Raw genomic sequence first — 57,671 nt, 5'->3', positions numbered from 1 at the left:
AGCCTGGACGGTGACCGCAAAGCCGTAAGCGCCTCCCTGCGCTGGCTGGATGAGGTGGCGGCGCGCACCGGAACGACCGTCTATCTGGAACCGCTGAACCGCTATCAGGATCATATGATCAACACCCTGGCTGACGCGCGTCGCTATATCGAAGAGAACGGCCTGAAGCATGTGCAGATCATCGGCGATTTCTATCATATGAACATCGAAGAAGACTCGCTGACGGATGCGCTGCATCAGCACCGCGATCTGCTGGGCCATGTGCACATCGCAGATAACCACCGCTACCAGCCTGGGAGCGGCAGCCTCGATTTTGCCAGCCTTTTCGATCGGCTGCGTGCGGATAACTACCGGGGTTACGTGGTGTATGAGTGCCGTGTTCGCGCCGAGGATCCGGCTCAGGCATACCGGGATTCGCTCACTTACTTGCGTAAATGCTAAGGATGACGAGCGTGATGAGTGCTTCTACACCTTCGCCTCTGCGCGTCGCCATCATTGGCGCCGGGCAGGTCGCGGATAAAGTGCATGCCTCGTATTACGCCACGCGCAGGGATGTTCAGATGGTGGCTGTCATGGACAGCCATCCTGAACAGGCTCGGGCGTTTGCGGAACGTCATGGTATTCCCTCGGCATGGCAGGATGCGCGAGAGATGCTCGAGGCGGTTAAGCCGGATGTGGTGAGCGTCTGTTCGCCTAACCGGTTCCATTTCGGGCACGTCATGGCAGCGCTGGAAGCAGGCTGCCACGTGATGTGTGAAAAACCGCCTGCTATGACGCCGCAGGAGGCCGACCGTATGCGCATGGCCGCGCGCAAGGCGGGAAAAGTGCTGGCGTATGATTTTCACCATCGTTTTGCTCTCGATACGCAACTGCTGCGTGAAGCTGTGATAAAGGGGGAACTGGGCGAAATTTATTACACCACGGCGCAGGCGCTACGCCGCTGCGGGGTTCCCGGCTGGGGCGTCTTTACCAACAAAACGCTTCAGGGCGGTGGGCCGCTGATTGATATCGGCATCCATATGCTCGATGCCGCGATGTACGTGCTGGGGTTCCCGGCGGTAAAAAAGGTGACGGCACACAGCTTCCAGAGGCTGGGAAACCGTAAAAGCAGCGGCCAGTTTGGCGAGTGGGATCCCACGCAGTTTACCGTTGAAGATGCCCTGTTTGGCACCATTGAGTTCTGCAACGGCGGCATTTTGCGTCTGGACACGTCGTTTGCGCTCAATATCCGTGAACAATCCATCATGAACGTCGCATTCTGCGGCGAAAAGGCTGGCGCCATGCTGTTTCCGGCGCACATCTACAACGACGAAGCCGGTACTTTAGTCACCCTCACGCAGCGTGAAGAGGCTGACGATCGGCGTCATATGCGCAGTATGGATGCCTTCGTACGGCATGTGCAGGGAGAACCCGTCATGATCGCTGATGCGGAGCAGGGGCTGGTTATCCAGCAGCTCGTCGCCGCGCTGTATGAATCAGCAGAAACAGGGGAAAGCGTGACATTATGCTAAACGTGTCTGTATTAACCGACCCGGGCTTTTGTCCACACAGCCTGAATAAATACGCCTCCATCATGGCCTGCGGTAATGGCTACATGGGGATCCGCGCTGCGCACGAAGAAGATTACACCCAGCAAACCAGAGGCATGTATCTTGCGGGCCTCTATCATCGTGCTGGTCGCAACGAGACCACTGAGCTGATCAATCTGCCGGATATCATCGGTATCGATGTTGAGCTGGATGGCGTCAATTTCACGCTCCTGTCAGGCGAAATCCTCGAGTGGCAGCGCGAGCTGGCGTTTGCTAATGGGGAGCTTCGTCGCAGCGTCGTCTGGCGCTCGCCTGACGGGAAACGCTATCGTCTGGAGAGCCGTCGTTTTGTGTCGCTAGACCAGTTGCCCTTAGTGGCCATGCAGCTTTCGATTACACCGCTCGATGCCGCCACGCAGGCCGTGCTGCAAACCGGCATTGACGCAACGCAAACGAACAGCGGCAGACAGCATCTGGATGAAATGTCGGTCAGAGTGTTCGACCAGCAATATATGCAGGGCGTGTATGAAACGCAGGACCGCGCGTCTGAGATTGTTGTTTCAGCATATTGTCAGCTCTCCGCGAAGAGCGATAGCTGTTTCACCGCCAAAAATCGTCGTCTTAGCGTTCATCATTCGCTGACGATTGCTAAGGGTGACACTGTCACGCTTGAAAAAATCGTCTGGGTGGCACATCGCAGTGATAAAGCACTGTCGCAGGCGTCTTTTGCCCGCAACGCGCTGGCCGATCTTAAGGTCTGTGCGGCAAGAGGCTACGACGCCTTGCTTGAGAGTTCGGCGTGTGCCTGGCAAGAGGTCTGGCGTAACGCTCGGGTGGAGGTGGACTCTACGGAACATCAGGATCAGATGGCGCTGGATTACGCCGTCTGGCATTTGACGACCATGACGCCAGCCCATGATGAGCGAAGCAGTATCGCCGCCAAAGGGCTGACGGGTGAGGGGTATAAAGGCCACGTCTTCTGGGATACCGAAATTTTCCTGCTGCCTTTCCATCTCTTCACGCGACCTCAAATCGCTCGTAGCCTGCTGCGCTATCGTTGGCTCAACCTGGCCGGCGCGCGGGAAAAAGCCCGTCGCAACGGCTGGCCCGGCGCGTTGTTCCCATGGGAAAGCGCCGCCAGCGGGCTGGAAGAGACGCCGGAGTTCGCGGCTATCAACATCCGAACCGGTACGCGTCAGAAGGTGGCCTCCGCGCTGGCGGAACACCACATCGTGGCGGACATTGCCTGGGCCGTCGTCGCTTACTGGCAGGCGACGCACGATGATGCCTTTATGCGAAACGAAGGCCTGACGCTGCTGATGGAAACCGCCGCGTTCTGGATGGGCCGCGCGACGGAAATTAATGGTCGTCTCGAAATCCATGACGTTATCGGACCGGACGAATACACCGAGCATGTGAACAACAACGCGTATACCAACTATCTGGCCTGGCACAACGTCGCCTGCGCTCGCCAGTTTATGGCGATGTTTGGGCGCGAGGATGAAGGTTTTACGCAGAAAGCGACACGGTTCCTGACGTGCTTATGGCTGCCGGAGGCCAATTCAGACGGTGTGATCCCGCAGGATGATACCTTCATGGTCAAACCGGCCATTGATCTCAGCCGCTACAAAGCCAAAGCGGGTAAGCAGACCATTCTGCTCGATTATTCCCGCGCGGAAGTCAACGACATGCAGATCCTTAAGCAGGCTGATGTGGTGATGCTTACCTACCTGTTGCCGGAGCGGTTTACCCCGCAGCAGTGTGCCGCCAATCTGGCGTTCTATGAGCCCCGCACGATCCATGACTCTTCGCTGAGCAAGGCCATTCACGGCATTGTGACTGCCCGCTGTGGTGACGTCGAAGGTGCCTACGCCTTCTGGCGCGATGGCGTCGCCATCGATCTTGGGGACGACCCGCACAGCTGCGATGACGGAATTCACGCCGCTGCGACCGGCGCTATCTGGTCCGGCGTCATTCAGGGCTTTGCCGGTATGCAGATAGTGGATGGGGAGCTGCATCTTTCGCCCAGGTTGCCGGCCCACTGGCGAAGACTGGCATTCCCGCTGCGATGGCGGAATGCAACGCTGCACTTCACCTGTGAAAACGAGGTGTTAACCATTGAAGCTTCGGCACCTTCCATGCTGACGCTGTGGGGCAAGACGCTACACGTATCGGGGCGGACAGTTTGCGCTTATAAGGATTTTCTTGCACCTGTTAATGGGACCGCTACCACGGAGGAGCATCATGACGCTTAAGGCGGTTGTATTCGATCTGGACGGTGTGATCACCGATACCGCGCACCTCCATTTTCTGGCCTGGCGTGCAGTGGCGGATGAAATCGGCATCACCTTCGACGAAGTATTTAACGAACAGCTGAAGGGCATTAGCCGCATGGATTCCCTGCAGCGCATCCTGAAGCATGGCGGGAAAGAGGGGATGTTCAGCCATGAGCAGTGCCTCGCGCTGGCGACGAAAAAGAACGCGCTCTATGTCCAGTCTCTGGCGTCGCTGACGGAGGATTCACTGCTTCCGGGTATTCGCGACGTGCTGGCGGATATCCGTGCGGCGAAGGTCAAAATTGGGCTCGCCTCCGTTTCCCTGAATGCCCCGGGGATCCTGCACGCGCTGGGCATTCATCAGGCCTTCGATTTTTGTGCCGATGCTTCCCGTATTCGCCGCTCAAAGCCAGACCCGGAGATCTTCCTTGCTGCCTGTGCAGGCCTGAATGTGCGTCCTGACGCGGCTATAGGTATCGAAGATGCACCTGCAGGCGTTGAGGCGATCAACGCGGCGGGAATGCTATCGGTTGGGATTGGATCTGGCCTGAACCATGCGGGTTTACAACTTCATTCAACGCGGGAACTGACCTGGAAATGCCTGATGGAGTTTTGGGCATCCCGGACGTATTGATAAGGAATTAACAATGGCTCAACTGTCCCTGAAACACATTCAGAAAATCTATGATAACCAGGTCCACGTGGTTAAGGATTTCAGTCTCGAAATTGAAGACAAGGAGTTCATCGTCTTCGTCGGGCCTTCGGGCTGTGGGAAATCCACGACGCTGCGCATGATTGCCGGTCTGGAGGAGATCAGCGCGGGTGAACTGATTATTGACGGGGTGTGCATGAATGACGTGCCCGCCAAGTCACGCAATATCGCGATGGTGTTCCAGAACTATGCGCTTTATCCGCATATGACGGTCTACGACAACATGGCGTTCGGCCTGAAGATGCAAAAAATTGCGCCTGTGGTTATCGACGAGCGCGTTAACTGGGCGGCACAGATCCTCGGATTACGCGAGTACCTCAAGCGTAAACCGGGCGCGCTGTCCGGCGGCCAGCGACAGCGCGTGGCGTTGGGCAGGGCGATCGTGCGCGAAGCGGGTGTGTTCCTGATGGATGAACCGCTCTCCAACCTTGATGCCAAGCTTCGCGTGCAGATGCGGGCTGAAATCAGCAAGCTGCACCAGAAGCTCAACACCACGATGATTTACGTGACCCACGACCAGACGGAAGCCATGACGATGGCGACCCGCATCGTGATCTTAAAAGACGGCATTATTCAGCAGGTCGGCGCTCCGAAGCAGGTATACAACGAACCGGCAAACATGTTTGTTGCTGGGTTTATTGGATCGCCAGCCATGAACTTTATTCGCGGCGCTATCGACGATCGCTATTTCGTCACGGAAACGCTGCGTCTGGCGATCCCGGAAGACAAACTCGCTTCACTGAATGCCGCAGGATATCAGCGCAAAGCGGTGGTATTTGGGATCCGCCCGGAAGATATTCTCACTTTGCAGAGCAGTGGTAATAATATCGCGGCGAAAGTCAGCGTAGCCGAACTGACCGGCGCGGAATTCATGCTTTACGCCACCGTTGGCGGTCATGAGCTGGTGGTTCGCGCTGGCGCGGCGAATGATTATGCCGCAGGGGATAATATCAATATCCAGTTCGATATGAATAAGTGCCATTTCTTCGACGCTGAAACCGAAGCGGCTATTAGATAAGAAAGGTGTTCGCCGGAAATGCAAATTTCCGGTTTTTTTGTTTGTTACTTATAAAGGGAAAATTAAATGAGTACTCTACTAAGAAGTGCTGCGCTCGTTCTGTGCGCAGGAGTTAGCTGTGCACAAGCATCAGAAGCAGCTAAACAGTGGGAATTTAATATTGGCGCAATGTATGAAATCGAAAACGTCGAGGGGCAGGGCGACGATAAAGATGGATTATATGAACCTTCCGTGTGGTTTAATGCAACCTGGGATGCGTGGACTATTTCGCTGGCGATGTATCAGGAGGGGCCGGTTGATTACAGCAGTATGACCCGTGGAACCTATTTCGATCGTCCTGAATTTCAATTACGCTATCGCTTTATCGGAACCGATAATTTCACCTTCGGTCTGACCGGCGGTTTCCGTAATTATGGTTATCACTTTAAAGATGAGCACGGTGCCAAAGACGGCAGCGCTAATATGCAGCGCTACAAAGTTCAGCCTGACTGGGATATTAAATTAACCGATGACTGGCGTTTTGGCGGCTGGTTTGCCATGTATCAGTTTGCTAACGATCTGCAAAAAACCGGCTATGCCGACAGCCGCGTTGAAACCGAAACGGGCTTTACCTGGACCATTAACGAAACCTTTGCGGCTAAAGTGAATTATTATTTAGAGCGCGGCTTCAATATGGACAGTTCCCGTAATAACGGCGAGTTTTCTACTCAGGAAATTCGTGCCTATCTGCCCATTTTGTTAGGCCAGACCACCTTAACGCCTTATACCCGCCTGGGGCTCGATCGCTGGTCGAACTGGGACTGGCAGGACGATCCTGAGCGTGAAGGACACGATTTCAACCGACTCGGTCTCCTCTACGCTTACGATTTCAACAATGGTTTATCCATGACGCTGGAATACGCCTATGAGTGGGAAAACCACGATGAAGGCGAGAGCGACCGCTTCCACTATGCGGGGGTTGGCGTAAACTACGCGTTCTGACCGACTGCACGCCAGGGGCACTTCGCCCCTGGTTTTAGCGAAGGGAAGCAGCCAACAAAAAGTGGGTATCAACCAGCACTTTTTGCGGGGCGGGATGACCCGCAATACGCCTGAAAAGAAGATCGCAGCTCTCTTCCCCCAGTTTTCGGGTGGGGATATCAAAGCCGCCAGGCGAGGGAGTTAAAATGAGAGACAGCATCGGGTCACTGTATCCGGCTATCACCACCTGCTCCGGGATCATCAGGTTCAACTCATCCGCCGCGCGATAGAGGCTAAGTAACTTCATGCTGTCGGTAGCGAATACTGCATCAGGCGGCGTGGGTGAAGACAACAATTCCAGCGCTGCCGTAAGCGCACTCTCATGGGTATAACCGCCATCCCTGATCCAGTCCGGGTTAAGGGCAATATGGTGCTTTTCCAGACTGGCTTTATAGCCCGCAAGGCGATCGATCGAAACATGATAATCAAGCGGGGCATGCAGACAGGCAATTTTACGGCGTCCGTTTTTAATAAAGGTTTCGGTCAGCGTGGCGCTGTCATGGAAATTATCCGTGTCGACGGAATAGATATTTTGATACTCACCTTCCACTTTACCGATAACCACCACCGGTACGCCATACGCATCCAGCGTGGTGAAAAAGGATTCATTTGCCGGTGAGCTCAGCATAATGATCCCTTTGATCATCTTCTGTTTTATTTTACTCACGCATTTCAGCAAATCATCTTCGCTGCTTTTTGACGTTTGTAAAATAACGTCAAATCCTTCTTCTTCCGCTTTTGCCGTAATGGCATGCAGGACATCGGAAAAAAAAGGATTACCGGCAGTGGTTTTGGTTGAACGGGTCGAAATAACCATAATGGCATCGAAGCCTGAAGAGGTCAGGGCGCGGGCCAGTTTGTTGGGCTGATAATTTAATTCGTCAATCGCCTTCAGCACTTTTTCACGCGCTTCGGGAGAAATATTCGTTTGTTTATTCAGAACGCGGGAAACGGTTGATTTCGATACGCCCGCAACCCGTGCGATATCATAGATGGTGGGTGACATACACCTTACTCACTCCGGACTGACAGCAATGCCGTTCATCTTACTGGAGAGAAAACGGCAATAGCAATAAATAAGAATTGATAATCAACGATCTGCCCCCATTTATTGTATTCTGAAGCAATGCATTCAAGGCTTCCAGGCAACGAAGGACGGCGATGAAGCGACTTAAAAACGAAATCAATTCACTGGTGAACCGCGGCGTTGACCGTCATCTGCGTCTGGCCGTGACGGGGCTGAGCCGCAGCGGTAAGACGGCGTTTATCACCGCGATGGTAAACCAGCTCCTGAACCTGCACGCCGGGGCGCGTCTGCCGCTGCTCAGCGCGGTGCGGGAAGAACGCCTGCTGGGCGTGAAGCGCGTTCCTCAGCGTGATTTTGGGATTCCACGTTTTACCTATGACGAAGGGCTGGCGCAGCTCTATGGCGATCCGCCCATGTGGCCGACGCCGACGCGAGGGGTGAGTGAAATTCGCCTCGCGCTGCGCTTTCGCTCGAATGAATCCCTGATGCGCCACTTCAAGGATACTTCTACGCTGTACCTTGAAATCGTCGATTACCCCGGTGAATGGTTGCTCGACCTGCCGATGCTGGCGCAGGATTACCTCAGCTGGTCCCGCCAGATGACGGGCTTGTTACAGGGGCAGCGCGCCGGGTGGTCGGCCAAATGGCGACAGCTGTGCGAAGGCCTGGACCCGCTTGCGCCGGCCGATGAAAACCGTCTGGCGGCCATTGCCGAATCCTGGACGGCGTATCTGCACCAGTGCAAACAGGAAGGGTTGCACTTCATTCAGCCGGGTCGCTTTGTCCTGCCGGGTGATTTAGCGGGCGCGCCTGCGCTTCAGTTCTTCCCCTGGCCGGACGTGGATGGGGCGGGCGAGTCGAAGCTGGCGCAGGCCGACAGGCACACTAACGCCGGGATGCTGCGCGAGCGTTACAATTACTACTGTGAAAAAGTGGTCAAGGGATTCTATAAAAACCATTTCTTGCGATTTGACCGTCAGATTGTGCTGGTGGATTGTCTGCAGCCGCTCAACAGCGGGCCGCAGGCCTTCAACGATATGCGCCTGGCGCTGACGCAGCTGATGCAAAGTTTTCACTACGGGCAGCGGACGCTGTTTCGCCGTCTGTTCTCACCGGTGATCGATAAACTGCTCTTTGCGGCCACCAAGGCCGATCACGTCACGGTCGATCAGCATGCCAATATGGTATCGCTGCTGCAGCAGCTGGTGCAGGACGCCTGGCAAAACGCCGCCTTCGAAGGGATCGGCATGGATTGCCTTGGGCTTGCGTCCGTGCAGGCAACGCAAAGCGGGCTGATTGATCTTAACGGCGAGAAAATACCGGCATTACGCGGGAACCGGCTCAGCGACGGTGAACCGCTTACCGTCTATCCGGGCGAAGTGCCTGCGCGGCTGCCGGGTCAGGCCTTCTGGCAGAACCAGGGCTTCCAGTTTGAAGCCTTCCGCCCGCAGGCAATGAGCGTCGATCGGCCATTACCACACATCCGTCTGGATGCGGCGCTGGAGTTTTTGATTGGAGATAAATTGCGATGACGGAACCGTTAAAACCGCGCATAGACTTTACCGGAACGCTTGAGCATGATCCTCAGGAGGCGTTTAAAACCGCGCAGACGTTCAGCGGCACGCAGGCTGATAACTTTGCCCCGGCCCTGACCGAGGAGCCCGGCGTCGAGGAAGGTCCTGCTGAGGCCGTTGTGGAAGCCGCCCTGCGTCCAAAACGCAGCCTGTGGCGCAGGATGGTCACCGCCGGTCTGGCGCTGTTTGGCGTAAGCGTGGTTGGGCAGGGCGTGCAGTGGACGATGAATGCCTGGCAAACTCAGGACTGGGTCGCGCTGGGCGGATGTGCCGCGGGCGCGCTGATTGTGGGGGCGGGCATCGGGTCGGTTGCCACCGAGTGGCGGCGGCTCTGGCGTTTGCGCCAGCGCGCGCACGAGCGTGATGAAGCGCGGGATCTGCTCCACAGTCACGGCACCGGTAAAGGCCGCGCGTTCTGTGAAAAGCTGGCCAGCCAGGCGGGAATCGATCAGTCGCATCCGGCGCTTCAGCGCTGGTATGCCGCCATCCATGAAACACAGAATGACCGGGAAGTGGTGACGCTCTACTCCCATATGGTTCAGCCGGTACTGGATGCCCAGGCGCGACGCGAGATCAGCCGTTCTGCGGCGGAATCCACCCTGATGATTGCCGTCAGCCCGCTGGCGCTGGTCGATATGGCTTTTATCGCCTGGCGTAACCTGCGCCTGATCAACCGTATCGCGAACCTTTACGGTATAGAGCTGGGTTACTACAGTCGACTCCGCCTGTTCAAGCTGGTCCTGCTCAATATCGCGTTTGCCGGGGCGAGTGAACTGGTGCGCGAAGTGGGAATGGACTGGATGTCGCAGGATCTGGCGGCGCGTCTTTCCGCTCGTGCCGCGCAGGGTATCGGCGCGGGATTATTGACCGCGCGTTTGGGGATTAAAGCGATGGAAGTCTGCCGTCCGCTGCCGTGGATTGATGGCGATAAGCCCCGGCTGGGGGATTTCAGGCGCGAGCTGATCGGCCAGCTTAAAGAGACGCTCAATAAAAAACCGGCTCCGTGAGGTTTTGTTCACTTATCGTGCTGGCTGTCAATATTTGTTGACAGCCATCTTCCCGATCACCGTGTTCTGGCATATCATTTTACTGTTATTGGCTTAAAACGGTGAATTTCCCATGCGTCTTGAAGTCTTCTGTGAAGACCGTCTCGGTCTGACCCGCGAGTTACTCGATCTTCTTGTTTTACGTAGCATTGATTTACGTGGCATTGAGATCGATCCTGTCGGGCGAATTTACCTCAATTTTGCCGAAATTGAATTTAATACCTTCAGCAGCCTGATGGCGGAAATCCGCCGTATCGCTGGCGTTACGGATGTACGCACCATTCCCTGGATGCCCTCTGAGCGTGAGCACCTGGCGCTGAGCGCGCTGCTGGAAGCGATGCCTGAGCCGTTCCTCTCCCTGGATTTGAAAAGCAAAGTTGAGCGCGTTAACCACGCGAGCTGCCAGCTTTTCGCGCAGAGCCAGGAGAAGCTCAGCAATCATAACGCCGCGCAGCTGATCCCCGGCTTTAACTTCCAGCGCTGGCTGGACAGCAATCCGCAGAACACGCTTAGCGAGCATGTGGTGATTAACGGGCAGAATTTCCTGATGGAGATCACGCCGGTCTATCTGAAAGGGGAAGGGAATACCCGCGTGTTGACCGGGGCGGTGATCATGCTGCGCTCGACGTTACGCATGGGTCGCCAGCTGCAAAATCTCTCCAGTCAGGATGTCGGCGCGTTCAGCCAGATTATTGCCGTCAGCCCGAAAATGCGCCATGTGGTTGACCAGGCGCGCAAGCTCGCAAGCCTGACCGCGCCGCTGCTGATTACCGGGGATACCGGCACCGGGAAAGACCTGCTGGCTCACGCCGTGCATCTGGCGAGCCCGCGTGCGGCTAAGCCTTATCTGGCACTTAACTGCGCCTCTATTCCGGAAGACGCCGTTGAAAGCGAGCTGTTTGGCCACGCGCCGGAAGGCAAGAAAGGGTTCTTCGAGCAGGCTAACGGCGGCTCCGTGCTGCTGGACGAAATCGGCGAAATGTCGCCGCGCATGCAGGCTAAGCTGCTGCGTTTCCTGAACGACGGAACCTTCCGCCGCGTCGGTGAGGATCACGAAGTGCATGTGGACGTGCGCGTCATTTGCGCCACCCAGAAAAACCTGGTGGAACTGGTGCAAAAGGGGATCTTCCGCGAGGATCTCTATTACCGCCTCAACGTCCTGACGCTGAATATTCCCCCGCTGCGCGATTGTCCGCAGGACATCATGCCGCTAACGGAGCTGTTCGTCGCCCGCTTTGCCGACGAGCAGGGGGTGCCGCGTCCGAAGCTGTCTGCCGATCTCGGCACGGTGCTGATGGGCTACGGCTGGCCGGGCAACATTCGCCAGCTCAAAAACGCCGTTTATCGTGCGCTGACCCAGCTGGAAGGCTATGAACTGCGTCCGCAGGATATTCTGTTGCCTGATTACGACGCGGGGACGGTATCGGTTGGCGAAGAGGCGATGGAAGGTTCGCTGGACGATATCACCAGCCGTTTTGAGCGTTCAGTGCTGACGCAGCTGTACCGCAGCTATCCCAGCACCCGCAAGCTGGCAAAACGCCTTGGCGTCTCGCATACCGCGATCGCGAACAAGCTGCGTGAGTACGGGTTGAATCATAAGAAAGGCGACGAATAACAAAAAGCCTCTGTAAAGAGGCTTTTTACTTTATGGTTATTCCTTCGCCATAGGCGTGCTAACGATTTCTGTTTTTGTCTCTCCCTGAATCGACGCAATCCTGTTTTCGACCTCTTTCACCTGCTGCGGGCTGTGCAGCAGGGTATAGGTCAGGTCAAACTGCGCGCTGGCACCGGGCTGCAGCTGCTTAACCCGCTTCTGCTCGCGTTCAATCGTCACGGGGTAGGCGTAGCTGGTGCCTGGCTCAATGCCCGTGACGTAGCCCTGCTTCAGCGTGTCGGTGTTCTTCCATAAGGTCAGCACGGGCAGCTGGCGGGTATCAAACTGGATTGACGCGCCTTTATCTCCGGCTTTATTGACCACCGCCGCAAGCGTTTCGTGGTTATTGTCCGCGAGCGGTTTAATGTTAAAGACCATCTCATCAAAGCCTTTTGTCGGCCCGGCATAGGTTTGCCAGTCGTTAACCCCCGCTTTGGCGTAGTCATTGAACGGGCTCACGCTCGCCGCCGGCGCAAGGAAACGCGCGCCTTCTTCAAGGATCGGCGTGCCGAAGTTGCTGTGATAGATGATTTGGTAATCGTGAGGGTAATCCGCATGGTTGGTCAGAACATCGTGCAGGCTGAACTGGTTGGTTCCGGGAACGTAGCGCAGTTCGGTCATGGTTTGCAGATCCGATTTTTTAAACGTGCTCTCTTTGATCAAACCCCGAACGCGGATCTCATGCGGGACGGCATCGGCGATTTCAACCTCGACCTGCGAAACGGGGGTATTACCGGCCCTGCCGTGCAGGGTGTAAATTTGCCCGTCAGCGGTGACCGGATGTCCTGTCCACTCATAGCCACAGCGCACCATCATCTCGTTGAAACCATCCAGCCAGCCGAGACCGTTGCGGCTCTCAAGATTGATATATGCCGGATTAACGACCTCTTTAACGGGCGAATTCCACCCCAGTCGGGTGCCAAAGCCTTCTACATGCAGAAGGTTCATCCCGCGGGTCGGGCTCAGGGTAATCGTCAGGCCGTCTTTACTGCTGATTATGATGACTTTGCTGCCTTCCTGTTTACCACCGTGCAAGACTTTTTGCTCAATGCTGAACGTTTGATCTTTAACTTTCAGCTCATCGCTGGAAATCTTCCAGTTTCCTTTCTCTACGCTGCTTTCAGCGCTTGTCAGCACCCAGGTTTTGGCCGCTGCATGGCCAGAAATCAGTACCGCAAGGAGCGTAAAAGCGAATTTAATTTTCATATTTTATCCTTTTTGCTGAAACGATTATTTTCTTTCGTAAGCAAATCTAATGTTTAGGCAAAAAGGGAAATGTGATGTGCTTCACTGCGGTCGAAAATAGAGAATTTTAACGATTATTATGCGTTATTGATCACGTTAATGTTACGCGTCGACGTTTTTATTGCATGACTAATGTGATTTGTGAGCATTTATGCTTTAACGATTCAGCTTTATTATAATAAAAAACCCCGCCGCGGCGAGGTTGAGAATAAGTTGTATAGAATGCTAAGTACTTATTATGCTTTCAGCACGTCCAGCGCGGCAGTGTAGTCCGGCTCGGTGGTGATTTCGTTAACCAGTTCGCTGAAGACAACGGTGTCGTTTTCATCCAGAACCAGTACGGCACGTGCTGCCAGACCTTTCAGTGGGCCTTCCGCGATGCTGACGCCGTATTTCTCGAGGAAATCTGCGCTGCGCAGGGTGGAGAGGGTGATAACGTTGCTCAGGCCTTCAGCACCGCAGAAACGGGACTGGGCAAACGGCAGGTCAGCGGAAATGCACAGCACAACGGTGTTGTCCATTTCAGTCGCCAGCTGGTTGAATTTACGCACGGACGCGGCACAAACGCCGGTATCAATGCTTGGGAAAATGTTCAGTACTTTGCGTTTACCCGCAAACTGAGCCAGTGTGACGTCAGACAGATCTTTAGCCACCAGAGTAAAAGCCTGCGCTTTGCTGCCAGCCTGCGGAATGGAACCTGCAACAGCAACCGGGTTGCCCTGGAAATGAACGAGTTGTGACATAGATATCTTCCTGTTTACATATAGTTAACGTCGGGGCTAGTGTATGCCATCAGCGGATAACACGGCAAACCAAATTTTTCGCCTTTCCGGGCCGCAAGGAGTCAGTGATGAGAAGCGTTAAGGTCTATGAAGAAGCCTGGCCATTGCATACCCCGTTTGTGATCTCCCGCGGCAGTCGAAGTGAAGCCAGCGTGGTCGTGGTTGAAATCGAAGAAGAGGGGGTTAAAGGTGTCGGGGAATGTACGCCTTACCCGCGCTATGGAGAAAGTCCTGCGTCGGTGATGGCGCATATCATGACCCTGGTGCCTGACCTGCAAAAAGGGCTCACGCGCGAGGCGTTACAGCAGCGTTTACCCGCCGGGGCTGCGCGCAACGCCATCGACTGTGCGCTCTGGAGCCTTGAGGCCGCCAGGCAGCAACAATCGCTGACGTCCTTGCTGGGGGTGGCGCTGCCGGAGTCCGTCGTGACGGCGCAAACGGTCGTGATTGGTGAGCCGGAGCAGATGGCTGCCAGCGCAAAAGCGCTCTATGACGCAGGGGCCACGGTGCTAAAAGTGAAGCTCGACGATCGCCTGATCAGCGAGCGGATGGTCGCCATTCGCTCGGCGGTTCCCTCGGCCACGCTGATTGTTGACGCCAACGAGTCGTGGCATCCCGAGGGGCTTGCCGCCCGATGCCAGCTGCTGGCTGACCTGGGCGTGGCGATGCTGGAACAGCCTCTGCCAGCGAAGGATGATGCGGCGCTGAAGAATTTTATCCATCCGCTGCCCGTCTGTGCGGATGAAAGCTGTCATACCCGCGAGAATTTGAGCGCGCTTAAGGGCAGCTATGAGATGGTCAATATCAAGCTCGACAAGACCGGCGGGCTGACAGAAGCGCTGGCCCTGGCGGCGGAAGCGCAGGCGCAGGGCTTTTCCCTGATGCTGGGATGCATGCTCTGCACATCCCGGGCGATCGGCGCTGCGCTACCGCTGGTCAATCAGGTCCGTTTCGCCGATCTGGATGGCCCGACGTGGCTGGCGGTTGACGTTTCACCGGCGCTTAATTTTACCAGCGGCGTGCTTCATCTTTGAGGCTGCCAGCGCAGTAGCTCCATCATCGCGTTTAAGTATTTTTCGCTGGCTTCGTCGGAGGAAATTGGCGGAAATTCAGCGGTGATGCAGGGCAGGCTCAAATCGGCGCACCAGCTACCGAACGATCCGGGTGTTTCATAGCCGACGCTGGTGACGAGCGGCAGGGCGAAAGCCTGCGCCAGCCACGCGCCCAGTTCGGAGTGACGCGGATCTTCAATGCAGGCCAGCGGATCGTGGAAGGAGACAACCCAGGCGGGGTGGATCTTATGGATAAGCTGGCACAGCGCCTGCGTTTCCGGCTCCGAGCCAGGCTTGTCTCCCGTCAGCAGCACCACGTCTCGCTCCTCGGCGGAGCTGTTCCAGCGATAAACCGTTTCTCCGGCGCGCCAGTTTGCCGCCGGGAAATTACGGTTCAGGTCAACGCCCCTCGCATTCGCCCGTAATCCAAGCTGACAGCCGTCCGGATTGACGGCAAGAATCACGTGGTGACGGCGCAATGAAGGCGTCAGCGTCCGCAGCGCGCAGGAAAGCGTGACGATGGACGAGTTCTCATCTCCGTGCGTGCCGGCAATGACCAAACCGCTGCTGCGATCGGCATCGGGCGCCGGGAACCAGATCAGCGATGCGCCTAAAAATGAGCGGCCATATTGCTCAGCGCCCGGCGGAAAGGCCCCGCGTTCCGCTCGTGGTCGGGTAATTGCCATACGAAATCCTGATAAAGAAGTCTCTACTGGCAGTGTTGTGCAAAACCCGCTGTTAATCAAATAGTTTCCGTAACGCTTGAGAATTGCCTTAAATCACTATTCAGGAGTAAGGTATTTGCATTTCTCTGTTTCGAAACAAATAATTACGCATCTGCTTGTTACCTGAATTCATCAAAGGGGATCTTATGAAGCATCCTGTTTCGCGTCTTTGCGCTGCACTGTACCTGTGCGGACTCTCTACACTCTCGTACGCTGCTGATGTGCCCCAGGGCACGGTACTGGCGCAAAAACAGGAGCTGGTCAGGCATATTAAAGACGAGCCGGCTTCGCTCGATCCGGCAAAAGCGGTGGGATTACCCGAGATTCAGGTGATTCGCGATCTTTTCGAAGGGCTGGTGAATCAGAACGAGAAAGGGGAGCTGACCCCCGGCGTGGCGACGCGCTGGCAGAGCAACGATAACCGTATCTGGACGTTCACCCTGCGCGATAACGCCAAATGGTCTGACGGTACGCCCGTCACCGCGCAGGATTTTGTCTACAGCTGGCAGCGTCTGGTTGACCCGAAAACCACGTCTCCGTTTGCCTGGTTTGCGGCGCTGGCAGGCATCAATAACGCGCAGGCCATTATCGATGGCAAAGCGACGCCAGATACCCTGGGCGTGACGGCGGTGGATGCCAGAACCTTACGCGTCCAGCTGGACAAACCGCTCCCGTGGTTTAGCAACCTGACGGCAAACTTCGCCTTCTATCCGGTGCAAAAAGCGAACGTTGAAAGCGGGAAAGAGTGGACGCGTCCGGGCGCTCTGGTGGGTAACGGCGCGTACGTCCTGAACGACCGCGTGGTGAATGAAAAACTGGTTGTCGTGCCAAATACGCACTACTGGGACAACGCGAAAACTGTCCTGCAAAAAGTGACCTTCATTCCGATTAATCAGGAATCGTCCGCCACTAAGCGCTATCTGGCGGGGGATATTGATATCACCGAATCGTTCCCGAAAAACATGTATCAGAAGCTCCTGAAGGACATTCCGGGACAGGTGTATACGCCGCCTCAGCTCGGGACCTATTACTATGCGTTTAACACGCAAAAGGGCCCGACGGCCGATGCCCGGGTTCGTCTTGCGCTGAGCATGACTATCGATCGCCGCATTATGGCGGAAAAGGTATTAGGTACAGGCGAGAAGCCGGCCTGGCATTTCACCCCAGACGTGACGGCGGGCTTCACCCCTGAGCCTTCACCGTTCGAGCAGATGTCCCAGCAGGAGCTGAACGCTCAGGCGAAAACTTTGCTCCAGGCCGCAGGTTACGGCCCGCAGCGTCCGCTGAAGTTGACCCTGCTGTACAACACCTCGGAAAACCATCAGAAAATCGCCATTGCGGTGGCGTCCATGTGGAAGAAAAATCTCGGTGTGGACGTCAAACTGCAAAACCAGGAGTGGAAAACCTATATCGACAGCCGTAATACCGGCAATTTTGATGTGATCCGCGCGTCATGGGTAGGCGATTACAATGAGCCGTCGACCTTCCTGTCCCTGCTGACCTCCACCCACAGCGGCAATATCTCGCGTTTCAACGACCCGGCCTACGATAAAATTATCCACCAGGCGACGCTGGAAACCACGGCGAAAGCGCGTAATACGGACTACAACATGGCGGAGAAAATCCTCCTGGAGAAAGCGCCTATCGCGCCCATTTACCAGTACACCAATGGTCGCCTGATTAAGCCCTGGGTGAAAGGCTACCCCATCAATAACCCGGAAGACGTGGCGTATAGCCGGACCATGTATATCGAGAAGCACTGATGTTTTATGAGGCCTGGCGCATTCTCGCGCCAGACCTGCAATTCGCGGTACCGCTTCATTCGCTATGCGTGGCCCGATGCCGGGTCTCTGTTATTCTAACAGCGCATTAAACTTCGCCAGCCACTGCGGATGCGCGGGCCATGCGGGAGCCGTCACCAGGTTACCGTCTACATGGGCCTGATCGATGCCGATAGCGGCGTAGTGTCCGCCGCTGAGACGGACCTCAGGCGCGCAGGCCGGGTAGGCGCTACAGGTGCGTCCTTTCAGAATGCCCGCGGCAGCAAGCAGCTGCGGGCCGTGGCACACCGCGGCAATCGGCTTACGCGCGGCGTCAAATGCCTGTACCAGCTTTAAGACGTCCTCATTTAACCGCAGATACTCGGGGGCTCTCCCGCCGGGGATGAGCAGCGCGTCGTAGTCCTGCTCCTTTACGGCTGAAAAATCGGCGTTGAGGGTAAAGCGGTGACCGGGCTTTTCGCTGTAGGTCTGGGCGCCGTCAAAGTCATGGATTGCCGTCATGATGTAATCGCCCTTCGGTTTGTCGGGGCAGACCGCATCCACCTGATGACCAATCATCTGCAACGCCTGAAAAGGCACCATGGTTTCGTAATCTTCGGCGTAATCGCCAACCAGCATCAGGATCTTCTTGCTCATCTTTCCTCACCTCTATCAATAAAGATGATTAAGATATAGCCTGGCGTGGCTGAATTGCCGGAAATAAAAAAGCCCGTCAGAGCACGGGCAACATAAGCAAATGAATAATTGATTCGTTATCAACGTTGTTGGAGGATAACGCCGCGTATTTTACGCGGCTGTAAGGGAAGCAGATACCTGACATATTCGGTAGGTGAAACAAGCGATTAAACGTGCGTTACGGTGCGTCGAAGGTCGGGTAAAGGCTATTTTCCAGAAACTCGACGAGATACCAGATCTCACCGCTAAAAATAAACCAGAAGCCAAATATAATAAGGAGTAAAATAATTAAGGTGAGTATTATTTCAGTTTTTCCCATTGCGGTTTTTACCCACCTGACGCTAATTGATTCGAGGTGGGCATTGTAGCGGGGCTTTTCCGGATACTCCAGTTTCATGCCGCAAGGACTTTATTGCGTCCGTCATTTTTAGCGCGATACAGCGCATCGTCCACACGCTTAAACAGCTCGTCAATACTCTCTCCCTGATTGTGCCGCGCTACGCCGATGCTGACGGTAAACCGCGGCAAGCCTGGAATCGTAATGCGGGCAACGGCTGCACGGACTGACTCGGCAATCTGCATCGCGGTGTCGAGAGAGGTGCGCGGCAGCAGGATAACGAACTCTTCGCCACCCCAGCGGAACACCATATCGCCCTCCCGACTACAGGCTTCCAGCGTCCGGGAAAGGGCGATAAGCACCTCATCGCCTTTCAGATGGCCGAACAGGTCATTAATGTTTTTGAAATGGTCGGTATCCACCAGCAGCAGGCTAAATTGCTGCTGCGCGGGAAGTTTATTCAGATTGCTTTGATCGGTAATCGCGTAAAACTGGCGCCGGTTGAGTAACCCCGTCATGGAGTCACGTAACGCCGCATGTTCCAGCTCCTGCTCCAGCCTTTTTTGCTCGGTGATATCGTGGATGATGCACAGCATCAGCTTGTCACCGTAGATCTCAATGGGCCCGGCATACGTCTGAACGTGGCGGGTGGATCCATCGGCAAGGCGGTGAACAAAATTGAGCGGCTTGTGACCACCGGGCAGCGCGGCAATCGCAGTCATAATGGGCATCACATCTCGCCCCAGCGTATTGATTTCCCAGGTATGCTTACTGCAAATGTCATCATGTGAATAACCATAAAAATTGAGTGCGGCCAGATTTGCATCGACGATTTGGCCGTCGCGGGCCGGATCGATTAACAGCATCGGGGCGCTGTTGGTCAGAAAAAAGCGCGCATAAAAACCCTGTTTTTTCCGCCGGTAGGTAGCGGAACGGCTGGCCTTCAATCCTGAGAGTATTTGTTGGGAGATGCCCTCGAAAACAATCACATCGCCCCAGGGCGCGTAGTGGGCAAGCGAGAGGCGACAGCTTAACGGCGTATCCTGTCCATCCCGGCTTGTTGTCCAGATTTCGACGATCTCCTGCTCTGTTTTCAGTTCAGATACATACATCGACAGGACGGTTTGCGCACTGGCTGAATAGATCCCTTTGCGCATGTCATCGAGCGTTTTATCCCCCATGATCTGCGTTGCGGCCACATTCGCAAAAATGATCTTTTCCGACACGGGTGAAACGAGCCACACGGGTGTTTTAATTACATTCAACGCATCAAAACAAGGTTGCGACATAGGCGTTTCCTGTTCATCGACAACATGTGCCTGACAATCATGACAGAATTGACTCGCGTGTACTCCCTTGAAACATACTCCACTTAACCCCGTCAGGCATGATTTTTTTGAGAAATAAATGCGGGGTCCGTTTGAATTTTATTAATGTGTATAATCTGTTTGTCTGAGTTTATCTGCAGCAGTAGCCACGGTACCTGTTCGGCAGGTAAGGGGCGGGAGAAAAGATATCCCTGCAGGTAATCGCAGCCGAGTCGGGTGAGAACCGCCTGCTGTTCTTCCGTCTCGATCCCTTCTGCCACCACATTCATCTCCATGGTCCGGGCGATACTGATAATGGTTTCAACCAGCTTGTAGCTTTTTTCATTTTCCAGCATCGACGTGACAAAGCTTCTGTCGATCTTGAGTTCTTTTGCTGGCAGCACGCTCAGCATCAAAAGGTTGGAATAGCCCGTCCCAAAATCATCAATCGAGACAACGATCCCCTCGTGATTAAACGCATTGAGCAACTCAATGCTGCGGTCCAGATTTTTAAGCGCGGTGCTTTCCGTTACCTCCAGAATCAGCCGGGACGGAGACAAGTTATATTTTTCCAGCATCGACGAGACGATCTGGAAAATATCAGGCTGTTCAAACTGGATGGGGGATAGGTTGAGAGACAGCGTCCACTGGCTGAAACCTTGCTCAGTCCAGAAATGAAGCTGTCGGCACGCCGCTTCAATGGCCCAGTTACCTACCGGAATAATTAAGCCCGTTTGCTCCAGAGAGGGGATAAACAGATTAGGCAATACAACCCCTTGCTCAGGATGCCGCCAGCGCAGAAGGGCTTCAAAACCGTGAATGGTTTTCTCTCCGGCATGCCAGGTTGGCTGGTACCACAGTTCAAACTGATCGCGCTCAAGCGCCTGAGAAAGCTCCTGCAGGAAACCGGGTTTTGCCGGGATCGCCGTTGACATCTCGGTCCGGTAAATCGCCCAGCCGTTGCGGCCATATTCCTTGACGCGATGTAATGCTGCATCCGCCTTGAGCTTCAGCTCATGCAGCGTTTCGCCGTCCTGAGGATAGAGGCTGACGCCCGCGCTGATCGTCGTGCTTAACGTATGTCCGCAGACGGACAGAGGGCGTCGCACATCTTCAAGCAGCGCGGTGACCAGCGCGTTGAGCCTGTCGTCGTCACATTCCGGCACCAGCAGGATAAAGGCGTCGCCTCCGAGCCTTGCCAGGGTCATCTCGCGCGTGAGCCGGGCCGTGATGCGCTGCGCGATCGCGATCAATAGCTCATCACCGACGCTGTGACCCCACGTATCGTTAACGCGTTTGAAGTGATCGACGTTCAGGAAAATAACCGCAAATGGCTTCTTGCTCAGCAGCGCGCTGCGCAGACAATCCTGCATGCGGAGATCCATCTGGTGGCGGTTTGCGAGCCCGGTGAGCGCGTCAAAACGCGCCTGTAGCTCAAGCTGGCGGTTGAGCTGATGCAGATTATCCGTCAGCCGGTTGGTGCGCCGGTGGGAATCGATCAGTGAAATGATTAACATCACGCCGAGCAGGCAGAGCGTGGTGACCGAAACCCAGATGGATAACCCCAGCTCGCCGATCCCGCCCGGGAGGGTATGCGCCATTTCCTGAAACTGCGCGGCACTCATGCCGGTATAGTGCATCGCACAAATGGCGGCACCCATGATGAAGGCCGCGAGAATGCGATTGATAAAGACGCCTTTGTGTTTATCCCGCAGTCGAAAAGCCAGCCACAGCGCCGTGCCGGAGGCAACAACCGCAATAACCACGGACAACCCCACGAGGCGGCGATCCCAGATGATGCTGCCATCCAGCATCAGGGCCGCCATACCGATGTAGTGCATCGACACCACGCCAGCGCTCAGGATTGCCGTGGCAAAGATCAGTCGAAAGGGAGAAAGTTTTTTGCCCGCGACGGCAATATTAAGTGCCGTGGCCGATGCAACCACCGCGACGCCCAGTGACGCAAGGGTTAACCAGAGGTCGTAGCTCATCATCATGGGCATTTGCATCGACAGCATGCCGATAAAGTGCATCGACCAAATGCCAATGCCCAGCGTGACCCCACCGGCAATGCGCCAGAACAGGGCAGCCTTTCGGCTGGAGAGGGGGATCTTTCCGGCGCTGTCCAGCGCCACAAAGGAGGCGATAAACGCCACCAGATAAGAGATAGCGATTAACACAGGGTCCCACGATATATTGAGCATTATGCAATCCCACGCCTGAGAGGGTTACCGATTTCGCCTGCCGGGTACATCTTTATCGGGCAACGAACATGCGCATTCAAACCATATTAGTTATTTATCGTGAAAAATGACCAGTCATATTAATACTCTAAAAATTATTAAGAATATAAAATATATTCTCTCGTTAATATATTAAGCATTGCTAAACAAGAACGAATAACAGTAGCAAAGCTCCTTAAATATGAAGGCGATCGTATCGTCTCACCGCGGGCGATACTATCGCTTAACATGGCTGGAGACCAGTATCACAGGATGCTGAGCAAAACATTTTCACTAATACACTCTTTTTATCTGACTTAACGTAAATCTCAGGATGCTAACGGCGAAACAAAAAACAAGCGTTGTTTGCGATGAAAAACTTTCGGGCCAATGCTATAAGTCTAAGTGCCGACCAAAATATAAAACGTGGGTATTATCATGCTAAAAAATATTAGTGTAAGGACCTTTATTATCGGGTTCCTTTTCTCTCTTTTTTTGGTAAGTGCAGGTGTCGTTGTTCTATTTTCCAGCAATGCGTCTCTCTTTATTTCGCTTAATGTCATCAATTTCGTTGCGCTATTTTTGCTCTGGGTCTATATGACGAAGTATCTTGTGACGCCGATCAATACGGTGAAGAGAAGTATTGAGGAGGTGACCGCAGGTAACCTTGGCGTCTCTATCCCAGAATTTGGCAATAACTGCGCGGGCCGACTCATCCCCGGCATAAACAGCCTTTCCGGCAATATTGCGACGCTGGTGCGTGAGATCAGGGCATCATCGCAAACCGCCATGACCTTATCGGACCAACTTTCGGCACGCAGCGCTCAGCTATCGGTGAAAACCGAGCAGCAGTCAGCGTCTTTGGTGCAAACCGCAGCCAGCATGGAGCAAATGGCCGCGAGCACCAAAAACAATGCCGATAACACCCGCCTGGCGAGCGAGCAGGCAAATGTGGCGACGTTACAGGCGCGTAAGGGCGGCGAGCTGATGGGGCAGGTCGCCAGCAATATGCAGTCCATTACCGAATGCGCGCAACAGATGACGGAGATTATTTCGCTCATTGACGGCATTGCGTTCCAGACAAATATCCTGGCGCTCAACGCGGCCGTGGAGGCGGCAAGGGCGGGCGATCATGGCAAGGGTTTTTCTGTCGTCGCGGAAGAGGTAAGAAACCTGGCACACCGCAGCGCGGAGGCCGCGAAGAATATCAAAACGCTGATTGAAGTCACCAGCAGTAACGTCACGCAGGGAGCCAGCGTTGTGTCACAGGCAGAGAAAAACATGCATGAAATCGTGACCGGCTCGGGAAATGTCAGCCGCTTAATGGACGACATTTCCGCGTCAACGTCAGAGCAGGAGAAAGGCATTTCTCAGATTACCCTGGCGCTATCGGAGCTGGAGCGGGTCACGCAAAGTAACGTGGCAATGGCAGAGGAACTCAACGGTTCGTCTGATGTACTGCGTAATCAGGTGATTGAGCTGCAGACCCGAACGCGTAATTTCAGGCTCGAACAGTCATCCTTGTCCTCATCATCTGGCGGCTCGCCATCCTTCCTGCAGCGGCCAGAGCACTCGCTCTGACAGCACCTCAAAGCCTGGCATGCCAGGCTTTTTTTACGCCTCTGGCCAGAATGTATAATTCCTGAGCGATTTCAGCGCGATGGGATACATAGTTGTTGCTTAACCCCTGATGAAAGCTAGACTGACACCGAAGAGCTAAAAAGGTGGAGGCGCTGTGGAAAGCATTAAAGGATCTGAACTAAACGTTCCAGACGCAGTTTTTGCGTGGGTGCTGGATGGTCGCGGCGGTGCGCGACCGCTGGAAGATAATGATGTGATCGATAGTGCGCATCCCTGCTGGCTACATCTGAACTACACCCACCCGGACAGCGCTGACTGGCTGGCCTCGACGCCGCTCTTGCCCAATAACGTGCGCGATGCGCTGGCGGGTGAAAGCCTGCGGCCCCGCGTGAGCCGAATGGGGGACGGGACGCTGATCACCCTGCGCTGCATTAACGGCAGCACGGATGAACGGCCGGATCAGCTGGTTGCGATGCGTGTCTACATGGACGACGGGCTCATTGTGTCGACCCGCCAGCGAAAAGTTCTGGCGCTGGATGACATCGTCAACGATCTGAAAGAGGGCACCGGGCCGGTCGACTGCGGCAGCTGGCTGGTGGACGTCTGCGACGCCCTTACCGATCATGCGAGTGAATTTATTGAAGAGCTGCACGACAAAATCATCGACCTGGAAGATAACCTGCTCGATCAGCAGATCCCGCCGCGCGGTTTTCTGGCCTTATTGCGTAAGCAGTTGATTGTGATGCGCCGCTACATGACGCCGCAGCGCGACGTGTATGCGCGTCTTGCCAGCGAAAGGCTCGCCTGGATGAATGACGATCAGCGACGCAGAATGCAGGATATTGCCGACAGGCTGGGGCGCGGGCTGGACGAGATTGATTCCTGTATTGCCAGAACGGCGGTGATGGCGGACGAAATCGCGCAGGTGATGCAGGAGTCGCTGTCGAGAAGAACCTATACGATGTCTCTGATGGCGATGGTGTTTTTACCCAGCACGTTTCTTACCGGGCTGTTTGGCGTGAATCTGGGTGGAATTCCGGGTGGCGCTTATCGCTACGGCTTTACCGCGTTTTGCGTGATGTTAGTTGTTTTGATTGGTGGTGTTGCATGGTGGTTGCATCGTAGTAAATGGCTGTAAATTTACGCTTTTTCCAGCTTTCAACGGGATCAAAACGCTCTTTTAATTGAGCGAAGTCAATAAACATCTACCCCGTAAGGTGCAATATTACTCCCGCAGGTGAATGCAACGTCAAGCGATGGGCGTTGCGCTCCATATTGTCTTACTTCCTTTTTTGAATTACTGCATAGCACAATTGATTCGTACGACGCCGACTTCATAGTCGGCTTTTTTTTGCCTCCTGATTCTCAGCGTCTACCCTAAAAGGGACGACAGCAAATTCTGGAGGGAATGATGAGTATCCTGAACGCTCTGCTACTGCAACAATCGCGTCAATCCGATCCCGTCCCCACCGATCCGGTGCCAATGCCCGATCCCATCCCGCGTCCGCAGCCGATGCCCGACCCGCCGCCAGATCAAGAACCGATTAAATTGTCGCATCGAACCGCGAGATCTGCGAGGATACGCGCCATCTGACCGCAAAGATGACCACGAGAGACTACTGTGACCGCTTTTTCTACCCTGAATGTTCTGCCCGCCGCCCAGCTCGATAACCTCAACGAGTTGGGTTACCTCACGATGACGCCTGTTCAGGCGGCCGCGTTGCCCGCCATCCTTGAGGGCCGTGACGTGCGCGTGCAGGCGAAAACGGGCAGCGGGAAAACGGCGGCATTTGGCCTTGGCCTGTTGCAGCACATCGATGCGGCACTTTTTCAGACCCAGTCTCTGGTGCTGTGCCCGACCCGCGAACTGGCAGACCAGGTTGCGGGTGAACTGCGTCGTCTGGCGCGTTTCCTGCCCAACACCAAAATTTTAACCCTCTGCGGCGGACAGCCGTTCGGCGCGCAGCGTGATTCACTTCAGCATGCGCCGCACATTATTGTCGCAACGCCCGGCCGCCTGCTGGATCACCTGCAAAAAGGCACCGTCTCGCTGGATGCGTTACAAACGCTGGTGATGGATGAGGCAGACAGGATGCTGGATATGGGCTTCAGCGATGCAATTGACGAGGTGATCCGTTTCGCCCCGGCCGATCGTCAGACGCTGCTGTTCTCCGCGACCTGGCCGGAGGCCATCGCCGCCATCAGCGGGCGCGTGCAGAAAAATCCGCTTACCATTGAAATCGACAGCGTAGATGCGCTGCCCGCTATCGAGCAGCAGTTCTTTGAAACCTCGCAGCAGGGGAAAATTTCGCTCCTGCAGAAATTGCTGAGCCAGCATCAGCCTGCGTCCTGCGTGGTGTTCTGTAATACCAAAAAAGACTGTCAGTCGGTCTGTGATGCCCTGAATGCCGCCGGCCAGAGCGCATTGTCGCTGCATGGCGATCTGGAGCAGCGCGATCGCGATCAGACGCTGGTCCGCTTCGCTAACGGCAGCGCCCGCGTTCTTGTCGCAACCGACGTCGCTGCGCGCGGTCTGGATATTAAATCCCTGGAGCTGGTGGTGAACTTTGAGCTGGCGTGGGACCCTGAAGTGCACGTGCACCGTATTGGCCGTACCGCGCGCGCGGGAAACAGCGGTCTGGCGATCAGCTTCTGCGCGCCGGAAGAGGCGCAGCGCGCCAACATTCTCTCTGAGATGCTGCAGATTAAGCTGAACTGGATGAATGCACCGGCCAGCGCCAGCATTGTGCCGCTGGAGGCTGAAATGGCGACGCTGTGCATTGATGGCGGTAAAAAAGCCAAGATGCGTCCAGGTGACGTATTAGGGGCGCTGACCGGGGATGTGGGTCTGGACGGGGCGGATATCGGCAAGATTGCGGTCCATCCGGCGCATGTCTACGTAGCGGTTCGCCAGGCGGTTGCCCATAAGGCATGGAAGCAGCTGCAAAACGGGAAAATTAAGGGTAAAACCTGTCGCGTACGTCTGCTGAAATGAAGAATGAAGCGTCTCAGAAGGTGTTTCTGAGACGCTAATCGCTTACTTCACTTCAAGCACGTTGAGACGCAGCTCTTCAAACTGATTGTCATCTTCTTCCGGCTGCCAGCCCGCTGGCTGCATGGGAATATCTTCCCGATCAAACGCCAGGTCTCCGCCGTTCACAACTTCTGACTCGTGGTTGATGCCTTTAAAGTCGAACAGCTCCACATCCGCGAGATGGGAAGGGACAACGTTTTGCATCGCGCTGAACATGGTTTCGATACGCCCTGGATAACGCTTATCCCAGTCGCGCAGCATGTCGCCAATTACCTGACGCTGCAGGTTCGGCTGAGAGCCGCACAGGTTACATGGAATGATCGGGAAACCTTTAGCCTGAGAAAAACGCTCAATGTCTTTTTCGCGGCAGTAGGCGAGAGGGCGGATCACAATGTGCTTGCCGTCATCGCTCATCAGCTTAGGCGGCATGCCTTTCATCTTGCCGCCGTAGAACATATTGAGGAACAGCGTTTGCAGGATATCGTCGCGGTGATGGCCCAGCGCAATTTTGGTCGCGCCCAGCTCCGTCGCGGTACGATACAGAATGCCGCGGCGCAGACGAGAGCAGAGTGAGCAGGTGGTTTTCCCTTCCGGGATTTTCTCTTTCACAATGCCGTAGGTATTTTCTTCGACGATTTTGTACTCAACGCCCAGCTTCTCGAGGTATTCCGGCAGAATGTGCTCCGGGAAGCCCGGCTGTTTCTGGTCAAGGTTGACCGCCACCAGGGAAAATTTCACCGGTGCGCTTTGCTGAAGATTACGCAGGATCTCCAGCATGGTATAGCTGTCTTTACCCCCTGACAGGCAGACCATGATGCGGTCACCTTCTTCAATCATGTTGAAGTCTGCAATGGCTTCGCCCACGTTACGGCGCAGTCGCTTTTGCAGTTTATTCAGGTTGTATTGCTCTTTTTTGTTAATCTCTTGATTCTGTTGCATTTAGTACTACCTTCGGAGCCAGCAGGGGCAAATATTGTATGCCGCGTATGGTACGGATTCCGGCGGCGAATACCAGCACGTTTTACAGCTGCGTTAAATCTGGAGCCCTATAATGATTCACATCATGCAGGCTTAAGGGTAATGGCTAGTGATGCCGGGGTGATGCGTTATATCGACAAGGGTAGCTTTAAAAAGCCTGACAAACCTGGGAGGGCATCAGAAGGGTGCAGGCTCGCTGGGATAAGTATCACTTTTATCTCAGCTTACAGCACCTCAACCAAATCAAATTCTTCCGCGATCAGTTCCATATCTTCAGAAAAATGGCCTTCGCGGAAGAAAAATCGCTGATGCTCTTTCTGCCAGTATTCAAGGCTTAAATCGCCTTCACCCTCTTTGCGAGCGAATTCTTCATTTACATCGCAAAAACGCACCAGCCGCATTGAAACCAGCCGGATCACACAGACCGGGACATTCTGGCCATCAAGAATTATGTTGTAGCTCCCCATCCGCGGAGCAGACACATCCTGCGCGTACGAGGCAAAAGATCCGCAGGTGGCCGTTTTGATTCCTTTTTTAATAAGGTCCGCAAGCACGCTCGCCATTTCCGGGCCGTCACCCATTTGCCAGGCCACTGCGCCTGGGTACTTCATTTTTAATTCTTCAACCTGAACCATTCAAATCCCTTCTTAACTCTTAACCAAAAGAATCGGAATAGCGGTTTTAGCATAAACCCCCTCGACTGTAGAAGCATAGTCGCCTTTCCTTGCATTTTTAGTTCAGGTGGGAAGGAAAACAAAGCGTTGCGCGTATTGCCCTGGTAAATATATCCTTACGAGGTTATCTGTGTGGTGAATCTGCTGTCTGCAGCCAGGCGCGTGGCTTTGAATATCAGTAACGAGTCACCTGGATGCAACCAGCACCACGCTTTTTCTTAAAATTTTATCCCATTGGAAGGGTTTAACGTGTTCAAGCTTATTTCATCTCTACTGGCAATTTTCCAGCTGTCAGGCTGTAGCTCCGATCTGGTTCTCAGTCCACCTAAGCAACCCGAATACAAGTCAATGCCTGAAATAACCCAGTCTGTGACGCCAACGCAACAGCGTGCCATCATGGCCGGCGAGCGGCCAGACTGGTCAGAAAGAACCCCGATCAATACAATAAAGCGATATTAATAGATACTTATCCACCAGGGCTGCCGTTCGGCGGCCTTTTGTTTCCCCTCAATCTGGTTTACGAGAACTTTTCTGACGCCTGGCATGGTAATTATGACGTTATCAACCATGCTTAAGGCAATGACAATTCAATCACTTCACCGTCGTTGAAGCGGCTACTTCACTTAAATCGAGAACCCTAAATGCGCCATGCATCTATCCCCGTAGCTGCAGCCACGACAATGTTTTTGCTAGGCGTTTTTATCATTAATTTACAGGTTTGGTATTCTGCACGGGCCGATAGCCTGGCAGAGGCGCATTACGTCGTGCGGAACATGAATGTTATTCTTAAAGAAGCTCGTCATGCGACTGAGATGGCAATGCAACTTGCCGAGAATGAGTGTGATGCTGAAGGGCAATATCGGCTGGGCACCGAGGCGGCATTACAGCCTCACCTGAGAACGATCGTTATTCTGAAAAATGATGCGGTCTGGTGCTCCTCGTTACCGGGAAACCGCGTATTGTTGGTCAACAGCTCAGTGCTGCCTGAGTCATCATTGCTCCTCGTCCCTTCGGCCAGTACCGTCAACGGTCTTCCGGTTCTCTTATATCAGACAATTCATGCCGGAAGCCGAATCATCGTTAGCATCAGCGATAGCCATATACGTGATGCACTGGATATGCCATTAAATGGCGTTGAATATTCCCTGAGAGTAGGCAATACGCTTTTAGGTCTGACAGGCGATGTGACGACGGCAGACCCTACGAATAAAGAGGTATTAACGGTAAAAGCCTCTACTTATCCTTTCTCGGTACAATTCACCTCTCCACCTCTTTTTAGCCTTAAGAGATTATTCAATCGAGCCGGAGGCGTGGTGTTATTCCTGCTGATAATATCGTCTCTCTCTGCTTATATTCTTCAACGCTATATTTCTAAGGATGTTTCACCCGAAGAGTCGCTACGCATCGCCATTTACAAAAATGAAATTATTCCGTATTACCAACCCGTTGTGAGCGGCAAAGAGGGAACCTTACGGGGTGTGGAGGTGCTGGCCAGATGGAAGCATCCTCAATCAGGATTTATTTCCCCCGCGTCCTTCATTCCTCTTGCGGAGAAATCCGGTTTAATTATTCCTTTGACTCAGAGCTTAATGAGGCAGGTTGCAATACACATGAATGCTATTGCGACATTGCTGCCGGAAGGGTTTCACGTAGGGATTAACTTCAGCGCTTCTCATATCGTTGTGTCCACCTTTGTTGAAGAGTGTCTCCACTATAAGCGCAGCTTTACTCAACAGGATCTTAACCTCGTCGTTGAAGTGACGGAGCGTGAACCGCTCGACATTGATGAACATCTTGTTAATACATTGAATGAGCTACATAACAACGGATTTGCCATTGCGCTGGATGACTTTGGTACGGGTTATTCCGGTCTGTCCTATCTGCAGGATCTGCATATTGACTACATTAAAATCGACCAGAGCTTTGTTGCCAGGGTTAACGCGAATGAGGACTCAACGCTAATCCTTGATTCGGTACTGGAGTTGGCCAAAAAACTCTCAATTAGCATCGTGGCGGAAGGCGTTGAAACAGAAGAGCAACTTGATTACCTCACACGCAATCATATCCGGTTTTTACAGGGTTTTTTCTTTTACAAACCTCTTCCTTTCAAGGAACTGGTCAAAGTTGTCTTGTCGAAGCCAAAAGTTAAGGTCAGGGTGGAATAATGTTTATTCGGTTGTTTCTGAGGAAATAAAAAGGGGGGACATCATCCCCCAAAAATGCAGACCATTATTATTTTAACCACGGTAATATTTTGTTATGTATTGACCGGATGGTCAAATTAATTGTTTTCAACATTGTTTTGGGTGTTCTTAAACGAATGGATGACTTTGAATATTAGCTGGCTAACGTTTAATTTGACTTTAATCAATATTGTCGCGCCCTCTTTAGATTGATGGATGCAATGATTATTGTTTTGTTAAAACAATGCGCTTACGCTGTGTTTTCGACGTAAGATGTTTCAGGTTAATTTTTTAAGAAAAAAATGCTAGCGGTCAACGCATAATGAAATAATGCTTACTTATTACCGCAGTTTAAATGTTAACCAGTAAAGGCCCGGGGCGCAGTTTGCATTTTAGAATAGCCGTCTCACTCTGAGATTTTCGTCAGTTAACGTATAATGCGTCATCCAACACTGCTAAACACCCCGTGGCTCGTGCTATGACCCTTAATCGCTTTTGTTATTTACTCCTGATTATCGCTGCGATCGGCAGCCTTCTTGCTACCCATTCTCTGGTCATGTGGTTTCTGGCGATCAACGTGTTGACGTTGTTCATGTATGGCGCCGATAAAATGGCGGCGCGGAAGGGGATGCGCAGGGTTCCGGAAGCGACATTGCTGGTATTTGGCGTGACAGGTGGCTGGCCTGGCGCCATTGTCGGCCAACAACTCTTTCGCCATAAAACCCAAAAGCAGCCCTTCAAAAGCTACTTTTTCATCAGCGTCGTCGTCAGCATCGCCATGATGGCGGCCGTTTATCATTTTTCTTCTTATTCTCTTTTATGAGCGTTGGCAGGGACTGCTGACGGTAAGGCATATCTTTAATTTACTCCTCCGTCACTGCCAATAGTAGTAGGACTATTCTTAAGTGGTTGCTGTTTTTTGCACAATCTGAATAATACGTGCAACAACACGGACGACAACATCCCATGAAAATAGAATCTCTTATTCTGGCAGTGCTGGTGCTCTTTTCTGCGCCTTCCTGGTCTGCTTTTCAGGAGCGGGAATATAATACCTGGTATATAAAAAATGCGGTTCTTTATGATATGACACAGACCTCGGAAGGTTTCCCGGTCATGGTGAGTGTCTCCCAGCCAGGAAGAAAATCCGCTAATTTACTGGTGTCCTATATTACTGAAGGCCGTTGCGGTGAGAAAAACCTGCCGCTAAATGTGAATGGTAAAGTACTGCCCGCCAAATATTATTGTGTTCAGGTAGGACAAAACAGAATTGAACATTTTTCAGTGGTTGATGCGGACAGCGTCAATAGCATGGTGACGCATTTAAAATCCGATTTCACGATCCTCCTGCAAAACGATATCAAGATTTGGGCTGCAAACATCAAAACGCCAAAGTTTGGACTGACGCCGAGATTTTAAATATGAAATGTCATTTCTCATGGCAGGCATTTTTCTCATCAAAGCAATTATTTACACAATAATAGTGTCACTATGTTACTAATCAAAATAAAGAGTAAGTGGCCCTGTTTTTTTACATATTTAAAGAGATTGTATGCTAAACGGTACGAAACCGCATAAATAATCCTTTCTGAAATTATGGATAAAGCTCACTACCAGACTTACGCTTGCTAGCGAATTTAAGTTGTTCAGCGCATCTTTACTGGTAAGGAGCAGAAAATGTCACAACGTAATAGTCTGGATTTGCTAAGCCGTAAAGAAGGAATGTGTTTGTTAGAGCAAAGCATGGGTTTTGTCTGGCAGGCAGCACTTCGGGCTGTCGCGGTATTAGGCGTTGCAGATCTTCTGGTTGAAGGAAAGAAATCCGTTAAGCAGCTGGCGAAGGAGCTTAATGTCGATGGCGACTATCTTCATCGAATCATGCGCTTATTGTCTTCGCGTGGGGTGTTCAACGAATTATCCGAAACGGAATACGGTCTTAGCCATTCAGCTCAATTCCTGCGTTCCGATCATGAATTTTCCTTACGGGCGGCAGTTCTTATGTTGACAGACCAAACATTCTGGCAGCCAGCGGCTAGAATGGATGAAATATTGCAAGGCAAACCTGTTTTTAATTCATTGTTTGGCAAGCCTTTTTACGATTACTGGCAGCATGATGACACGGTGACGGGAAGCAACATTTTTCATGCTGGTATGGCCTCTATGTCATCCGTAGAAAATGAAACTATTACTGGTAGCTATTCATTCCCTGAAAACGCTGTCGTTGCCGATATCGCCGGTGGGCTGGGTAATTTATTGCTGGCAATTTTACGTCGAAATCCGACCTTGACAGGGATCTTGTTTGATCAAAAAGACGTGCTTGAGCGGAACAGACTTTCACTATTGAATGATAATCGCCGATGGAAGACCGTAGAGGGCAGCTTTTTTGAAGCCTGTCCTGCAGCGGACATTTTTTTACTTAAATATATTTTGATGGACTGGCCTGATGAGAAGGCGATTCAGATACTTCAGTGCTGCAGAAATGCAATGAAAGATAACTCCCGATTATTAATTTTTGAACCGCTTATTAAAAAAGAAAATAATCAGCAGGGACGATTTGAAATTGACCTTCTTCTGTTAACAAGCTTTGATGGCGGGCGGGCAAGAACAGAGCCTGAGTATCAGGTCTTGTTTGAACAGACCAATTTGAAGCTGAACAAAATAATAGATACCGGTTCCTATCTGTCGATTTTAGAAGTCATACCTGTCTGAACTTGTCCGTCATTCCGTTTTACCGTATTCCTGCTAAGCTTGTTGGTTGGACCAGGAGCGTAAGCATGATGAACAAAGATGAACAAACCGGATTAGTGGGGCTGGCGATTGGGGCCGCCGTTATTGGGCTAGTTTCAGCGCAGAAACCGATCCATCGCAACAGCATTGTTGATGAACTGGTCAGGCTCGGCAGGCAAAAAGGCGATGGCGTAGAAGATGAGGTTTTCGTTAAGGCTGCCGAGCTGGTGAGAAAAGGGGTATAGCCCATGGCTGAAAGACGAAACGCGAAGTGCCATTGCGGCGCGGTGGCGTTCACCGTTGAGCTCACTGATGGTCTGAATACCGCGCGGCGCTGCAGCTGTTCCTTTTGTCGTATGCGGGGCGCTGTCGTCGTCTCTGCGCCGCTGTCAGGCATTAAGGTGACCAAAGGTGAAGATAAGCTCACCGAGTACCGCTTTAACACGGGAACGGCACGGCATTTCTTCTGCTCGGTATGCGGGATCTACACGTTCCATCAGCGGCGTTCTAACCCAAACGAATATGGCGTTAATGTCGCCTGTTTTGAAAACGTATCACCTTTTGATTTTCCAGAGGTGAAGGTGATGGACGGCGTTAACCATCCCATGGATGGGGATAGTGGGGTATTTGGATATCTCTCTTTTCGCGAGAAAGGGGAAGAGCAGGCATGATTGCCGCCTGGCCACTCTTTTACTCCTCCGGCTATAGTTGGCAGTGGGTAACTGAAACAGGAGAAACTATGCTCTGTGTTGAAAAAGACGATCCGCGTGAGGCCCCTGAATCAGGTGATAAAAAGCCTCAACCTGTGAAAAAATAACGCGACATACGCGTTTACCCGCCACCGGCACCGCTGGTGGCTTTTTATTTCCAGGGACAATAGTTAACTGCCATCCAGATGGTTTAATAGCGCGCCGAGATGCCCGACGATATCACCAAAATCAAAAATTAACGCCATCCACAGCAATGCTAAAAGGGTAAGTAAGGCAAGGGATACACGACCAAACAACGCTGTTATCCTTAGTGAAGAAAGGGCTATCACCGCAGTTTAACCAGCTTACTTTCAACTTTCCCTCAACCAACCCCTTTCTTAAACTGTCTTATGTGACGAACTTCAAAAAACAAGCGAGCCCGCATGATTATGCGGGCTCTGACAATCAGAACTGGTAAACCAGGCCTAACGCTACAACATCATCGGTGCTGATGCCGTTGTCTTTGTAGAAGCTGTCATCTTCATCCAGCAGGTTGATTTTGTAATCAACGTAGGTGGACATGTTTTTGTTGAAGTAATAGGTGACCCCTACGTCAGCGTATTTAACCAGATCCTGGTCGCCCTGGCCGTTGCCCAGATCCTTACCTTTCGACTGCAGGTAGGAAAGGGACGGACGCAGGCCGAAGTCGAACTGGTACTGCGCGGTCACTTCGAAGTTCTGGGTTTTGTTCGCCACGGCGTCGGTGTTATCACCATAAGGGGTCATATTGCGGGTTTCAGAATACATTGCCGCCAGATAGATGTTATTGGCGTCATACTTCAGGCCCGCCGTCCAGGCATCCGCCTTGTCTCCACCCGCAGTGGTATTCATGACCTGCTCGTTGGTGCGGTCAGAAGAGGTATACGCGGCACCCGCAGTAATCCCCATGCCGAAGTCATAGGTAGTAGAGATACCAAAGCCGTCACCGTTCTCGTGACGCGTGTCGCGACCGTTGTTGGTGCCTTCCTGGTTGTTGCTGGCGTCTTCATTTTTGCCCTGGTACTGCAGCGCAAAGTTCAGGCCCTGCACCAGACCATAGAAGTCGGTGTTACGGTAGGTTGCCACGCCGTTTGCGCGGCCGGTCATGAAGTTGTCGGCTTTGGTGTAGGAGTCGCCACCGAACTCAGGCAGCATATCGGTCCAGCCTTCCACGTCGTACAGGACACCGTAGTTACGACCGTAATCGAAGGAGCCGTAGTCACCCACTTTTACACCGGCGAAGGCCAGACGCGTCCAGGACTGATTATCAGACCCTTCCGTGTTATTGGCCTGAATGTTGTATTCCCACTGCGCATAGCCGGTCATCGTGTTGTTGATCTGCGTTTCACCCTTGAAACCCAGACGCATATAGGTTTGATCGCCGTCAGCACCTTTGTTATCGGAAAAGTAGTGCAGACCATCTACTTTTCCGTACAGATCTAATTTGTTACCGTCTTTATTATAAATTTCTGCTGCTTGAGCAGAACCAGCTATTAACAGAGCCGGAATCATCAGAGCCAGTACTTTTCTTTGCATTGTGATATTCCTTTGCAGTTGTTTTTATTTAATTACCTGTTGAACTTTCAGAATGAGAAAGTTGTCTCATGCTAAATCACTCCCGTGTAAGAGTAATAAAATATAATTGTTACGAACTAAGTAAAATCTAAACCGAATAAATCGGTAGAAATGATCATTGGTTTGATGAATGATTTAAAAGTAACTATATTAAATTGAAATTATTAATCAGGCGTTAATTAAGGTAATCTGGCCGGCGTTATATGCCTGTAAGATGATTCATCCATAATTAACATGAATGCTATTAAGGAAACTAAATAGATATTCAATGATTATCTGGATTCGCCCGGTGTGAATACGCCGGGCTTTTTTTATGGAAAAAAATGCCCGGACAAGCCGGGCAGGGGAACTAGTCGCTGGTTGGTTTTTCGGCTTTACCCGCCATCTGCGCCAGGAAGTCATAGCGTTTTTGCAGGTCAGCAGCGGCATCTTTCCAGAGCTGCCCGGCCACTTCCGGCTGCTGGGCGTTAAGGCGACGGAAGCGCTGTTCCTGCATTAACGTCTCGGCCAGGGCATCCGACGGCGGACGCGAATCCAGCGCCAGCGGTAATTTACCCTCGTCTGCACGACGCGGGTCGAACCGGTACAGCGGCCAGAAGCCGGTCGCGGTCAGCTGACGCATCTGGTCGTGGCTGAGGGCCAGATCGTAGCCATGCTCTTCGCAAGGGCTGTAGGCAATGATCAGCGACGGGCCAGGATACGCTTCCGCTTCCTGAATCGCTTTCACCGTCTGGTTAAGCTGGGCACCCAGCGAGATTTGCGCGACGTAAACGTGACCGTACATCATCATGCTCACGCCGAGATCTTTGCGCGCCTTGCGTTTACCGTGTTCGCCAAATTTCGTTACCGCGCCTAACGGCGTCGCTTTCGACGCCTGGCCGCCGGTATTGGAATAACACTGCGTATCCAGAACCAGGATGTTGACGTTTTCGGTCAGGCTCAACACGTGATCCAGCCCGCCAAAGCCGATATCGTAAGCCCAGCCGTCACCGCCAATCAGCCAGATTGATTTTTCGACCAGAGCGTCAGCGTCGGTCAGCAGCTGTTCAGCCCCCGAAACGCCCTGCAGCGCGCGGCGCAGCTCAGCAACCTGCTCACGACGTTCTTCTGGCGTCGCGTCCGCATGAAGCGCGTCATTGAGCTGAGCGGGGATCTGCCCGGCAAACTGCTCCAGCAGGCGCATCACGCGCGCGCGGTGCTGGTCGACGGTCAGGCGGAAGCCCAGGCCGAATTCGGCGTTGTCCTCGAATAGCGAGTTTGCCCACGCCGGACCGCGCCCATTCGCGTCGGTGGTGTACGGCGTAGAAGGCAAATTGCCCCCGTAGATGGATGAACAGCCGGTTGCGTTGGCAATCAGCATCCGGTCACCGTACAGCTGGGTAAGCAGCTTGATATACGGCGTTTCACCGCAGCCGGAGCAGGCCCCGGAGTACTCAAACAGCGGCGTAATCAGCTGTGACGTACGAATATCAATACGTTCCAGTTTGCTGCGATCGATTTCCGGCAGATTCAGGAAGAAGTCATAGTTGACCTTCTCCTCTTCGACGTGCTCCAGACGCGACATCATATTGATGGCTTTGATCTCCGGATCCTGCCTGTCTTTCGCCGGACAGACCTCGACGCACAGGTTACAGCCGGTGCAATCTTCCGGCGCGACCTGCAGAACGTATTTCTGTCCGCGCATATCGCGAGATTTCACATCCAGCGAATGCAGGCTGGCAGGCGCGGCTTCCATCTCTTCCGGTGAAACCACTTTGGCACGAATGGCGGAGTGCGGGCAGGCCGCAACGCAGTGGTTGCACTGTGTACACAGCTCTTCTTTCCAGATGGGGATCGCTTCGGCAATGTTACGTTTTTCCCAGCGCGTGGTGCCCATCGGCCAGGTGCCATCCGGCGGTAGCGCGGAGACGGGCAGGGCATCGCCCAGGCCGGCCAGCATCGCCGCCGTCACGGTCTTAACGAAATCGGGCGCCGCATCGGACACCACCGGAGGGCGGTTCGGGCTTGCGGCATTCACCGGCTGCAGCGGTACCTCAAACAGCGATTCGCGCGCCAGCGCCAGCGCCTGCCAGTTTCGTTCGACCAGCTCCTGGCCCTTGCTGCTGTAGCTTTTGGCAATCGCACCCTGCAGCTCCACCAGCGCGCTGTCGCCTGGCAGAATATTGGTCAGATGGAAGAAGGCCATCTGCATAACGGTATTAATACGCGCAGCCAGGCCACATTCGCGGGCAATTTTTGCAGCGTTGACCACGTAGAAACGGGCTTTTTTCTGGTTCAGCACCGCCTGAACTTCCTGCGGCAGCCGCGCCCAGACTTCGTCCGCGCTGTACGGCGTATTGAGGAGGAAAATGCCGCCGGGCTTCAGGCGCTCGGCCATCTGGTATTTATCGATAAACTGCAGCTGGTGGCAGCCAACAAAATCGGCCTGAGAAATAAGATACGCGGAGCGGATGGGCTGCTCGCTCACGCGCAGGTGGGAAACGGTCAGGCCGCCTGCTTTTTTGGAGTCGTAGACGAAGTACCCCTGGGCGTACCACGGCGTGGAGTTGCCGATGATTTTGATGTTGTTTTTGGTCGCGGAGACGCTGCCGTCACTGCCCAGACCGTAGAACAGCGCCTCAAGTTTGGCGGTCGAGGGCAGGGTGTTTTCCGGCAACGACAGGGAAAGATTCGTCACATCATCATAAATGCCGACGGTAAAGCGCGGTTTGGGTTTCGCTTCGCTTAACTCGTTGAATACCGCCAGCACGCAGTCCGGCCCAAACTCCTTGGAGGACAAGCCATAGCGACCGCCAATCACGCGCGGCAGCGTTTCACGTTCGCCCTGATTAAAGGCTTCTGCCAGGGCGGTCATCACATCCAGATAGAGGGGTTCCGCCTGCGCGCCCGGCTCTTTGGTACGGTCGAGCACCGCCACAGCGCGCGCGCTTTCAGGCAGAGCCGAAAGCAGATGTTTGGCCGAGAACGGGCGATAGAGACGCACCTTAAGCACGCCAACTTTTTCACCGCGCGTCAGCAGCTCGTCAACCACCTCTTCACAGGTCCCAATGGCTGACCCCATCAGCACAATTACCCGTTCCGCCTGCGGATGGCCGTAGTACTCAAACGGTTTGTACTGCCGGCCGGTTGCGGCGGCAAAGTCATTCATTGCCTGTTCAACATGGTCGTAAACCGCGTTGTACCAGGGGTTCGTGGCCTCGCGGGACTGGAAATAGGTATCCGGGTTCGCCGATGTTCCGCGAATAACCGGGTGTTCAGGATTAAGAGCCCGGGCGCGATGCGCGTCGATTTCCGCCTGCGGCAGCAGATTCAGGATAGTGTCGTCGGCCAGCGGGACGATTTTGTTGATTTCGTGAGAGGTGCGGAAACCATCAAAGAAGTGAATAAACGGCACGCGGCTTTTGAGCGTGGCGATATGCGAAATTAAGGCAAAGTCCTGCGCTTCCTGAACGCTGCTGGCGCATAGCATCGCGCAGCCGGTCTGGCGCACGGCCATCACGTCAGAGTGGTCGCCAAAGATAGAGAGCGCGTGGGTGGCAACGGTACGCGCGGCAACGTGCAGAACGAAGGGGGTCAGCTGACCGGCGAGTTTGTAAAGCGTAGGGATCATTAACAGCAATCCCTGTGAGGAGGTAAACGACGTGGAAAGCGCGCCGGTCTGAAGCGCACCGTGTACCGTGGCAATCGCACCGGCTTCAGACTGCATCTCAACCACTCTCGGGACATCGCCCCAGACGTTTTTTAACCCGTTACCCGCCCAGGCATCCGCCTGCTCGGCCATGGTAGAACTTGGCGTAATCGGGTAGATGGCGATAACTTCACTGGTGCGAAACGCGACTGAGGCAACTGCACCATTACCGTCAATAGTTTGCATAGGACAACACCCTTACATTGCGCAAAAAAATAGGGGTCTGTATTACGGCAACAAACCCTGAATATTATCTGTGTATTCTAGCAAACGAGGGATTTTACGATTTTCGCTTTTGTGTCCTTGGTATTCCTGCCATCAATGAGTAGATCAAACTTTTGGCGAAAAATTGCGAGAAATTGTTTCCGGAGCGCATAAATACGCACTTCCACTCTCGACGACAAGGGATGTGATGCCTATTATGCATAGGTTTCGCATTATTCATGGGGGAGAGAGCATGCGCTCAGCATTTTGGGTAGGGTGTGCCGCGTTATTGTTGTCGGCATGTAGCAGTGAGCCAGTCCAGCAGGCAACGGCAGCCCACGTGGCGCCGGGAATGAAAGCGGCGATGTCCAGTTCAGGTCAGGCCAACTGCGCGATGATTGGCGGTTCGCTGTCTGTCGCCCGCCAGCTTGATGGTTCTGCTATTGGGATGTGCGCCTTGCCAAACGGCAAACGCTGTAGCGAACAGTCGCTTGCCGTTGGAAGCTGCGGTAACTACTGATTATTCTACACGCTTAAACATCAGCGTTTTATCGGCTGTCGCCAGGGTTAACTGGTCCTCAGTCAGGTCGACCTGCGCCCCTTGGCGCAGCATGTCGCCGATGGTCTGATCCAGCTCATTCAGCTGCGGCTCAGTACAGAGCTTGCGCGTCATGGCCAGCGTTTTAACCTTCAGCTCGCCTTCGGACAATTTCCCCTGTCCGTTGAAGCGGTTACACATCTGGCCAGAAACGCTGATGTTATTCACCAGGCTGATATCTGGCAGCGCGCCAAAGCTGAGCTCAGGTTGCGTTGTCGCGGTCTTCACGGCCTTACCGTTGACATTTTCCAGCACAAAGCGGTGGTTTTTAAGTTGCTCCGGCTGTACGGAGGCTTTGCCCGGATTAACGCAGCCGGAAAGGACAAGACTAATAACGCTTAACGCAATGAGCTTTTTCATTTTTCTTCTCAAACTATAAATACCGTGAATCTTTTTCCAGTGTAACGATACTCTGCCGTGCGTTAATGGGGTTTATCTGAAAGTGCTGGGAGGAGCGGGCAACGCAGCGGTTGCCCGGAATAACGTTAATGAGATTTAAATCCTGCCGCCGTCATCAGCATGCGGAAGAGCATACTGACAGCAGCCAGCGCCAGTACGCTGCCGCCCCAGATAATGGCCAGCCACAGCAATCTTTTCCATACCGGTTGTTGCATCAGTGATAACCCTCCCCATGCTGAACTTTGCCGCGAAACACGTAGTAGCTCCAGAAGGTGTAGACCAGAATAACGGGAATGATCAACAGCGCGCCCACCAGCATAAAGCCCTGGCTTTGCGTCGGGGCGGCGGCCTGCCACAGGGTGATCGACGGTGGAATAATATGCGGCCAGATGCTGATCCCAAGCCCGCTAAAGCCGAGGAATATCAGTCCCAGCGTCAGAATAAACGGACGGCTATGGCTGGCGGGATTATTCAGGCAGCGCCACTGGTACAGGCTAAAAATCACCACCAGAGCAGGGACCGGCAGCAGATAAAACAGATTCGGTAGCGTAAACCAGCGCGCAGCGATGGCCGGTTGCGCCAGCGGCGTCCAGAGGCTGATCGCCGCAATAAATGCCAGCAGCACGATTAACAGCGTTTTCGACACCTCACGCATCCGCTCCTGCAGCGCGTTTTCACTTTTCATCACCAGCCAGGTAGAGCCTAACAGCGCATAAGCCACCACCAGCCCCGCGCCGCAAAACAGGTTAAACGCGGTAAACCAGTCAAAGGGGCCGCCGGTATAGGCCCGGCCGGTGACGGTAAAGCCGTTAATGACGGCGCCTACCGTCACGCCCTGGGTGAACGTTGCCAGAATTGAACCGCCAATAAACGCCTTATCCCAGAAGGGGCGGTGGGCCGGCGTGGCTTTAAAGCGAAACTCAAATGCCACTCCGCGGAAAATAAGTCCGATCAGCATTAATGTTAGCGGAATGGTCAGGGCATCAACGATCACCGCATAGGCCAGCGGGAATGCGCCGAACAGGGCGGCACCGCCAAGCACCAGCCAGGTTTCATTTCCGTCCCAGACCGGCGCGACGCTGTTGACCATCACGTCGCGATCGTCGGCGTTCTGCGTGGCCGGGAACAGAATGCCAATCCCCAGATCAAAACCGTCCATCACGATATACATCAGCGTGGCGAAGACGATGATCACAAACCAGATAATGGAAAGGTCGATACCCATTATGGCTGCTCCTTATGTTCAGTTGTGACGGCAGAAAGCGGGCGCGCCGGACGTCCGTCGGACTCGGTGGCGAAAGTTTCATGCGGCTGCGGGCCTTTTCGGATGAGGCGCACCATATAGCTGTAGCCCACGCCGAATACCGAGGTATAGACGACGAAGAAGGCCAGCAGGCTTACGCTCATATGCAGGTCACCGTGGGCAGAAACCGCATCCTTCGTTCGCTGGAGTCCGTAGACCACCCACGGCTGGCGGCCCACTTCGGTGGTGATCCACCCGGCCAGGATGGCAATCAGCCCGGTTGGCCCCATCAGCAGCGCAAACCACAGGAAGGGGCGAGATGAATACACGCGTTTTTTGTAGCGCAGCCAGAGAGCCATCACCCCGAGCAGCAGCATCAGCATGCCCAGGCCCGCCATGATGCGGAATGACCAGAACACGATGGTGGAATTCGGACGGTCTTCCTTCGGGAACTCCTTGAGAGCCGGAACCTGTTTATCAAGACTGTGCGTCAGGATAAGACTCCCCAGCGCTGGGATCTCCAGCCCAAAGCGGGTGCGCTCCTGCTCCATATCCGGCCAGCCAAACAGCAGCAGCGGGGTAGGCTCACCCGGCGGATTTTCCCAGTGGCCTTCAATGGCGGCAATCTTGGCGGGCTGGTGCTTTAAGGTGTTCAACCCGTGCATATCGCCAACCATGGCCTGGATGGGGGCGACAATCAGCGTCATCCACAGCGCCATCGAAAACATCGCCCGGATGGCAGGGGTATTATTCCCGCGCAGCAGATGCCATGCCGCGGATGCGCCCACAAACAGGGCGCTGCTCAGGAATGCGGCTATCGACATATGCAGCAGGCGGTAAGGGAAGGAGGGGTTAAACACCACGGCGAACCAGTCCACCGGCACGACCTGACCGTTGACGATCTCATAGCCCTGCGGGGTCTGCATCCAGCTGTTCGACGAGAGGATCCAGAAGGTAGAAATAATAGTGCCCAACGCCACCATGCAGGTGGAGAAGAAGTGCAGACCCGGCCCGACTTTGTTCCAGCCGAACAGCATCACGCCGAGGAACCCGGCTTCGAGGAAGAAGGCGGTCAGCACTTCATAGGTCAGCAGCGGGCCGGTAATGCTGCCCGCAAACTGTGAAAATCCACTCCAGTTAGTGCCGAACTGGTAGGCCATCACCAGCCCGGAGACCACGCCCATACCAAAGTTGACGGCAAAAATCTTCGACCAGAAATGGTACAGCGAGCGCCAGACCGGATTTTTGGTTTTCAGCCACAGCCCTTCGAGTACGGCAAGATAGCTTGCCAGGCCGATGGTGATCGCCGGGAAAATAATGTGAAAGGATACGGTAAAGGCAAACTGTATCCGTGCAAGGTGAAAAGCATCTAAACCAAACATGCACAGCCTCAATGTCAAACGGTGTGCTGTTATGGTATAGGGGCAAAGTTCGGACTATCAGACGCAGAAAAGTGATTTTTAACCATAACAGTTGGCTTAAAGCTCATGCTTTAGGCATCTGATATACCTCGCGTGAGGAATAAAAACCGTCTTTTTATGAATTTTACGCATAAAACTGCTTGCCTTGTCGTCTGCGCCGTGCGTTAATGGTCCTCTGGTTTTGAGTCCAAATAAATATCTGACGTAGTTTTATAAAGCAGTTCTCATCACGTTGTGCCTCTCCGCAGCCTCTCTTGGGTCTTTATCTACTTTCCGATTCGTTTTGTTTAAAACCATTATTGCCCAATCGGCCCATTAGTAATTTACGTTTTTACGTTCACAGGAGAATCCTATGACTTCTTATATTCATTTCCGCTGCCCATGCTGTCATGGCTCGCAGTACCGTACCTCAGTCTTTGATATGTCTGAGAAAAACCCACTCGGCGCGAAATGCATCTTTTGCAAATCGTCGATGATCACGCTCGATCACCTGGCCGCCGCGCGTCAGGCGCAAAGCCACGTTACCGAGTACCGTAAGTAATTCGTTTCACGAACTATAACAGTTAGCTAAATCTTCTCTTTTTCTCCTGCTGATATACACTGTCGGTCACAAGGAGAATTTGATGAAAAAATACCAGCGTCTGGCGCAACAAATTATCTCGCAGATTGAGCTTGGCGTATGGCTGCCGGGCGATAAGCTGCCTTCGCTGCGAGAGCAGGTGGCGAGCAGCGGCATGAGTTTTATGACCGTTGGCCACGCGTATCAGATGCTGGAAAGTCAGGGGCGCATTGTCGCCAGACCGCAGTCGGGCTATTACGTTGCCTCGCGCCCGACCGCACATCAGCCTGCTCCACCTGCCCAGGTGATGCGTGATGAAGTAGTGGATATCAACACCTACATCTTCGACGTCTTACAGGCCAGCCGCGACCCGTCCGTTGTTCCTTTTGCCTCCGCGTTTCCCGATCCCCGACTTTTCCCGCTGCAGCAGCTCAACCGCTCGCTGGCGAACGTCAGCAAAACCGCGACGGCGATGAGCGTGATTGAGAACCTGCCGCCGGGTAACGTCGATCTCCGCCACGCCATTGCCCGTCGCTACGCGCAGCAGGGGATGAACATCTCCCCGGAAGAGATTGTGATCACCGCAGGCGCGCTTGAAGCGCTCAATCTCAGCCTGCAGGCGGTAACCGAGCCGGGCGACTGGGTGATAGTCGAAAACCCGTGTTTCTACGGCGCGCTGCAGGCGCTGGAACGCCTGAAGCTCAAAGCGTTGTCGATTGCGACGGATGTCCGCGAGGGGATTGATCTGAATGCCCTTGAACAGGCGCTGAAGGAGTACCCGGTTAAAGCCTGCTGGATCATGACCAACAGTCAAAACCCGCTTGGCTTCACGCTGAGCGCGGAGAAAAAAGCGCAGCTTGTCGCGCTGTTAACGCAGCACAACGTCCCCCTGATTGAAGACGATGTCTACAGCGAGCTCTATTTTGGCCGCGAAAAACCGCTCCCGGCGAAAGCATGGGATCGCCAGGACATGACGCTGCACTGCTCGTCCTTTTCAAAATGCCTGGTGGCCGGTTTTCGCATCGGCTGGGTTGCGGCAGGAAAACACGCGAGACGCATTCAGCAGCTGCAGCTGATGAGCACGCTCTCAACCAGCTCACCCGTGCAGCTGGCGCTGGTGGATTATCTGGCGACGAAACGCTACGACGCCCATCTGCGCCGCCTGCGGCGTACCCTCGCCGAGCGAAAACAGCAGGCCTGGCAGTCTCTTTTACGCCATATGCCTGCCGGCGTCAAAATTCACCATAACGACAGCGGCTACTTTTTATGGCTGGAGCTTCCGGCGCAGCTGGATGCGGGTCTGCTGAGCGAAAAAGCCTTAACGCATCACATCAGCATTGCGCCCGGAAAGATGTTTTCCACCTCCGACGCATGGACACCGTTCTTCCGGTTTAATACCTCCTGGGCCTGGGGAGAGCGAGAAGAGCAGGCGGTCATTCAGTTAGGAAAATTAATTAGCACGATGCTGGAATAAACTTTTCTCCGTTATTTAAATAATCAATTCTTATCCTGATGACGGTGCTGCGAATATTTCTCGGTGCCCTGTCATAGGAAATCTGCATACCGTCTCTCGCGGCTAACTCCTTGTCTATAATCCAGTTAACGGGGAATGCGCCCTCGGTCACACCTTGATGAAATTTCCTGAAGCCGTACGGTGCGGCGCATTTGCGCGGTCTACGTTTAATAAGGGAGATATTTTTACGGCACGGCTGCCGCTAAATTTCATTGCGACAGGAGTAACTCTTATGAGCAAACATTTTGCCCGCAGCAGCCTGTGCGCGCTCGGCATGACTATCATGACAGCGCAAGCCGCAGAACCACCAAAGGCCATCGGCGACGGGGAAGGTCGGCTGGATATTATCGCCTGGCCGGGATACATCGAACGCGGACAGACGGATAAAAATTATGACTGGGTCACCCAGTTTGAAAAAGAGACCGGGTGTGCGGTCAACGTCAAAACGGCGGCCACGTCGGATGAAATGGTCAGCCTGATGGCGAAAGGGGGCTATGACCTGGTCACCGCCTCGGGTGACGCCTCCCTGCGCCTGATCATGGGTAAACGCGTTCAGCCCATTAACCCCGACCTCATCCCCAACTGGAAAACGCTCGACGCGCGGATTGTAAAAGGGGAATGGTTTAACGTCGGCGGGAAAGTCTACGGCACGCCGTATCAGTGGGGGCCAAACCTGCTGATGTACAACACCAAAACCTTCCCGACGCCGCCGGACAGCTGGAGCGTGGTCTTTACCAAACAGGATCTGCCGGACGGTAAAAGCAATCAGGGACGCGTGCAGGCGTATGACGGCCCGATTTATATCGCCGATGCCGCGCTGTTCGTCAAAGCCACTCAGCCGCAGCTGGGTATCAAAGACCCGTACCAGCTCACCGAAAAACAGTATGCCGCCGTGCTCAAGGTGCTTCGCGACCAGCACGCGCTGATCCACCGCTACTGGCACGACACCACCGTTCAGATGAGCGACTTTAAAAATGAAGGCGTTGTGGCCTCCAGCGCCTGGCCGTATCAGGCGAATGCGCTGAAGGCTGAGAACCAGCCCGTTGCCACCGTCTTCCCGAAAGAGGGGGTGACCGGCTGGGCGGATACCACCATGCTGCACGCGCAGGCAAAACACCCGATGTGCGCCTACAAGTGGATGAACTGGTCGCTGACGCCGAAAGTGCAGGGCGATCTGGCGGCCTGGTTTGGCTCCCTGCCCGTGGTTGCAGAAGGGTGTAAGGCCAGCACGCTGTTGGGTGAGAAAGGCTGCGAAACAAACGGTTATAACGAGTTCGACAAAATCATGTTCTGGAAAACCCCCATCGCCGAAGGCGGCAAATTTGTCCCTTACAGCCGCTGGACGCAGGATTACATCGCCATCATGGGCGGTCGTTAATTGCCCGGGAGCAGAACATGACGTACGCGGTAGAGTTTAACAACGTTTCCCGTCTGTACGGCGACGTACGGGCGGTGGATGGGGTCACCATTGCTATTCGTGACGGAGAGTTTTTCTCCATGCTGGGGCCTTCGGGCTCCGGCAAAACCACCTGCCTGCGTCTGATCGCGGGTTTTGAGCAGCTGTCAGGCGGCACGATTTCTATCTTCGGCAAAGAGGCGAGCGAACTGCCTCCCTGGGAGCGGGATGTGAACACCGTCTTTCAGGACTACGCGCTGTTCCCGCATATGTCGATTCTCGACAATGTTGCCTACGGGCTGATGGTCAAAGGCATCGACAAGAAAAAACGCCATGCGCAGGCCCGTGATGCCCTGGAAAAAGTGGGCCTGAGCTTTGCCGTTGCCCGCAAACCCTCGCAACTTTCCGGCGGCCAGCGACAGCGTGTCGCCATCGCCCGGGCGCTGGTCAATGAGCCGCGCGTCCTGCTGCTGGATGAGCCCTTAGGTGCGCTCGATCTCAAACTGCGTGAACAGATGCAGTTCGAGCTGAAGAAGCTTCAGCAGGAACTCGGCATCACCTTTATTTTTGTCACCCACGATCAGGGCGAGGCCCTTTCCATGTCAGACCGGGTGGCGGTGTTCAATAACGGGCGCATCGAGCAGGTGGATACCCCGCGCGATCTCTACATGCGTCCGCGCACGCCGTTTGTCGCCGGTTTTGTCGGCACGTCTAACGTCTTTGATGCGGGCCTTGCGCAGAAAATTTGCGGTATGGAAGGCAGCTATTCCCTGCGCCCGGAACATATTCGCCTTAATGAGGGCGGAGACGTTCAGGTTCAGGGCATCGTGCAGGCCGTTCAGTATCAGGGAGCGGCCACGCGTCTGGAGCTGAAGCTCGCCGATGGCGCCAAGCTGCTGGTGAGCCAGGCCAATCTCAGTGAAACCTCGCCGCTGAGCGGCATTGCGCCGGGGCAGGCGGTGATGGCGTCGTGGTCACGCGAGGCGATGATTCGCCTGCACGAGGAGAGGTGAAATGGCTATGAGTGTCGCGCATCCTCCCGCCTCGCATGGGCGCTTAAGCCGCATGACGGCGCTGTTCTGGCGTAAACCGTCGCTCGGCCTGTTCCTGCTTCTGCTCGCGCCGCTCATGTGGTTTGGCATCGTCTATTTAGGATCGCTTCTGACCCTGCTGTGGCAAGGTTTTTACACCTTTGACGATTTCACCATGGCCGTCACGCCGGATCTGACCCTGGCGAACATTCAGGCGCTTTTCAACCCGGCAAACTACGACATCATCCTGCGCACGTTAACCATGGCGATTGCGGTGACGATAGCCAGCGCCATCCTGGCATTCCCGATGGCCTGGTACATGGCGCGATACACCCGCGGCAAGTGGAAAGCGTTTTTCTATATCGCCGTGATGCTGCCAATGTGGGCGAGCTACATCGTCAAAGCCTACGCCTGGACGCTGCTGCTGGCGAAGGACGGGGTGGCGCAGTGGTTTCTCAACCACATGGGGCTGGAGCCGATCCTGACCTCACTCCTTACGCTCCCGGCGATTGGCGGCAACACCTTGTCCACCTCCGGGCTGGGACGGTTTCTGGTCTTCGTCTACATCTGGCTGCCGTTTATGATCCTGCCCGTCCAGGCGGCGCTGGAACGCCTGCCTGCCTCGCTATTGCAGGCCTCAGCCGACCTCGGCGCGCGCCCTCGTCAGACCTTTCGCTACGTCGTTCTGCCGCTGGCGATCCCGGGTATTGCCGCGGGCTCAATATTCACCTTTTCCCTGACGCTGGGGGATTTCATCGTTCCACAGCTGGTGGGGCCGCCGGGTTACTTCATCGGTAACATGGTCTACTCGCAGCAGGGTGCCATTGGCAATATGCCCATGGCCGCCGCGTTCACGCTGGTGCCCATCGTGCTGATTTCACTCTATCTGGCGTTCGTGAAACGTCTGGGAGCATTCGATGCACTCTGAACGCGCACCGCTGTTCCTGAAAGTGGCAGCCTGGGGAGGCGTCATCTTCCTGCACTTCCCGCTGCTGATTATCGCGACCTATGCCTTTAATACCGAAGACGCGGCCTTCAGCTTTCCGCCGCAGGGGCTGACGCTGAAGTGGTTCAGCGTGGCGGCGGGGCGCGGCGATATTATTGAATCCGTGACGTTGTCACTTCAGATTGCCGCGCTCTCCACCGCGATTGCCCTTGTGCTTGGCACGCTTGCTGCAGCGGCGCTGTGGCGAAGCGAGTTTTTTGGCAAGAATGCGATCTCGCTGTTGCTGCTGTTGCCGATTGCGTTACCGGGGATCATCACCGGTCTGGCGCTGCTGACGGCATTCAAAACGATTGACCTTGAGCCGGGTTTTTTCACCATCGTGGTGGGACACGCCACCTTTTGCGTGGTGGTGGTGTTTAACAACGTGATTGCCCGGTTCAGACGCACCTCCTGGAGCCTGGTGGAAGCGTCGATGGATCTCGGGGCCGACGGATGGCAAACCTTCCGCTATGTGGTGCTGCCCAATCTGGGTTCCGCGCTGCTGGCCGGGGGAATGCTGGCGTTTGCCCTGTCGTTTGACGAGATAATCGTCACAACGTTTACGGCGGGACACGAGCGCACGTTACCGCTGTGGTTGCTCAATCAGCTCGGTCGTCCGCGCGACGTGCCGGTCACCAACGTTGTAGCACTGCTGGTGATGCTGGTGACAACTATCCCCATTCTGGGAGCCTGGTGGCTAACCCGCGACGGCGAGAACATCGCCGGCAGCGGGAAATAACAGTGAATTCAACAGGAAAATGCTATGCAAACACAACTGCTGATAGAGGGAAAACTGGTAACCGGAGAGGGAGAAAAACAGCCGGTCTATAACCCGGCCACTGGAGAACTCCTGCTGGAGATTGCCGAGGCGTCAGCGGCTCAGGTCGACGCGGCGGTTCAGGCAGCCGACCGTGCTTTTGCGGAGTGGGGGCAAACCACGCCGAAGACGCGCGCCGAGTGCCTGCTGAAGCTGGCGGATGCGATTGAAGCGCATGGGGAGGACTTTGCCCGGCTCGAATCCCTCAACTGCGGCAAGCCGCTGCACTGTGCTCTGGGAGATGAAATTCCGGCGGTGGTCGACGTTTTCCGTTTCTTCGCCGGGGCCGCCCGCTGTCTGAACGGGCTGGCCGCCGGGGAGTACCTTGACGGCCACACGTCGATGATCCGCCGCGATCCGGTGGGCGTGGTTGCCTCTATTGCCCCCTGGAACTATCCGCTGATGATGGCGGCCTGGAAGCTAGCCCCCGCGCTGGCGGCAGGAAACTGCGTGGTGATTAAGCCCTCAGAGATCACGCCCCTGACCGCGCTGAAGCTGGGAGAGCTGGCAAAAGATATCTTCCCGGCAGGCGTTCTGAACGTCCTGTTTGGCCGGGGGAAAACGGTCGGTGACCCGCTTACCGGGCATGAAAAGGTCCGTATGGTCTCGCTGACCGGTTCGATTGCTACCGGGGAACATATCATCGGCCATACCGCGTCATCCATTAAACGCACCCACATGGAGCTGGGCGGTAAAGCGCCGGTTATCGTCTTTGATGATGCTGACCTGGATGCGGTTGTCGAAGGGGTGCGGACGTTTGGTTTCTACAATGCCGGACAGGACTGTACGGCGGCGTGCCGGATTTATGCCCAGAAGGGTATTTATGCCGCGCTGGTGGAAAAGCTGGGCGCAGCGGTCGCCAGCCTTAAAATGGGGGCGCCGGAGGATGCCTCGACCGAACTGGGACCGCTCAGCTCGGCGGCCCATCTTTCACGCGTCTGTCAGGCCGTCGATGAGGCGAAAGCGCTCGGTCATATCCGCGTTGTCACCGGCGGGAGCAAAAAAGAGGGGGCGGGCTACTACTTCCAGCCAACCCTGCTGGCGGGGGCAAAGCAGGACGACGCCATCGTTCAGCGCGAGGTGTTTGGCCCGGTGGTGAGCGTCACCGAGTTTGATGACGAGGCGCAGGTGCTGGCCTGGGCGAACGATTCGCAGTATGGCCTGGCGTCATCGGTCTGGACCAAAGACGTGGGCCGCGCCCATCGCCTGAGCGCGCGCCTGCAGTACGGCTGCACCTGGGTGAATACCCATTTTTTGCTGGTGAGCGAAATGCCGCACGGGGGCATGAAATTATCCGGCTACGGCAAAGATATGTCGGTCTACGGGCTTGAGGATTATACGGTTGTGCGGCATGTCATGATCAAACACTAAGTCCGCCATGCCTGGCCGCATGCGCGGCCAGGCGTTTCCCGCACCCGCCATGAGTGTTACGCAAGATACTCAATTGTTATTATCCGTAATCTTTAAGTGGTTATTCTGTAACGAAAAAACTTGATCTGTATCAACATATGACGCATATTGCGTGCGGTTATTTTTTCGGCTCTGGTATACAGAATGACGTTGTATCAAAAGATGTTGGTTTTTTACGCAATTATGGCTTCCATCTGCGCATTAATTACCTGGTTCCTCTCTAAAGACCGCAAACGTATCCGCCTGCTCAGCGCTTTTCTGGTGGGGTCAACCTGGCCAATGAGCTTTCCCGTTGCGCTGCTGGTCTCGCTTTTCTGAAGCACGCTTCCATTTTTAAAAGATGAATATGGCATTCCCGATACGGTAACTGTATAAATACACAGTGCATCGTAAAAGGAGTGCTTATGAACAGTTTTTACTCGCAGCAGGCCGGTTGTACCGTGCGCTGGCATGACCTGCCCGGCACCGGCGATCCCGTGGTGTTCATTCACGGGCTGGGCTGCGCCTCTTCCTATGAATATCCCCGTGTCGTTCATGACCCGCTGTTTGGCGCGCGCAGAGCGATTCTCATCGACTTGCCCGGCAGCGGCTACAGCGACAAGCCTGAACGCTACAGCTATAAAACCACCGACCAGGCCCACGTTGTGGCGGAGCTGATTGACCACCTTAAGCTGGATGCCTTCTGGTTATACGGCCACAGTATGGGCGGCAGCATTGCTATCGAAACGGCGGGGCTGCTGGCGTCGCGCGTGAAGGGGCTGATGGTGTCAGAGCCCAATTTTCATGCGGGTGGGGGGATGTTTAGCCGGTCTATTGCAGCGCAAACCGAGCAGCAGTTTCTGACGCAGGGCTATGACGCCATGCTCAGCGCAGAAAAAACGGCGTGGGCAGGGTGTCTGCAGAGCAATGCGCCGTATGCCGTCTGGCGGGGCGCATCGAGCCTGGTGGCGGGCGTTGAGCCCGAATGGGAAGCGCAGTTCCTGTCACTTCCTTGCCCGGTAACGTTGATTTTCGGCGAGCTGTCTCTGCCGGATGACGATGTGGACAATCTGAAGCAAAAGGGCGTTGAGGTAAAAATTATCCCAGCGGCGGGGCATTCGATGTCGTGGGAAAACCCGTCTGCGCTGGCACAGACGTTAGCCGGGTGTATGACGATGTGATTATTGTGCAATTTATCATCGTTGCGAAATGTAGGCCGGGTAAGCGCAGCGCCACCCGGCAACAAAGGCGGCTACTTTATCAAAGCCCGTAGTGCCTGACGTGCGTCAGGCTGAACATCATGCGGATGCTGGTAATCAATGTTCTCTATCGCGCGGCTATAGAGTGCGACCAGCCAGTCGTAAACGTACGCGGTGGCCGCATGCACAGGCTGTTCCCCCAGGCGCGTCAATCGAGGCTCCGCGCTGCTGACCACCGGCGTAACGAAGATTGCCTGCCCCTTGCGGATGCGGCTTGCCGGACGTGTTGCCACGGGCGTCTGGTCGTAACCCAGCCAGCCAATGAAATTGCCCATCACGGCATGCAGTTGCGCAGCGCTGCTTTTATCCGCTTCGACGATACGCTGAAGCTGTTGAGGCAGATTAAGCCGGTAGCTGGTGACCACCAGCACATCCGCGATTTGCTGTAATACCGAAGGCTCCAGCCCGAGGCGCGCGGCCGTGGCCTCATTGCGGCTCCACTGACGCAGATGATTTATCCAGACTCTGTGCGCCAGGCGCGCTTTGTCTTTTGTCTGGAACAGGCCGGTGCTTTCCTGGGTATTCTCGGCAAACAGGTCAATAGTGTCCGTAAACAGCCCGTTCACCTGCTCCTCGCGCGGCTGCTGAACGGCGAGCAGCGTTTCAAAGGCTTTCAGCGGCGGCAGCAGGCCTTCAAGCAGTTCGCCGTGGCGGGCGGCGCTGCTTTGCAGCGTGCGCACCATATTTTCGGCCTGAGCGCGTCTTGTCCCCGGCTCTTCAACCAGCGGTGCCAGATAGCTCTGCATCAGCGATGAGAGCTCCTGTCGCAGCAAGCCTTTCAGCGTGCCGAGACGCTTCTGTCGCTGCGCGGGCAGCGTGGCCTGAGACAGCCATTCGATGACGCGCTGCATGCTGTGGCTGTCCAGCGCCTGCAGCGTGCCCCAGCGTAAACCCGGCTTTCCGAGCAGATGCTGTACGGCTTCATCGAGATTCTGCCGGGTGGTAAAGCGGGCGTCGTGTGGCGTAATCGCCCATACCAGCCCCGGCAGGGCAGATTCTTCAGCAGGCTGCGTCTCCTTGACCCAGTTCATCAGCACTTTTGCTTTTTTGGCCGTCTGCTCGTGCTGCGCCGTCGCATTGCAAATCACCAGCACATCCGGCTGAAGCTGTTGACGGTAATGCTCGAGCAGCCACTGGGACTTCGCCTGGCGTAGCGGGTCGGCACGGTTATCTTCAAAAACAGGAATATCAATAATATCGACGTTATCCAGCGCGCCGTTCTCAACCGGCAGCACCAGCTCGCGGGTCAGGAAGGCCAGCACGTCGACGGGGATGCTGATGGCGTTAAGCATTTCACCGCTATTTAGCGGATGAAGCAGCGTCTCCTGCGCGTCCTGAAGATCTAACGTGCCGTCGTGCGTCAGGAACCCTTCACCCGGCAGGCCAAAGCTGTCCACCAGCAGGCTAAGCGGGGCAGCAAGCTCGCCGGCATGGCTGGTCTGGTGCAGCACATGGGCCAGTTTTAACCACTGCTGGGTCAACTCCTGCTGCTCGCCCCACAGCAGCGACCAGACGCTGGCCCGCGTGCTGAGATCGAGAGAAGGCACCAGCCGGGCGAACTCATGCCACAGGGCATCATCGATTTGCTGCTTAGCGGCGGGTACGGTGCTTTGCCAGAAGCGGGCAATCGTACCCACTTCCTGAGCCGTTATGCCGGGCACGCCCTGCGGCTGGCGCAGCCCGCGCCATTTCTCCAGACGTGTCTCAATGACCGCCTTATCCACCGCGCGCATCTGCGGATGCAGCGTCGTGCGGGCAATAAACAGCTGTACCAGCTCGGCCTCGGTGACCAGGCTCAGACGCAGCGGGAACGCCTCATCCGCCACCTCCGGGCTTTCCGGCGTGAAGCGGACGGCCATGTTGGTCAGGGCATGTCCCGGATTGATATGCGAAAAATAGTCAAAGGTGCGCTGGCCCGGCGTCACGTTCAGGCGTCCATTACCGCTGCCGCACAGGGATAACAGCAGATGGGCTTTCGCGCTCTGCGAATGACCGTAAAGCCCAATGCTGCTCTGGCGGGTCATGGCGCGTTCAATGGCCTGCTCCCGCGCCTGCGCCGCGTTGATGCGAGCAAGCAGGGCGTCAGCATCGTTATCCAGCACAGGGGCGTTCAGGCGCGTCTCATTAATCCACCCGATTAAGGCCTGAGTGGTGGTCGTCGTCGCTGTCATTTCAGGTATACGCTCCCGCTGTCGATCCAGTAGTGGCTACCGCTGTGTCGGCGATCGGCCAAGGTATTCAGTTTGAAGGTTAATGCGTCAGGGGCAACCGGCGTGCCGTCCTGCAGCCAGGCATCGCTCAGCTCGAAGGCCTCAGGACCTTCCTGCTTGCTGCCGCCGCAGAGCTTCAGCCGCACGTTCAGCACGCCGTCACCGGCAATGGCTTTCGCCAGTTCAGCCGAGTTGATGCTGAGCGTGTAGAGCGGCGTGGCGGGCCAGCGCGCGTTCGCCAGCTGGCGGAAGCCGAGGGTAACGTTACCGCGCAGCGGGAAGTGCAGACGCGCGTCGAGCTTCGCGCCCGGCTTATCGAGGTCGATATCCTGATACCAGACGTTTTCCTCGCGCAGGGTATTAACGGTGTTATCCAGCACGCCGAGATACCGCACGGTTGAATACGCGCCAATGTCCGCGGCTTTAAAGTTGAAGCGCGGCAGACGCAGGTCGAGCGCCAGGCTGCAGAGCATGGCCCCCACCGCGGCCGTTGATTTCGGGTTGCCAATGCGCCCCTGCTGGCTGAACGGATACCACTCGTGCACCTGGTATTTATCCAGCCAGACGATACGGTTGACCGGCACCGGCTGCAGATGACGAATCAGCGCCTGAACGCCAGGCAGGCAGCCGGGGCGTCCGGTGATCAGCAGAATATCGCAGCTGTAATGGGATATCGCCTCGCACACCGCGTGGAGCGGCGAGGCCAGCGTAAACTGCCCGGCCAGCATCGCATCCTGCATTTCGCGGAAGTTCACGTGCAGCGGCACCGCGAACAGGTCAAACGCGTCTGAACCCGCAGGCAGGGCATGGTCGATCGCCTGCTGCAGATAATTCATTACGTTGCGGGTCGGTTTCTGCGCCAGGAGATCGCCAAAGGTGGCATGCAGACCGGCCAGCGGATCGTCAACGTCGCTCGATTCCCACGCGGCAAGAATGGCATGGCCAATCGGCATAAAAAGCTGAAGCGCCGTTTGCTGGCGGAGTACGGCCTGGGTGTCAATACGCCCGGAGTCGCCGAAGAGTGACGCCATCAGCAGCGAGGCGTCCGCGATACCGGATTTCTGCAGCTGCGTTTGCAGGGCAGGCAACACGTAGCGCTGAATCACGTCCAGAAGCGTATCGTCGCCCGCGACCTTAAAGCCTTCACGGAACAGCAGCTGCGGGGTGATTTTGACGTTATTGCCGGAACCGTCATCCAGCTGATAATGGGTGATCGCCATATCCGTTGTGCCGCCGCCGATGTCGATGGAGGCAACGCGCAGCGCGCGGCCCGGCTGGTTACCCGGCTCAGGCTCACGGTCCGGGCGGGCCAGGGAGGCGAAGAAGGCTTCGGTCTGACCGACAAAGCGGGAGATCGCTTCGTTATACAGCCAGACCAGCTGACCGCAGCTGGCTTCATCCCACTCCATCTGGATTTCAGGAACCGGCACCACGCTTTTATCCTGCTGTTTGCGGGTGACAAAATCCTCATCCTGCGGGTGCCAGCCCATCGCTTTCCAGACGATGGCGATGGCTTCAAACATGCGGCGACGGAAAATCTCGCGCTCCTGCTTTGGCATGGCCGAGGGCAGGGTCAGGATCAGGGTGCGTAGCTGGCGCGGTGACGCGGGGAAGCCCAGACGCAGGCGCGTGGCGACGCTGTTGATCTGCCCCAGCGCCTGCGCCAGCAGCTCGCACAGCATGTGCGTCATCAGCGTACTGCGGCTGTACTGCGGCGAGAAGACCGGCAGCCGCTCGTCCTGCGGCAGCGTGAAGAGCGGTTCGCCGTCATCGTTCATCAGGTTCATCAGCGGAAACGCGGTGGCAAGCGGCTCACGCTGGGTTTTGCTGTTCATCTGGCTAAAGCGCCAGTCCTGCACGACTGGCGTTTCATCCCACAGGTAGCGACGCGGGCTGGAGATGCCGCTGTTGCCTTCGGTCCCAAGACGCTGCATCGCCAGCTTGCGGGCTTCATCGCCCACGCGAACAATCGACGGCCAGACAAAGGCATCTTCGCGACCGCTTTCAACCGAGAAGTGCTGTTTGCCAAAGCGCGCTTCCGAAAACTCGAGACGGCTGGTAAACAGCGGCGCATTCAGGAACTGCGGCTCGCTTAATGAGCGTACCTGCAGCTCGGCGGTCTGGCGCAGGCCATCGTTCGCATCGCCGTGGTCTTCGATAATGACGCCGCAGGTGTGGGTATTGCCCACGTCGAGGATCAGGTCGACCGGAATGGCAGGCGTGCTGAGCGTATGGGTAACAAATTTCACTTCCGGCACGGTAAGCTGTTCACCGAGCATGGTCAGCAGGTTAAGCCAGTGGGCCTGATATTCAAACCCGCGCATCGCCTGCTGGAGATCGCGTTCTGAGCGGTTTTCAACGCCGTCGGCATACTGGGTAAAGGCCTCGCGCAGCCAGCCGTCAATCCAGGTCTGGTCGAGGAAACTTTCAACTTCGTTGTCTCGCCAGGCCAGCGCGAATCGGGTCCCGTTCAGAATATCGTTTTCAACCGGGGACAGGGCGGACGTGGCGTGTTCTGCAATCTGGCTGTCAAGGGCGAGCGTGACGCGGTGCGTATTGCCTGCCGTATCGGGTGTATCCAGCCTGCGCACCTGAACGCGGGCCCAGTTATCCGGCCCCTCAACAAAGGTTCGCGGCGGGTTGAAGCGCAGGAACGGAACCGGAAGCCAGACGCCGTCCAGCACCGCCAGGGACTGATGCAGCGGGATGGTGGTTTCCGGTTTAACCACTTCAGGCTGACCACCGTTCGTTCCCGGCACGGTATAGCGCCCGTTAACCAGGTCGAAATCGAGCCGCAGCAGCGGGCCGTTCGCGGTTTTACGTACGAAGCGCCCGTTGCTGGCGGTGTCCTGCGGCGTCAGACCGAAATCAAGGAACTGCACGCCGCTGTTGGCAATAAGCGTGACGCTTTGTTTATAGTCGCAAAGATTAACCAGCATAGGATCAGGCACCTGCTTTCTTGAACGTCAGGGGAACGACGGTATTGGCATCATAACGGGCGCGACATTCTGCGATATCGCTGGCGCCTGCTTTACAGGCAACCTCCGGCATCGGGTAGCGGGAGCCGTCGGTGCAGCGGGCAGTACCGCGACTTTTAATCATCAGCTCGCCGTTGCTGTGCAGGCCGGAGAAGACCTCTGCGCGGCAGACAACGTTGTCGCCATGGACAACCCGGGCGAAGCCCTTATTGTTCTGGATCTGATAGCGCATTGACGGCGGCTTGCCGGTGACTGGATCTTTCACGTCCAGAACCGCACGCCAGGTGCCGTTCAGGAAACGCGTCGATCCCGCTTTCACCTGATTCGCTTCCATCACCATGGCATCTTTCGGGATGGCGACAATCACCACCGGGGCAGGCTGTGGCGCAGGCGCCAGAGCAGGCTCTTTTTCTTTGCTTGCCAGGACCTCTGCCTGATGCAGCGGTAATTTCATGGCCAGCGGCTCAACCGCTTTGATCGGCTTTGGCGCAATCTCTACGGGCTGGGGGGCGGGCACCGGGG

Annotated in this window: 52 protein-coding genes and 1 pseudogene (1 of these 53 running past the window's edge); 32 read left to right on the top strand and 21 right to left on the bottom strand. The window is 54.9% G+C overall.

All coding sequences use genetic code 11. The features are described from left to right. From IM317_RS06710 to IM317_RS06685, 6 genes are all read left to right on the top strand, one after another. A protein-coding gene (locus IM317_RS06710; RefSeq protein WP_033145723.1) for a sugar phosphate isomerase/epimerase crosses the window boundary here: on the top strand, nucleotides 1-441 show its 3' portion. 348 nt of this gene lie to the left of the window's left edge; only the last 441 of its 789 coding nucleotides appear in the window; its start codon lies off the left edge, out of view; it ends in the stop codon at nucleotides 439-441. A gap of 11 nt (nucleotides 442-452) precedes the next feature. After that, nucleotides 453-1,511, top strand: a complete 1,059-nt coding sequence (locus tag IM317_RS06705) for a Gfo/Idh/MocA family protein (protein ID WP_120785300.1) — start codon at nucleotides 453-455, stop codon at nucleotides 1,509-1,511. Further along, complete coding sequence (locus IM317_RS06700) at nucleotides 1,505-3,784, top strand: glycoside hydrolase family 65 protein (protein ID WP_033145721.1); 2,280 nt, start codon at nucleotides 1,505-1,507, stop codon at nucleotides 3,782-3,784. Before IM317_RS06705 ends, IM317_RS06700 begins: the two co-directional genes overlap by 7 nt. Continuing rightward, on the top strand, nucleotides 3,774-4,439 hold the full coding sequence (gene pgmB / locus IM317_RS06695; protein WP_033145720.1) for a beta-phosphoglucomutase: 666 nt from the start codon (nucleotides 3,774-3,776) through the stop codon (nucleotides 4,437-4,439). Before IM317_RS06700 ends, pgmB begins: the two co-directional genes overlap by 11 nt. Before the next feature lie 13 nt (nucleotides 4,440-4,452). Continuing rightward, on the top strand, nucleotides 4,453-5,535 hold the full coding sequence (locus tag IM317_RS06690) for an ABC transporter ATP-binding protein (RefSeq protein ID WP_033145719.1): 1,083 nt from the start codon (nucleotides 4,453-4,455) through the stop codon (nucleotides 5,533-5,535). Between the two features lie 66 nt (nucleotides 5,536-5,601). Next, nucleotides 5,602-6,516, top strand: coding sequence for an OmpG family monomeric porin (locus IM317_RS06685; protein ID WP_033145718.1), 915 nt, complete (start codon nucleotides 5,602-5,604; stop codon nucleotides 6,514-6,516). Between the two features lie 34 nt (nucleotides 6,517-6,550). On the opposite strand, the gene IM317_RS06680 is transcribed toward IM317_RS06685, so the two are convergent. After that, complete coding sequence (locus IM317_RS06680) at nucleotides 6,551-7,561, bottom strand: LacI family DNA-binding transcriptional regulator (protein ID WP_033145717.1); 1,011 nt, start codon at nucleotides 7,559-7,561, stop codon at nucleotides 6,551-6,553. Nucleotides 7,562-7,716: 155 nt separating this feature from the next. On the opposite strand from IM317_RS06680, the gene IM317_RS06675 reads away from it, so the two are divergent. The 3 genes from IM317_RS06675 (at nucleotide 7,717) to tyrR (ending at nucleotide 11,817) form a co-directional block, all read left to right on the top strand. Further along, entirely contained in the window at nucleotides 7,717-9,114 is a 1,398-nt protein-coding gene (locus IM317_RS06675) for a YcjX family protein (protein ID WP_033145716.1), read from the top strand. Beyond that, nucleotides 9,111-10,163 carry a YcjF family protein gene (locus tag IM317_RS06670; protein ID WP_033145715.1) on the top strand — a complete coding sequence of 351 codons (1,053 nt, stop codon included), beginning with the start codon at nucleotides 9,111-9,113 and terminating at the stop codon, nucleotides 10,161-10,163. Before IM317_RS06675 ends, IM317_RS06670 begins: the two co-directional genes overlap by 4 nt. 112 nt (nucleotides 10,164-10,275) lie before the next feature. Beyond that, on the top strand, nucleotides 10,276-11,817 hold the full coding sequence (tyrR, locus tag IM317_RS06665; RefSeq protein ID WP_033145714.1) for a transcriptional regulator TyrR: 1,542 nt from the start codon (nucleotides 10,276-10,278) through the stop codon (nucleotides 11,815-11,817). Between the two features lie 36 nt (nucleotides 11,818-11,853). Here tyrR and IM317_RS06660 read toward each other — a convergent pair whose 3' ends face one another. Continuing rightward, the gene (locus tag IM317_RS06660) at nucleotides 11,854-13,062 is read right to left on the bottom strand and encodes an aldose 1-epimerase family protein (RefSeq protein WP_033145713.1); all 1,209 of its coding nucleotides are present in this window, start codon (nucleotides 13,060-13,062) and stop codon (nucleotides 11,854-11,856) included. 275 nt (nucleotides 13,063-13,337) lie between these two features. Further along, a complete protein-coding gene (tpx, locus tag IM317_RS06655; protein ID WP_023335907.1) occupies nucleotides 13,338-13,844 on the bottom strand; it encodes a thiol peroxidase in 507 nt (168 codons plus the stop codon). 107 nt (nucleotides 13,845-13,951) lie between these two features. Between tpx and ycjG the strand changes: the two genes are divergently transcribed. Beyond that, nucleotides 13,952-14,917, top strand: a complete 966-nt coding sequence (gene ycjG, locus IM317_RS06650; RefSeq protein ID WP_033145712.1) for an L-Ala-D/L-Glu epimerase — start codon at nucleotides 13,952-13,954, stop codon at nucleotides 14,915-14,917. Here ycjG and mpaA read toward each other — a convergent pair. Further along, nucleotides 14,908-15,621, bottom strand: coding sequence for a murein tripeptide amidase MpaA (gene mpaA, locus IM317_RS06645; RefSeq protein ID WP_033145711.1), 714 nt, complete (start codon nucleotides 15,619-15,621; stop codon nucleotides 14,908-14,910). The genes ycjG and mpaA overlap by 10 nt on opposite strands. A 185-nt stretch (nucleotides 15,622-15,806) precedes the next feature. Here mpaA and IM317_RS06640 point away from each other — a divergent pair, with 185 nt between their 5' ends. Beyond that, a complete protein-coding gene (locus IM317_RS06640) occupies nucleotides 15,807-17,423 on the top strand; it encodes an ABC transporter substrate-binding protein (RefSeq protein WP_033145710.1) in 1,617 nt (538 codons plus the stop codon). A gap of 90 nt (nucleotides 17,424-17,513) precedes the next feature. Here the strand turns inward: IM317_RS06640 and IM317_RS06635 are convergent, their stop codons facing one another. From IM317_RS06635 to IM317_RS06620, 4 genes are all read right to left on the bottom strand, one after another. After that, nucleotides 17,514-18,077: a DJ-1/PfpI family protein gene (locus IM317_RS06635; RefSeq protein WP_033145709.1), complete on the bottom strand. Its 564-nt coding sequence runs from the start codon at nucleotides 18,075-18,077 to the stop codon at nucleotides 17,514-17,516. Between the two features lie 217 nt (nucleotides 18,078-18,294). Further along, on the bottom strand, nucleotides 18,295-18,435 hold the full coding sequence (locus IM317_RS06630) for an Ecr family regulatory small membrane protein (protein WP_021240268.1): 141 nt from the start codon (nucleotides 18,433-18,435) through the stop codon (nucleotides 18,295-18,297). Between the two features lie 74 nt (nucleotides 18,436-18,509). Beyond that, nucleotides 18,510-19,742, bottom strand: coding sequence for a sensor domain-containing diguanylate cyclase (locus tag IM317_RS06625; RefSeq protein WP_033145708.1), 1,233 nt, complete (start codon nucleotides 19,740-19,742; stop codon nucleotides 18,510-18,512). Nucleotides 19,743-19,834: 92 nt separating this feature from the next. Beyond that, the gene (locus IM317_RS06620) at nucleotides 19,835-21,964 is read right to left on the bottom strand and encodes a bifunctional diguanylate cyclase/phosphodiesterase (RefSeq protein ID WP_033145707.1); all 2,130 of its coding nucleotides are present in this window, start codon (nucleotides 21,962-21,964) and stop codon (nucleotides 19,835-19,837) included. Nucleotides 21,965-22,420: 456 nt separating this feature from the next. Here IM317_RS06620 and IM317_RS06615 point away from each other — a divergent pair, with 456 nt between their 5' ends. The 4 genes from IM317_RS06615 (at nucleotide 22,421) to dbpA (ending at nucleotide 26,558) form a co-directional block, all read left to right on the top strand. Then, on the top strand, nucleotides 22,421-23,563 hold the full coding sequence (locus IM317_RS06615) for a methyl-accepting chemotaxis protein (RefSeq protein WP_060568764.1): 1,143 nt from the start codon (nucleotides 22,421-22,423) through the stop codon (nucleotides 23,561-23,563). 154 nt (nucleotides 23,564-23,717) lie between these two features. Then, the gene (zntB, locus tag IM317_RS06610; RefSeq protein ID WP_033145705.1) at nucleotides 23,718-24,701 is read left to right on the top strand and encodes a zinc transporter ZntB; all 984 of its coding nucleotides are present in this window, start codon (nucleotides 23,718-23,720) and stop codon (nucleotides 24,699-24,701) included. A 282-nt stretch (nucleotides 24,702-24,983) separates the two neighbouring features. Beyond that, complete coding sequence (locus IM317_RS24170; protein WP_305089335.1) at nucleotides 24,984-25,157, top strand: hypothetical protein; 174 nt, start codon at nucleotides 24,984-24,986, stop codon at nucleotides 25,155-25,157. 27 nt (nucleotides 25,158-25,184) lie between these two features. After that, complete coding sequence (gene dbpA, locus IM317_RS06605) at nucleotides 25,185-26,558, top strand: ATP-dependent RNA helicase DbpA (RefSeq protein WP_033145704.1); 1,374 nt, start codon at nucleotides 25,185-25,187, stop codon at nucleotides 26,556-26,558. Nucleotides 26,559-26,600: 42 nt separating this feature from the next. On the opposite strand, the gene ttcA is transcribed toward dbpA, so the two are convergent. From ttcA to IM317_RS06595, 3 genes and pseudogenes are all read right to left on the bottom strand, one after another. Next, nucleotides 26,601-27,536, bottom strand: coding sequence for a tRNA 2-thiocytidine(32) synthetase TtcA (gene ttcA / locus IM317_RS06600; RefSeq protein WP_033145703.1), 936 nt, complete (start codon nucleotides 27,534-27,536; stop codon nucleotides 26,601-26,603). Nucleotides 27,537-27,571: 35 nt separating this feature from the next. After that, nucleotides 27,572-27,643: pseudogene (locus IM317_RS23920) on the bottom strand (hypothetical protein); the annotation flags it as partial. Between the two features lie 156 nt (nucleotides 27,644-27,799). After that, a complete protein-coding gene (locus IM317_RS06595; protein WP_033145702.1) occupies nucleotides 27,800-28,210 on the bottom strand; it encodes an ASCH domain-containing protein in 411 nt (136 codons plus the stop codon). A gap of 680 nt (nucleotides 28,211-28,890) precedes the next feature. Between IM317_RS06595 and IM317_RS06590 the strand changes: the two genes are divergently transcribed. From IM317_RS06590 to IM317_RS23915, 7 genes are all read left to right on the top strand, one after another. Further along, complete coding sequence (locus tag IM317_RS06590; RefSeq protein WP_033145701.1) at nucleotides 28,891-30,414, top strand: cyclic diguanylate phosphodiesterase; 1,524 nt, start codon at nucleotides 28,891-28,893, stop codon at nucleotides 30,412-30,414. Nucleotides 30,415-30,910: 496 nt separating this feature from the next. Further along, on the top strand, nucleotides 30,911-31,255 hold the full coding sequence (locus tag IM317_RS06585) for a DUF1294 domain-containing protein (protein ID WP_033145700.1): 345 nt from the start codon (nucleotides 30,911-30,913) through the stop codon (nucleotides 31,253-31,255). 143 nt (nucleotides 31,256-31,398) lie between these two features. Next, entirely contained in the window at nucleotides 31,399-31,848 is a 450-nt protein-coding gene (locus IM317_RS06580) for a hypothetical protein (protein ID WP_033145699.1), read from the top strand. A gap of 258 nt (nucleotides 31,849-32,106) precedes the next feature. Next, a complete protein-coding gene (locus IM317_RS06575; protein ID WP_045143078.1) occupies nucleotides 32,107-33,138 on the top strand; it encodes a methyltransferase in 1,032 nt (343 codons plus the stop codon). 65 nt (nucleotides 33,139-33,203) lie between these two features. Continuing rightward, nucleotides 33,204-33,401 carry a hypothetical protein gene (locus IM317_RS06570; RefSeq protein ID WP_023616678.1) on the top strand — a complete coding sequence of 66 codons (198 nt, stop codon included), beginning with the start codon at nucleotides 33,204-33,206 and terminating at the stop codon, nucleotides 33,399-33,401. A gap of 3 nt (nucleotides 33,402-33,404) precedes the next feature. Beyond that, nucleotides 33,405-33,827 (top strand): GFA family protein, encoded by a 423-nt coding sequence (locus tag IM317_RS06565; RefSeq protein ID WP_033145698.1) that lies wholly within the window; start codon nucleotides 33,405-33,407, stop codon nucleotides 33,825-33,827. Between the two features lie 68 nt (nucleotides 33,828-33,895). Then, nucleotides 33,896-33,973 carry a hypothetical protein gene (locus IM317_RS23915; protein ID WP_223239581.1) on the top strand — a complete coding sequence of 26 codons (78 nt, stop codon included), beginning with the start codon at nucleotides 33,896-33,898 and terminating at the stop codon, nucleotides 33,971-33,973. A 63-nt stretch (nucleotides 33,974-34,036) separates the two neighbouring features. Here the strand turns inward: IM317_RS23915 and IM317_RS24115 are convergent, their stop codons facing one another. The 3 genes from IM317_RS24115 to nifJ all read right to left on the bottom strand — a co-directional run bounded on the left by IM317_RS24115 (nucleotide 34,037) and on the right by nifJ (nucleotide 39,333). Beyond that, nucleotides 34,037-34,162, bottom strand: coding sequence for a hypothetical protein (locus IM317_RS24115; protein ID WP_255519867.1), 126 nt, complete (start codon nucleotides 34,160-34,162; stop codon nucleotides 34,037-34,039). 148 nt (nucleotides 34,163-34,310) lie between these two features. Next, complete coding sequence (ompC, locus tag IM317_RS06555) at nucleotides 34,311-35,420, bottom strand: porin OmpC (protein WP_033145697.1); 1,110 nt, start codon at nucleotides 35,418-35,420, stop codon at nucleotides 34,311-34,313. 388 nt (nucleotides 35,421-35,808) lie between these two features. Further along, a complete protein-coding gene (gene nifJ / locus IM317_RS06550; RefSeq protein ID WP_033145696.1) occupies nucleotides 35,809-39,333 on the bottom strand; it encodes a pyruvate:ferredoxin (flavodoxin) oxidoreductase in 3,525 nt (1,174 codons plus the stop codon). Nucleotides 39,334-39,604: 271 nt separating this feature from the next. Here nifJ and IM317_RS06545 point away from each other — a divergent pair, with 271 nt between their 5' ends. Then, nucleotides 39,605-39,871, top strand: a complete 267-nt coding sequence (locus IM317_RS06545) for a DUF333 domain-containing protein (RefSeq protein ID WP_023312003.1) — start codon at nucleotides 39,605-39,607, stop codon at nucleotides 39,869-39,871. Here the strand turns inward: IM317_RS06545 and hslJ are convergent, their stop codons facing one another. The 4 genes from hslJ to IM317_RS06525 all read right to left on the bottom strand — a co-directional run bounded on the left by hslJ (nucleotide 39,872) and on the right by IM317_RS06525 (nucleotide 42,973). After that, nucleotides 39,872-40,309, bottom strand: coding sequence for a heat shock protein HslJ (gene hslJ / locus IM317_RS06540; RefSeq protein WP_033145695.1), 438 nt, complete (start codon nucleotides 40,307-40,309; stop codon nucleotides 39,872-39,874). Nucleotides 40,310-40,434: 125 nt separating this feature from the next. After that, a complete protein-coding gene (locus IM317_RS06535; protein ID WP_008501283.1) occupies nucleotides 40,435-40,563 on the bottom strand; it encodes a DUF2474 domain-containing protein in 129 nt (42 codons plus the stop codon). Then, nucleotides 40,563-41,573, bottom strand: a complete 1,011-nt coding sequence (gene cydB, locus IM317_RS06530; protein WP_033145694.1) for a cytochrome d ubiquinol oxidase subunit II — start codon at nucleotides 41,571-41,573, stop codon at nucleotides 40,563-40,565. Before cydB ends, IM317_RS06535 begins: the two co-directional genes overlap by 1 nt. After that, nucleotides 41,573-42,973, bottom strand: a complete 1,401-nt coding sequence (locus IM317_RS06525; protein WP_033145693.1) for a cytochrome ubiquinol oxidase subunit I — start codon at nucleotides 42,971-42,973, stop codon at nucleotides 41,573-41,575. The genes cydB and IM317_RS06525 overlap by 1 nt, the downstream gene beginning before the upstream one ends. A 391-nt stretch (nucleotides 42,974-43,364) precedes the next feature. Between IM317_RS06525 and IM317_RS06520 the strand changes: the two genes are divergently transcribed. From IM317_RS06520 to IM317_RS06480, 9 genes are all read left to right on the top strand, one after another. Then, entirely contained in the window at nucleotides 43,365-43,553 is a 189-nt protein-coding gene (locus tag IM317_RS06520; RefSeq protein ID WP_023335881.1) for a hypothetical protein, read from the top strand. Between the two features lie 82 nt (nucleotides 43,554-43,635). After that, a complete protein-coding gene (locus tag IM317_RS06515) occupies nucleotides 43,636-45,045 on the top strand; it encodes a PLP-dependent aminotransferase family protein (RefSeq protein WP_033145692.1) in 1,410 nt (469 codons plus the stop codon). 271 nt (nucleotides 45,046-45,316) lie between these two features. Continuing rightward, a complete protein-coding gene (gene ydcS / locus IM317_RS06510; RefSeq protein ID WP_033145691.1) occupies nucleotides 45,317-46,462 on the top strand; it encodes a putative ABC transporter substrate-binding protein YdcS in 1,146 nt (381 codons plus the stop codon). A gap of 17 nt (nucleotides 46,463-46,479) precedes the next feature. Next, the gene (locus IM317_RS06505) at nucleotides 46,480-47,493 is read left to right on the top strand and encodes an ABC transporter ATP-binding protein (protein ID WP_033145690.1); all 1,014 of its coding nucleotides are present in this window, start codon (nucleotides 46,480-46,482) and stop codon (nucleotides 47,491-47,493) included. A 1-nt stretch (nucleotide 47,494) separates the two neighbouring features. Beyond that, complete coding sequence (locus IM317_RS06500) at nucleotides 47,495-48,439, top strand: ABC transporter permease (protein WP_033145689.1); 945 nt, start codon at nucleotides 47,495-47,497, stop codon at nucleotides 48,437-48,439. Next, on the top strand, nucleotides 48,429-49,235 hold the full coding sequence (locus tag IM317_RS06495; RefSeq protein ID WP_029741505.1) for an ABC transporter permease: 807 nt from the start codon (nucleotides 48,429-48,431) through the stop codon (nucleotides 49,233-49,235). Before IM317_RS06500 ends, IM317_RS06495 begins: the two co-directional genes overlap by 11 nt. Before the next feature lie 24 nt (nucleotides 49,236-49,259). After that, on the top strand, nucleotides 49,260-50,684 hold the full coding sequence (patD, locus tag IM317_RS06490) for an aminobutyraldehyde dehydrogenase (protein WP_033145688.1): 1,425 nt from the start codon (nucleotides 49,260-49,262) through the stop codon (nucleotides 50,682-50,684). Nucleotides 50,685-50,867: 183 nt separating this feature from the next. Next, nucleotides 50,868-51,041 carry a GhoT/OrtT family toxin gene (locus IM317_RS06485; protein WP_013096478.1) on the top strand — a complete coding sequence of 58 codons (174 nt, stop codon included), beginning with the start codon at nucleotides 50,868-50,870 and terminating at the stop codon, nucleotides 51,039-51,041. An 86-nt stretch (nucleotides 51,042-51,127) separates the two neighbouring features. Next, complete coding sequence (locus IM317_RS06480) at nucleotides 51,128-51,883, top strand: alpha/beta fold hydrolase (RefSeq protein ID WP_033145687.1); 756 nt, start codon at nucleotides 51,128-51,130, stop codon at nucleotides 51,881-51,883. Between the two features lie 71 nt (nucleotides 51,884-51,954). On the opposite strand, the gene IM317_RS06475 is transcribed toward IM317_RS06480, so the two are convergent. The 3 genes from IM317_RS06475 to IM317_RS06465 form a co-directional block, all read right to left on the bottom strand. Beyond that, nucleotides 51,955-54,132 (bottom strand): virulence factor SrfC family protein, encoded by a 2,178-nt coding sequence (locus IM317_RS06475; RefSeq protein ID WP_033145686.1) that lies wholly within the window; start codon nucleotides 54,130-54,132, stop codon nucleotides 51,955-51,957. Next, nucleotides 54,129-57,110 (bottom strand): virulence factor SrfB, encoded by a 2,982-nt coding sequence (locus tag IM317_RS06470; protein WP_033145685.1) that lies wholly within the window; start codon nucleotides 57,108-57,110, stop codon nucleotides 54,129-54,131. Before IM317_RS06470 ends, IM317_RS06475 begins: the two co-directional genes overlap by 4 nt. Nucleotides 57,111-57,114: 4 nt before the next feature. Further along, on the bottom strand, nucleotides 57,115-57,671 hold a 557-nt coding region (locus tag IM317_RS06465), incomplete at its 5' end, for an SrfA family protein (protein ID WP_227010864.1).

Source organism: Enterobacter cloacae complex sp. S3 (assembly GCF_014930495.1).
In the GTDB taxonomy this organism is placed as follows: Bacteria; Pseudomonadota; Gammaproteobacteria; order Enterobacterales; family Enterobacteriaceae; genus Enterobacter; species Enterobacter asburiae_B.
Note: the sequence above shows the minus strand (reverse complement) of the source record. Positions and strands in the feature narration are given on the sequence as shown.

Bases quoted from the DNA above. Each gene is read 5' to 3' on its own strand.
- IM317_RS06505 (WP_033145690.1), top strand. From the start codon at position 46,480: ATGACGTACGCGGTAGAGTTTAACAACGTTTCCCGTCTGTACGGCGAC.
- IM317_RS06700 (WP_033145721.1), top strand. From the start codon at position 1,505: ATGCTAAACGTGTCTGTATTAACCGACCCGGGCTTTTGTCCACACAGC.
- IM317_RS06495 (WP_029741505.1), top strand. From the start codon at position 48,429: ATGCACTCTGAACGCGCACCGCTGTTCCTGAAAGTGGCAGCCTGGGGA.
- IM317_RS06670 (WP_033145715.1), top strand. From the start codon at position 9,111: ATGACGGAACCGTTAAAACCGCGCATAGACTTTACCGGAACGCTTGAG.
- IM317_RS06685 (WP_033145718.1), top strand. From the start codon at position 5,602: ATGAGTACTCTACTAAGAAGTGCTGCGCTCGTTCTGTGCGCAGGAGTT.
- IM317_RS06675 (WP_033145716.1), top strand. From the start codon at position 7,717: ATGAAGCGACTTAAAAACGAAATCAATTCACTGGTGAACCGCGGCGTT.
- IM317_RS06575 (WP_045143078.1), top strand. From the start codon at position 32,107: ATGTCACAACGTAATAGTCTGGATTTGCTAAGCCGTAAAGAAGGAATG.
- IM317_RS06625 (WP_033145708.1), bottom strand. From the start codon at position 19,742: ATGTCGCAACCTTGTTTTGATGCGTTGAATGTAATTAAAACACCCGTG.
- IM317_RS06480 (WP_033145687.1), top strand. From the start codon at position 51,128: ATGAACAGTTTTTACTCGCAGCAGGCCGGTTGTACCGTGCGCTGGCAT.
- mpaA (WP_033145711.1), bottom strand. From the start codon at position 15,621: ATGGCAATTACCCGACCACGAGCGGAACGCGGGGCCTTTCCGCCGGGC.
- IM317_RS06660 (WP_033145713.1), bottom strand. From the start codon at position 13,062: ATGAAAATTAAATTCGCTTTTACGCTCCTTGCGGTACTGATTTCTGGC.
- IM317_RS06620 (WP_033145707.1), bottom strand. From the start codon at position 21,964: ATGCTCAATATATCGTGGGACCCTGTGTTAATCGCTATCTCTTATCTG.
- IM317_RS06470 (WP_033145685.1), bottom strand. From the start codon at position 57,110: ATGCTGGTTAATCTTTGCGACTATAAACAAAGCGTCACGCTTATTGCC.
- hslJ (WP_033145695.1), bottom strand. From the start codon at position 40,309: ATGAAAAAGCTCATTGCGTTAAGCGTTATTAGTCTTGTCCTTTCCGGC.
- IM317_RS06570 (WP_023616678.1), top strand. From the start codon at position 33,204: ATGATGAACAAAGATGAACAAACCGGATTAGTGGGGCTGGCGATTGGG.
- IM317_RS06690 (WP_033145719.1), top strand. From the start codon at position 4,453: ATGGCTCAACTGTCCCTGAAACACATTCAGAAAATCTATGATAACCAG.
- cydB (WP_033145694.1), bottom strand. From the start codon at position 41,573: ATGGGTATCGACCTTTCCATTATCTGGTTTGTGATCATCGTCTTCGCC.
- IM317_RS06565 (WP_033145698.1), top strand. From the start codon at position 33,405: ATGGCTGAAAGACGAAACGCGAAGTGCCATTGCGGCGCGGTGGCGTTC.
- tyrR (WP_033145714.1), top strand. From the start codon at position 10,276: ATGCGTCTTGAAGTCTTCTGTGAAGACCGTCTCGGTCTGACCCGCGAG.
- ttcA (WP_033145703.1), bottom strand. From the start codon at position 27,536: ATGCAACAGAATCAAGAGATTAACAAAAAAGAGCAATACAACCTGAAT.
- IM317_RS06630 (WP_021240268.1), bottom strand. From the start codon at position 18,435: ATGGGAAAAACTGAAATAATACTCACCTTAATTATTTTACTCCTTATT.
- ycjG (WP_033145712.1), top strand. From the start codon at position 13,952: ATGAGAAGCGTTAAGGTCTATGAAGAAGCCTGGCCATTGCATACCCCG.
- ydcS (WP_033145691.1), top strand. From the start codon at position 45,317: ATGAGCAAACATTTTGCCCGCAGCAGCCTGTGCGCGCTCGGCATGACT.
- IM317_RS06500 (WP_033145689.1), top strand. From the start codon at position 47,495: ATGGCTATGAGTGTCGCGCATCCTCCCGCCTCGCATGGGCGCTTAAGC.
- pgmB (WP_033145720.1), top strand. From the start codon at position 3,774: ATGACGCTTAAGGCGGTTGTATTCGATCTGGACGGTGTGATCACCGAT.
- IM317_RS06580 (WP_033145699.1), top strand. From the start codon at position 31,399: ATGAAAATAGAATCTCTTATTCTGGCAGTGCTGGTGCTCTTTTCTGCG.
- IM317_RS06595 (WP_033145702.1), bottom strand. From the start codon at position 28,210: ATGGTTCAGGTTGAAGAATTAAAAATGAAGTACCCAGGCGCAGTGGCC.
- tpx (WP_023335907.1), bottom strand. From the start codon at position 13,844: ATGTCACAACTCGTTCATTTCCAGGGCAACCCGGTTGCTGTTGCAGGT.
- IM317_RS06635 (WP_033145709.1), bottom strand. From the start codon at position 18,077: ATGAGCAAGAAGATCCTGATGCTGGTTGGCGATTACGCCGAAGATTAC.
- nifJ (WP_033145696.1), bottom strand. From the start codon at position 39,333: ATGCAAACTATTGACGGTAATGGTGCAGTTGCCTCAGTCGCGTTTCGC.
- IM317_RS06545 (WP_023312003.1), top strand. From the start codon at position 39,605: ATGCGCTCAGCATTTTGGGTAGGGTGTGCCGCGTTATTGTTGTCGGCA.
- IM317_RS06615 (WP_060568764.1), top strand. From the start codon at position 22,421: ATGCTAAAAAATATTAGTGTAAGGACCTTTATTATCGGGTTCCTTTTC.
- IM317_RS06680 (WP_033145717.1), bottom strand. From the start codon at position 7,561: ATGTCACCCACCATCTATGATATCGCACGGGTTGCGGGCGTATCGAAA.
- IM317_RS06515 (WP_033145692.1), top strand. From the start codon at position 43,636: ATGAAAAAATACCAGCGTCTGGCGCAACAAATTATCTCGCAGATTGAG.
- patD (WP_033145688.1), top strand. From the start codon at position 49,260: ATGCAAACACAACTGCTGATAGAGGGAAAACTGGTAACCGGAGAGGGA.
- IM317_RS06525 (WP_033145693.1), bottom strand. From the start codon at position 42,973: ATGTTTGGTTTAGATGCTTTTCACCTTGCACGGATACAGTTTGCCTTT.
- IM317_RS06535 (WP_008501283.1), bottom strand. From the start codon at position 40,563: ATGCAACAACCGGTATGGAAAAGATTGCTGTGGCTGGCCATTATCTGG.
- IM317_RS06585 (WP_033145700.1), top strand. From the start codon at position 30,911: ATGACCCTTAATCGCTTTTGTTATTTACTCCTGATTATCGCTGCGATC.
- IM317_RS06520 (WP_023335881.1), top strand. From the start codon at position 43,365: ATGACTTCTTATATTCATTTCCGCTGCCCATGCTGTCATGGCTCGCAG.
- IM317_RS06485 (WP_013096478.1), top strand. From the start codon at position 50,868: ATGACGTTGTATCAAAAGATGTTGGTTTTTTACGCAATTATGGCTTCC.
- IM317_RS23915 (WP_223239581.1), top strand. From the start codon at position 33,896: ATGCTCTGTGTTGAAAAAGACGATCCGCGTGAGGCCCCTGAATCAGGT.
- ompC (WP_033145697.1), bottom strand. From the start codon at position 35,420: ATGCAAAGAAAAGTACTGGCTCTGATGATTCCGGCTCTGTTAATAGCT.
- IM317_RS06640 (WP_033145710.1), top strand. From the start codon at position 15,807: ATGAAGCATCCTGTTTCGCGTCTTTGCGCTGCACTGTACCTGTGCGGA.
- IM317_RS06475 (WP_033145686.1), bottom strand. From the start codon at position 54,132: ATGACAGCGACGACGACCACCACTCAGGCCTTAATCGGGTGGATTAAT.
- IM317_RS06590 (WP_033145701.1), top strand. From the start codon at position 28,891: ATGCGCCATGCATCTATCCCCGTAGCTGCAGCCACGACAATGTTTTTG.